Here is a 57,671-nt window from a genome sequence, read left to right as displayed (position 1 = left end):
AATAGGATTCATTTTTCCATCTCCTTCATCATTTATAGTTTTGTTCGTATACTCCAAAGCTCAGGGAAAAAGCGGTGTTCAATCACTTGCTTCAGATAAGAGACTCCTGCTGATCCACCTGTACCAGGCTTATGCCCTATAATTCGTTCTACAGTAATCATGTGGTTATAACGCCAAAGCTGTTGTTTATTTTCGATATCAACTAACTTTTCTGCAAGTTCATATAAATCCCAGTATTTATTTACATCCCGGTATACGGTTAACCACGCCTCTTCAACACTCGTATTCACTGTATAATCTTCCGTCCAGTCTCGATCTAAACATTCTGCATCAATGCCTAATCCTCGTTTAGACATAGCAAGAATGGCTGCATCATAAATACTTTTGTCTTCTAAAGCCGACTGTAAAATCTCATATAATTCTGGCTGATGTTTGTATACAGATAATACTCCCTCTTTTTTATGCCCTAAAGTAAATTCGATTAAACGATTTTGAAAGGATTGAAAACCAGATGAACGCCCTAGCTTTTCTCTAAACTCCATATATTCAGCGGGCGTTAGTGTTGATAATACATCCCATGACTGGATTAGCTGCTGTTGTATTCTTGATACCCTTGATAGCATTTTAAAAGCTGGTTCAAGTTCATTTCGTAATATGCTCTCTTTCGCTGCATTCATCTCATGTAAAATAAGCTTCATCCACAATTCACTTGCTTGATGGATGATAATAAATAACATTTCATCATGGTGACCTGATAATCCCTGCTGACTCGATAATATTTTATCTAATTGAAGATAATCACCGTAAGTCATATCATTTGTAAAATCTTTATGTATTCCTTCTTTTGTTTCTGGTTGGCTGCTTTTGTTTTCCGTCACTGTGTAACTCCCCCTTTACTATGAGTATGACAACGCTTACAATTTTTATCAAGAGGTAATTATACAAGAGCTAACTATCCTTAGGAAGCTGGTATTCCTTAGGACAACTTTAATTTTCTGTTCACAAGAAGATTAGTCTCAAGTTCGATTACTTTCTTAATACCCGAATAGGTCAGCATAAATAAACAGCGATTCCAGACCTTCTGTGTTTGGGAGCCATACTTTAAGGTACCAACTGTATTTTCAAGAAGAATCGACCTGGCTTATTAATTCTCTAATCTCTTCTTGGATAGTTAAGTTAGTCTATCCTTTATTTATTCACTCCATGTCTCTATTTCATCTATATATCCAAACTGTTCTTCATAAAGCTTTTCAAATATTGCTACTCCTTGAAAAAAACTAGTCTCATAGTTATCTTTATCATCAACACTCCACGAGGTTGATAATACCGTATGGCAATAACCCCAAAGTAAAAGTCTTTGTTCACTTAAATTTAATTCCTCAGTAAAAATCTCCACTCTTTTTTTAATTACATCATAAGCATTGTTTTCAGGGAGCTTATTTAACATATATTGAATCAAATCATACTCAATTTCTCCAATTAAGCCCTTAGGGTCAATTGCTGTCCAATGGTTGTTCTCTGAAGAAAGTACATTATAATGATGAAAATCACCATGAAGAAGATATTGCTGAGTTGTAGTGTTGTTTAGATATGTAAAAATATTCAGTGCCTTTTCAAGAGTTTTTTTTGAAAAAGGACCGATACCATTAGGATGTTTCTCAACAATTTCTCTTAGATTATCCTCTCTCGCCTTAACGGATGGTATTTTGCAATTTTTTGGAGCTACTACTGATAACTTCCTAACAACATTTGCCGCAATCCGACAGGCCTCCTCATCATCATGTACCTCGGCAAGGGTACCTCCTGGTGTTAACTTTTCTAGAATGAAAATACCATTATCTTGGTCATATTCGATAAGCTTAACCATGCCTTTTCCATTATATAACCGCAATACTGCTAGTTCGTCTTGAAACCCTTTACCAGGAATACAGATCTTCACTACTACCTCGCTTCCATTTTCCATAACAGCTGGCGCAACATAATTAATTGAAAGAGCATATGGTTCTTCCATCTGTAAATTCCACTTATTTTCACAGTATTGGATGATTTCAGGAAGTCTACTCAACCACTTTTCTCCTTGAAGATTGAAATACATTCGGACTGATTGTACAAATTTCTCTTGTAATTCCATCCTAACATCCCCCTTAAGACATACATGTTTATTTCAACATTAAAAAGCCATACTCCTCTAGAGCACGGCTTATAATTTATAGAAATAATCTTTTTATCTTACCCTTTGTCTTCTCATCCATTGTGTTGCAGCCCACTTATCTCCTACAATTACCGGTGCACCACCATGTAACGTCAGATCGTTTAAAGCTGCATCATTATAAAAATACTCAAAATAGACTGCCATCCCTTTTTGAGGAGATACGGAGAAGTTCAGTTTTGGAAAATAGGTTTCTCCTCCTTGCTCTACATCATTCAAGTACATAACGAGTGTACTAATTCTTGGATTACTTGCGGCCTTACTTGTAGATGCGAAAAAGTCAAAATGCGCCTTGTACTCTTGCCCAACTTCATAATTAAGGATGTGCAAACTCTCGGCATGATCAACAGGGATATTCATGATTTGAGAAATTCTCTTCTCTATTCTAGCAACGATATCATTTTCTCCTTCTTCCAAAAAAGTACCGCTACTCGTCCTCATTTCATTTACTTCTCGTGCATTTCCTATTTTAGAACGCTGAATTCTACTTTTTGAGAACTCTATTAATTGATCGCACTCTTCATCACTTAGTACATTACCTAAAATGACAACAAGTGGTTCTTCTAGTCTCGCTATGATGTTAATCTCTCTATCATCAGTTTTGATTTTATTTCCAATATGATTAAAAATCGTTGGCTCTTTAATTGTTATATCGTGAGCATCCATTGTCAACTTGCATCAACCTTTTCAAATTAATATAGTGGTGGAAATCTTAGATCATTTATAACAAATCAGGCTAATTTAGTTCTTATTTTGGACTAGTTTCCTCCTATAATTCAAAATGGATGTTATTTTTTGATTAAATTTTACACGGAGAAACGATGTTTTTCTACTTTTTTTTATAAGTTTAAAAATCCTGTCAAATTTTATAAGCAAGAAAGATACTCTTATGTAACCTTAGCACAATTTTTTAGTATTTAAATGTCAAAACTGTTAAAATTAATGGATAGTCTTAAAATACTGATTACAGTCTAATTGAAGGATATAGATTGTTGTGAAAAGAGGTGTCAGATGATGTCAAAAACCGTTGTTATAACAGGAGCTAACAGTGGGTTAGGTCTTGAAACTTGTAAATACTTTGTTACCGAGGGATACAGAGTAGTAATGGCCATTCGCAATATGGAAAAAGGAAAGAAAGCAAAAGAAGAATTGCTAACATTCTATCCAAAAGCAGAAATTGATCTTTTTTATCTTAATCTAGCAGATTTATCGACGGTCCACGACTTTGTTAGAAGTTTTTCAGAAAAATATAAAACATTGGATTTATTAATTAACAATGCTGGTGTAATGATCCCTCCTTACTCAAAAACAGAAGAAGGTTTTGAACTACAATTTGGTTGTAACCATCTCGGTCATTTTACTTTAACTACTCTACTTCTACCCCTTTTAGAAAAAGGAGCAAATCCACGTGTTATTACGCTAAGCTCCATAGCTTACCGAAATGGAAAAATTGACTTTGATAATTTGGATGGTAAGAAAGGCTATAAGGCAATGAAGTTTTATTGTCAGAGTAAACTCGCAAACCTCCTATTTGCAAAAGAACTTGACTATCGTTTAAAAGAAGCTAATTACAAAACAAAAAGTTTAGCTGCTCATCCTGGTATTTCTTCTACTAATTTATTTAATCTAGGAAATGAAAAAACTCCATGGTTTATTAAGCTAATTATGAAACTTATTGCACAACCAGCCTCTAAAGGAGCACTTCCAATTATTATGGCAGCAACGGACGAAACATTAAAAGGTGGAGAATTTATAGGTCCTGACGGCTTAGGAAATCGCAAAGGAAATCCAACGATTCAAACTCCTCAGAAGGATGTTTATAACAAAAATACAATGAAGCAATTGTGGGATGTCTCCGAACAACTAACTGGTGTTACATTTAATTTGAATAGCTCTAAATAATCAAGTAAATAAAGGACAAAAGAATATATGTTTAACTCCAATAGTTACTCTGACACTCTTTAACTAAAAAGTTGTCTCCTTATAATTCTAAGGAAACAACTTTTTTAGAGGAGTTTTACTATCATAAAAATTGACTAGTAGTAATCTTAGTTGCACTTTTTCCTTTAACGAGCTTTAATGTGGCTACGATTAGAAAGCTAACAATCACTAATAAAAGCCATGAACTCACCTTTCCCAAATGAACAAGACTCCATGCTTCAGTTTGGTTTGGGTATTCCCAGGCACCAAAGAACGTCGCAATATTTTCAGCTATCCATATGAAAAATCCGATTAACGTGAAAGAGAGTACAATTGGCATACGATATCGCGTTCCAGCAATCTCATATGAGACCCATGATTGCCAAAAGACGATAATGACAAGTCCAGTCAACCACCAACGAATATCGATCCAATAATGATGAGTGAAAAAGTTCAAATAAATTGCTGCTGCAAGTGGGACAACTACGAAAAACGGAGGCCATTTAACCAATTCAACATCAAGTCTCCTCCACGCCTGGCACAGATAACTCGCTACACTTGCGTACATAAATCCACTATATAAAGGCACTCCAGCAATTTTGAAAAAGCCTTCCTGCGGATAAGACCAAGAGCCCATATGAACCTTAAAAAGTTCAAGCGCTAGCCCAATAAGGTGGAACAGAGTAATCACCTTTAATTCATCACGTGTTTCAAGTCCTGAACGCAGCATCCACCACTGCATTAGAAGGCAGATGATGAGCAGCCAGTCATATCGCGGCAGGAAGGGAAGCGATACAATTTGGGTAATAGCCAAGGAGACGAAAATCACGACGGGAAACAAGCACGATAACGCCTGCTCCCAGCCAAAATGAACGAGTTGTTTTAGTGCTCTCATATAATGCACCTCCGATTTGCACATAACAAAAATTTAATCACTTTGATTTTACTTTATATATTATCGTAATTCAATAAATAAATATTATTTTTCGTTATACATGTAAAAAAACAGGAGTATTCCTAAGCTAGGAATACTCCACAACACTTTATGTAAAAAACTTTAGAAGATTAACTTTGTTTTTATATTTCTTAACTAACCTATAACCTTACTATCTTCCCATCCATATACTGCTTCTTTTATCTTCTTACCTGCAATTTCAACTTCCATTGTGTCTAGCTTTTTTCCCCCAAGTGCTTCATAGAAAGAACATGCTGGATTATCTTCTAATACAAGAACAAGCATAGCATTCAATCCAATCTCTTTTAAATCTTTTATAAGTGGTTTCACTAGTGCCTTCCCAATTCCTTTACCTTGATAGTCTTCAAGTATATAAATTGCATATAACTCACCGTCAAAACCGTCATATTTCCCACTTCTTTCCTTTCCTCCCGATATAAATCCAACGATTTCACCACTATTATCTTCTGCTACATAAACAATTCCATCAGGGATACCCTGAAGCCACAGTTGTTCACGACTTTCATAAGATAAATCATCCAAAAAATCTGCAGGGAAGATGTTTGCATATGTTGTTCTCCAACTATCAACATGGACTTTAGCAATCGCCTTTGCATCCTTTAAAATTGCTTTTCTTATTTTCATAGTCATCCCCCTTTATTTATATTTTAACATTTCTAGATTCCTTAAATATTTTCAAGAAATACTTTAAAGCACACTAGTTAAATTAACTAGTGTGCTTCTGAATCTCCATAAATTTTTGATTCTACTTCTATTACACAAACTTCCCGTCCATATAATCCTTATAAGCCTGACGGACTTCTTCTTCTGTGTTCATGACAAATGGTCCTCTTGCTACTACTTGCTCTTTAATTGGCTGTCCAGCATAAAGGAGAACCTTTAACTGCTGATCTGCTCGGACAGTAATGAATGATCCTTCATCCGATTCAACATTTTCTAAGAACAAGACTTGTCCAGCTCGGCCTTCGGTATGATCTGAACCGAATGTTCCTTGTCCCTCTAATACATACAAAAACCCGTTATAGTTTCCCGGTAACTCTTGTCTTACGTCTACTCCAGCCTCAAGGTTCATTTCAACAAAGGTAACTGGCGTATGGTTTAGGGTTGGAGATGTAACTCCATTCGATGAACCCGAAAATATACGTAGTAATGCTCCCTCTTTTTCAAATACTGGCATATCACTGGCCTTCATATTTTGATAACGGGGTTCTGTCATCTTCTTATTAGCTGGAAGGTTCACCCAAAGCTGAAGGGAATGAACGGTTTCCCCTTCAGCTGGGTCTTCACTATGGATAACTCCACTTCCTGCTGTCATCCATTGAACATCACCAGGTAATAGCTCACCCTTACCAGCCTTATTATCAAAGTGCTCTAGACGACCCTCAATCACATAAGTGACAGTCTCTATCCCCCGATGAGGATGTAAATCGAAGGTTCCCTTTTGAAACCAATCTTCTGCTAAGATTAAAAATGGATCATATTCTACCCAATTTCCAGGCTCTATTATTAAACCAACTTTATGCGTTGGACTTTGCTGTTTATGGTGTACTGTCTTAACTGACTTTATATTGCGCTCCACGATTCACAACTTCCTTTCACTACTAAATCTTATACTCGTACTTCTACTAAATCATACGAAGTAGTGCTCGTATTTGCAATAAATCGGCTCATCTTCCCTAGTGAGTATAAGTGCAATTCATGCATCGCCCGCGTACATGCTACATAAAAGAGATTTCGCTCATATTCTTTGTGATAGTTAGTGTCAGACGCATCCCAAATTAAGACCGCATCAAATTCAATTCCTTTTGCTAGGTAAGCTGGGAGTATCAGAACTCCTTTATCAAAGGTTGAGGTATTTTTTTTCATGAGTTTTATAGTGATCTCAGAATTTAACTCTTTATAAACCTCTTCACTTTCAGTGGCTGTTTTACAAATAATCGCAACTGTTTCATGTCCTGCATCTTTTAATGCTTTAATCTTATCTAAAATCACTTCTCTCATGGAAGCTGAGGACTCTAGTTCCAGCACAGTTGGCTTACTACCTGCTCTATTAAAAGGTTTGATTTCTTCTCCACCACTCACGATTCCTTTCGTGAATTCAATAATTTCCTTAGTTGAGCGATAGCTTTGAGTAAGTGTAATCTTTTCTACCTTCTCATCTTTATATAATTCAGTAGATAATAAGGTCGGAGAAGAGATGGAATGTGCAAATATGGCTTGATTCACATCACCTAATATTGTCATTCTGCTCTTAGGAAATAACTGTTTAAAGAAAGCCAACTGAAACGGTGAATAGTCCTGTGCTTCATCTATAAACAAATGTCGTATCATTGTATTTGACTTCTGTCCCTCTAGTTGATCCTGTAGGTAAATGAAAGGGGTTGTGTCCTCAAATGCTAAGGTACCATCTTTTAATCTATTTATCGTTTGATTGCAAATTCCCTTCCAATCCTGTGGATACGTGGCAGAATCATTGTCTTTATTTTGAACAAACAAATCTAAATACATTGATTCTAAATCAATGAACCGAAGTGACTTCACTGACTCATTTAATGGTTTGAAATACCTTTTAACAATGACCTTTGCTATCAACCTCTGTTCACGTTCAAAATCATCAAAAGTATCTTCCGTAAACCTTGTTTGTTTCTGCAATTTTTTATAAATCTTCAAATGGTCTTCTGGACTCATAAGTTCAGCTTCTTCTATAACCCAATCTTTATTTTGTTCTTTCTTTTCCTCTGTTCGGAGTTCTTTCAAAAGCCAATCAACAACATCCATCATTCTACTTTGAATTGAACTATTTTTATTTAAGCTATAGAAATAATTACTTATTTCTACTGAAGATACGAGTACTCTTCCTTTAAAACGAAGATCACGAAAACGAAGACCCTCTTCACTTAATAATTCAATATATTTATCAATTAAATCTTTAAATTCTAAGCTTGCTTTATAACGAATACCGGCAAGTCTAGTTTCAAATTCTCGGCTTTGTTCTTGGCTAGTTAAAAGAAATTCCATCTGTGAAAAAGCATCTTCAACAGTAAACTTATCACCAATTCGGTTTACTAAGTATTCTTGAAATGTAGTCTGTTCCATGTTTTCTTCCCCTAGTTCAGGTAGAACAGTCGACACATAGCTATTAAATAAAGGATTTGGTGAAAATAACATGATATTATCAGAGCTTAATGTTCCTCTATAGCGATACAATAGATAAGCTACCCTTTGCAGAGCTGCAGACGTCTTTCCACTACCGGCCGAACCTTGAACAATTAAATAATACTTCCCTTCACTTCGAATAATTTGATTTTGTTCTTTTTGAATCGTTGCAACAATGCTTTTCATTTGGTTGTCTGACTGGTTGCTTAATACTTCTTTTAGTAGGTCATCTCCAATTGTAACGCCCGTATCAAACATCGCTTTTAAATTTCCCTGGCGTACGATAAATTGGCGTTTAAGCTCCATTTCACCTTCCACCGTTCCATCCATTGTTTCATAATGAGCTTTACCTGGAGAAAAATCATAATAAAGGCTAGAGATTGGTGCACGCCAATCATAAATAAGAAATTGTTCGTCGTTTTCATCCATTAAGGAAGAAATACCTAAGTAAATCTGTTCTGAAACCTTTTCACCTTCTTCTAAAAAATCAATTCTTCCAAAATACGGTGAATCCTTTAATCTCGAAAGTGTTTTTAACTGCTTATGAAATAACCTGTGACTGCGTTCACGCTCAGATAATAGTTCAGCTTGCTGTTTTATGCTTAAATAGGTTTCAGAAATCTCATCAGAACCATCTAAATTGACTTTCACATCATCCCAAAAGGTGTTTCTCAGGTCGATAATGTCACCCTTTAAATCTCCAGTATTCCCCTTGAGACTTTCCATCTTTGATAAAATAACATTTTTAATCTGATTAATTCTTTCCTCTTCCACGATCCAATTCTTATTTTTTTCAGTCACACAACCACTCCTTAAAAAAGGTTTGACAACCACCAAGATATGTTGTAAAATTAAAATAGGATAAATATTGACAAATTTACCATTTGTAGGGTAAATACAATTTATAATACCATTTTTTGCGTTCTATTACAATATAAATACTAACTAATTAGAGACGTTTTAACATTTTATGTTAAAACGTCTTTTTTCATGCGCTATGTGAGTATCTCCCATACTGGTAGTTATATACCCTCTAAAATGATACCGAATTAAATAAAAGAGGTCATTATTTTCAAAAAATAGTACCTGTTACTAACAGTTGGTATTGGTATTTTCAGAGATATCAAGTATACTATAATTAGTTGATTTTTGAAGGGGATGAAAGCCTGTATGGAAAAGAAGAAAATTGCTTTTGTAACTGATAGTACAGCTTATTTGACGGAAGAACTACTGAATCACCCTGATGTATACGTAGCTCCTATTGTCGTTATTTCGGAGGGTCATGAGTATGAAGATGGGGTTAACTTGTCCTCTGAGGAGCTATACAACATTATTCGTAACAATAAAGAAGTACCTAAAACTTCTCAGCCTTCTATTGGTAAATTTGCAGACTTATATGAAAACCTAAAAAAGGACTATGATCATGCGATAGCCATTCATGTATCGAATAAATTAAGTGGTACAATATCAAGCTCTACTGCTGGAAAAGACCAAGCTGGGTTTGATGTTGAAGTGGTAGATTCCCTTTCTCTTTCCTATGGAATCACAGAACTTATTAATAAAGGACTGCAGTTAGCTGAAGAAAATAAGGATGTTAAGGAAATAGCAGCTGAACTCAGAAATCATGTAACTAAGGGAAAGAATTTAATCTTACTAGGTAAACTTGAACAATTGTACAAAGGTGGAAGAATGTCCGGTGCTCAATTTTTACTAGGAAACCTACTTCAAATTAAACCAATTCTCTCGATTAACAATGTAGGCGAATTAGGATTATTTGATCGTGTCCGTTCTGAAAAGAAAGCGACAAATAAGTTAATTGAGCTATTGAAACAATCAAATGAAGAACATACTGTTAAACAGGTAGGAATCATGCACGGGAATGTTCTAGAAAAGGCAATAGATTTAAAGAAAAGTATTGAAGAAGCTATACCAGGCATTGATGTAGTCATTGGAGAAATCAGTTCTTCACTAGCTGTTCATGCAGGAGAAGGCACTGTAGCTATGTTTTGGTTTGAGGAGTAAGTATTAGGATGAACTAATAGGTTTTTAGATGAAAAAGAGACGAATTTATTGTGAATTCGTCTTTTTTTATTTACCTGAAATTTTGAAATGGTATCAAATTTACCTTTGTTTTGAAATTAATACGACAATAAATAGCATAACAAAGAAAACAGCTCCCACTATAATCCAGAGGCTAACATTGAAAATACTAAGTTGCTTTTCTAGTGGTACATCATGTATATAAACAGCTTTAGTATAGGAATTTGGTCCTGTTTCAACGGCTATTGCATTTTTAATTGGTACACCTGTTATTTCAAAATAACGAGTACCAATTTTATAATAGTTAGACGCATCCCCATAATAATCACCTGTATAATCATCTGCTTGAGTTTCCACTTCTCCGATTAATTCACCTAATTCACTAGCTGATATGCTTTCTTGTTCCTTTACTTCATAGACCTTTCCATCATGAACAACAAACCAGTAAGCCCAATCTAAAGCTTGAACATTAGATTTATAGATTAATAGAAAAAAGAAAAATATAAAAAGAGTTTTTTTCAATAGTCTACCTCCAATGTCTTCTGATTTTGAAATGCTAAATAAAGATAATCATAGCCTATTTAATAAAAAGGGATAAAATAGGAAGCACTATTAAGACAATGACAACACTTTGAACAAAAGTTAGTAAAATGTCTTTTTTCCAGGGATTAGTTTTGGGATAACGATTGTTAACCCTTTGGAACACAAGGAATACCAACCATATAATGAATACAGTATAAATTGTAGATATAACACTATCGTACAAATCAGTTCCTCCCTTTATCCATTTTAGCCTTTTATGAATGTTTCAATTGTTTCACTTATATTCATATTACCATATTCTTCCTCACTGAGAAAATCATCATGAATGAAAGCAAAAAAAAGACCAAATTTTATAAAATTTGATCACCAATTACAGCTATTTTTTTGATTCACTCTGCGGCATATTCGTAATTTCCGTACCTGGAAAGTAAAATTGGAGAATTTCTTTATAGCTTTTTCCTTGTTCTCCCATCACACTAGCTCCCCATTGACTCATTCCAACACCATGTCCGTAGCCTTTGCCCTTCATAGTATAGACCCCATCCTCAAGAGCCAGTGAGTCAATTAAAAAGCTTTTAAAAATGCTTCCACCTATTAGCCGGCGAATGTTCTTTATTTCTTGATCCTGCAAATCAGCTCGTTCAATCATAATCGTACCATCAAATAATCTGTGTAAAAACTCAATCTGCAAGGATCCCTTTTCAGCTCTTGTTGACTGGTTCTTTTGTTCAGATAATGAAAAGGTTGGAATCGAAAGGATTTTCAAATCACCTGGGTAACCATTCTTTTTCAGCCACCCTTTCATTGTGTTCGTAATTTCTTCATCCTTTTCCTTACTTTTGTCCCACCAATCTTTATTCTCAAAATCAATAGCCGCTAAATCAATTTGAGTTTGATTTAGTGTAAACTCCCACGGGTTCACTGGATCATAAGGATCTTTCTTTATTGGGTAGTAATTAATGTAGTCCCCTCCCCAAACATGAGAGTTATTCTCTGTCATCCCACCATTACTTGCTGAGTAAAACGCTTCGATTAACCGGTTATTATGCGTTAGAACTTCACCTTTTGTTTCCACAACCGCAACCGTCGTTCGATCATCCCAGCTATATCCAGCATAGACTTGATACGAAATTGTATCATCAATAACTTTTCCTAGATGAGAGGCTGCATAGGTTCTTGCCGCTAGTGCTTGTGACTTTAAAGTTTCAATTTCCCATGAAGGATAAACTTCATGCGGGACAACTCCTTTTAAATAATCTTCAAGTGGGAGTTGATTTACAGGTCGGATTATATTTCCTTCTTCAACCAGGAACTCCATCGCACCAAGATATGGCCTGTCGTTTATATGGATAAAATGATGAACATTGTATGTGTCCGGTAATAAAGCAAATGAACTTCCAAGTTCCTGTGTTTGTCCATCACCCTTCACAGTTATTTTTCCATCCTTTACAGATAACTTGTACTTAACTCCTTCCTTTAACATTATCGTTGGATCTAGTGAAAAATACTCTCCTGAAATTTTAAAGGTTATTTCTGAAGTGTCCTTAATGTAATTACGAAGTTTTACACTTACCATTTCGTCGGCATTACTGTCATGCGGCAACAAAAATAGTAGCATAACTGTCATTATAGGTATCAATAAGTATCTCATACGCCTATATTTCCATTGCGAATTGAATCTTATGCAATTACAAAATAAAAAGTAACGCCACGACAGCGTTACTTCAACCCATTTATTCTTTTGTATCTAAAGGCTTTATACGAGCTTCAATTTCTGCTCGGCGATCTTCAAAGTAAGGTGGAAGTGCAAGTTTCTCACCAAGACTTTCAAACGGTTCATCACCTTCAAATCCAGGTCCATCGGTTGCTAGTTCAAACAAAATTCCATTTGGCTCTCGGAAATAGAGTGATTTAAAATAATACCGTTCAACAAAGCCCGAACTCGGAATCCGTAGTTGTTTTAGTAATTGAACCCACTTCATTAGTTCCTCTTGATTCTCGACTCGAAAAGCCACGTGGTGTACACTTCCTCGGCCTGGCTTCTCTTTTGGCAAATCTGCTCTTTCTACTAAATGAATTTCTGCCCCTGTTCCACCTTCTGCTGTTTCAAAAATACTTACTTCAAACCGCTCTTCCGATGTATACGTCCCTTTTTTTCGGTATCCTAATACATCTGTTAATACTTTAGCGGTTTTCTCAATTTCCTCTACAGTTAAATAAACTGGACCTAACCCTAGAATCGCATGTTCAACCGGTACAGGACTCTTGTCCCAAGGCTTTCCACCTTCTACCCCTTGATTATGTTCATCAGAAACGAGCTCTAGTCTTTGGCCTTCAAAATCCTTGAAAGCTAACGTTGCACGCCCAGTCGCACGAGAAACCTCCTCATACTCAACACCAAATTCCTCAAACCTACTCTTCCAATAATCTAAAGCTGCATCATTTGGCACTCGTAACGAAGTTGTAGAAATACTGTTTGTTCCATAATAAGTATGTCCTGCTCTAGGTATTTCAAAGAAGGTTAAGTCTGTACCCGGATTCCCTCTTTCATCTGCATAAAACAAGTGATACATCGAGGTATCATCCTGATTAACTGTTTTCTTTACAAGCCTTAAGCCCAATATCTTCGTATAAAAATGATAGTTTTGACTAGCATTTGCGGTAATGGCAGAAACATGATGCTGCCCTTTCAAAGGTTTTAAACCCTCCATATAGCTTACACATCCTTTTATTTACTTGACTGATACTTTTTAGGAGATACCCCAAATTTTTTCTTGAATTGCTGAACAAACGCGGACATACTTTGATATCCTACCTGAACAGCTACTTCAGTAATTGTTGTCGATGAATCCCTAAGTAATAATGCAGCCTGCTCCATTCGGATCGCAGTCAACCTTTCCATCGGCGATAAGTTAAAATGCTTTTTGTATAAACGATTTAAGTTAGATTCACTTACCATTGCTACTTCGAGTAGTTGCTTCATACGAATAGGTTGATGATAATTTTCAAGCATGTAGGCTTCTACCCTTTGAATTTCCTCTGGGTAAAAAGGAGTTTCTACCAAATAAACAATTTTCGAAAGCATGTGTTCATCCGGAAAAATATAATACATGATTTTACATAAAGACAGACTTATAAAAAAATCATGATCTTGCTTTAACTCAAAGTAAGAGTGGATTTGCTCCTCCAGCAAATGGTCAATGAGTTTGGTTTGTGGTTGTTGGAAGATACAAATTCTGTACGGTTGACTCTCAATTGAAGTTGGGTAGTTTCCATATTGCTTAAGTAACCAGATAAACTGCTCGATGATTTCTTTCTTTAAATAAAATTGTGTACAAAAACACTCTTCTTTAACCTCTATCGTAAGTGTGACTCCTTTTGGATAAAAAAGATGCTCTCCTTGGTTAAGTATTTTATACTCGTCATCACCGATTTGATATTCCAAGGATCCTGTATGATTAAATAACATACCCGCTTGTTCTGTGAAAAATGAAAAGCTAGATTCTTTTTCAAAAATATGTAAGGAAATAAATCGTGATCTTTCTTTACTTCCATTCATTTGTTCTCGATATTTATTTAAGACCGTAACCCACTGTAAGCTCATTTCAAAACCACTTTCCAACAAATTTATTACAAATAATAGTACCATTTCTAAAAAAATAAGCCTACTCAAAACACTTAAGTAGGCTTATATTACGTATATTAAATTGGTAACAGCTCGACAGATCCTCTTGCTTCTAATTCTTCCACCATTTCAATCCATTGTCCTGGTTTATTGGATAAAACACTATAATAGGTTTTTAAAAATTGCGCAATGAACTTTCCTTCCAAGGACTTGATGTTTTCTTGGAATGGTAAGAAGCATAAGTCAAGACCTGATACTGCCTCACCATCGTTTAACCAAGATGGGTGTACATAGGTAAAGTTTAACTTTTGATAGCCTAGGTGTGATAATACTTCACGTCTTACAAACGGATTCATAACCGATACTTCACCAAATGGTAATGATTCTACTTTGTAAGGATTGTAGATTTCTGCAAACATCCCTAGAATTTCTTTACCATTTGCAAGTTGCTTTAAGTCCTCTGAACGTTTAGTAGCTAAAAATCGACCAATTCCTAATCCTTCTTTTCCGATAATTGTGAAATCTGTCATTGCAATATTTGTATCAGGATAATAGCGATACTCAGTTGCTCCAACAACTTCATCTTCATTAACTGCTACGAAAATACGGATTGAATTATCTTGTAATGGACCTTCCCACAAATCAAAGTCTAGCACTTCTTCTTTCGGGAAAATCTTTTGCATTAGTTGGTGCATTTGTGCAAATAATGGATCTTTAATATCGGTTAATTGTACATATTCCAATGAATTTTTCCTCCTACCTACCATTTACTTAAATGGATTTCTCCATTCCATTAATACTCCATAATTGAGAGACTCTTCGTCCTCAAGATAATTTTCAATAAGTGTTACCGGCATTCTACCACATCGTAATAGAAATGAAATTACAGGGTCTCTTAACGTACCACTAATTATCTTGTTTAAATAATCCTGAGGACTCAACTCTTCTGAAACCCGGTGATAGCCCGGCATTCTTCCGCCCCCCAACAGGCGATCAAGGTCTTTATGAATGACAACATCATACATAGACTGCATTAATAACTTACCTAAATCTAACTTTCGATATGCTGGTTTTACACTTATATCGACTACATATAATGTATTTCCGGTTGAGTTATGGGTACGAATATAACCACTGTCTGTTATTTCCTCCCATGTATGTTGTGAGTGATTAGGATCAAAATCTACTAAAAGACCTGTCATAGATCCTACAACTTCACCGTCAATTTCTATACACAAGGCCCCTTCTGGAAAAAGAGTAATGTGATTTGTTAATTGCTCTTCGTTCCATAATAAATCTGACGGAAAAGGCGGTGGAAAACACTCTCTTTGAATTTCAATTAATTGATCAAAATCTTCTTTCATATAGTTTCGAACTATCGCTTTTATCGGTGTGTCTTGTTGATAGAGATATAACTCTTTTCGATACACAAAACCACCCCTATCCAATTAATTCATTTTTAGGTTTTACAAGTTCTTCAAAATCAGGATATAGATCCACGCGTCGGTCACGCCATGTTGTAACAGACCCTTTTTCACGAACCTCATAAAGAAGGTCTAAATCTAAGTCAGCAGTGACAATCATATCATTATTGATGTCTCCTTCAATCATGATTCCACGTTGAGGGAATGGTACATCATTTGGTGTGATTACTGCTGCCTGACCATAGTTTGCTCTCATAAAATCAACTGTTGGTAAAGCACCTACTGTTCCAGTTGTTACAACATATACTTGATTTTCAATCGTCCTAGCATGACATGAATAGCGCACACGATGGAAACCGTGGGAATCATCTGTACAAGATGGACAGAAGATTACATCGGCCCCCATTGCTTTGGCCATTCTCACGATTTCTGGGAACTCAATATCATAACAAGTGAGTACAGCTACAGTACCTTTACTTGTAGGGAAAATCTGTAAACCCTCCCCTGGTGTGATGTTCCATTCGTCTACTTCAGTTGGTGTTATGTGAAGCTTCGGTTGTTTTCCAATTCTTCCATCCGGATAAAACATATGAGCGACATTATATAATTTCCCATTTTCCTCAATGACATGTGTACCACCAATAATGTGTGTGTTTGTTTCTTTAGCCAAAGAAGAAAATAAGTTATAGTATTGCTCTGTATAGTGTGGTAATTGATTAATTGATGAAAAAACATTTTCCGAATCAATTGACATTAATTGAGTCGTAATAAATTCAGGAAAAAGGATAAAATCTGAATTAAATTCAGCGGCTGTTTTCACATAATGCGTAACTTGATTTTCAAATTCTTTAAAACTATTTATTGTATGCAGGTGATATTGCACTGCGGAAACTCTTAATTTCATTTTTAATAGACCCCCCAAGCGGAAAATTTAGTTGAAGAGTAGTATAATCACTTCATAATTTGTATCGTAACATAAATTTCCTTCGCTACATTATGTAAAACCTTCAAAAAATGATGTGTTTCAATCAAAATGTTGAGTGAGAATGCAGCTTCTTCGTTAAACTGATTAACCATTACTGCTTTTTGGGTACTCTAAATACCGGTTTTTCCCTTTCAGGGGTATCATTGCAACTCTTTGGGTACTCTCAATACCAGTTTTTCCCTTTCAGGGGTATCATTGCAACTCTTTGGGTACTCTCAATTCCAGTTTTTCCCTTTTCTGTTTCAATTACTCCTCTTTCCAAATAAATAAACCAACCACCCTATCTATAAACATATTAACTAAAGCTTGTACATAAGATTTACTAGTAAAAGCGCATAGGAGGAATCAGTGTGAAATCAATGATGTTTTACATTCTTTATACAATTGCATTAAGTTTTGTTCTATATACAATTTTCACTAATAACCAGGTTTCAAAATCTATCAATTCTTCAGAGTCAATAAGTAATCGTACAGAACAACCCTCACCTGTTAAAAGTGAGCAAAACGATCTCTCTGAATTCACGCGCGACGTACAAATGGCTGGTCAAATTATGAGAGAACTAGATTATTTACTAGAAGAAATGGCAAAAGGTGACGATTTAGAAAGCGCAATTGATGCAATGAGTATTGCACATGAGGAAGCGTTAATCGTTGTTGAAAAGATTAGTAATTCTACCTTTAGCGAACCTAAATTACTAGCTATACAAAAAAAGATTACGATTGTATTAACAGAGTACACAGAAGGATTAGGTCTACTACTTGAAGGCTTTGAACATGGTGACGGGGAACAAATGCAGGAAGGTTATCAAGAAACAATTAAATCAAAGGAAAAATTCTTTGAACTAGAAACTTCCCTAAAAGACCTTTAGAATAGAGGTAGAGGTTTTTTACGAAAGGAGTGAAGCATTTTTGATCTTTTTTAAACGAATTTGGATTAAGGCCATTAAAATGAGCAATTGGACCTTGTTTTTTGCCATGTTTTCTTTAATTTTATTCAGTAGCTTTTTTATGTACTATCTTGAACCCTCTGTATTCACCAGCCCTTTTGAGGGATTATGGTGGACCATGACAACAGTCGTTACTGTAGGATATGGTGATGTTTCTCCAACAACTGTTGGTGGAAAAGTATTTGCCATGTTTCTTTACGTAATTGGAATCGGCTTAATGACAGTTGTAATTGGTAAAATTATTGAGGCTTTAAGCTACCGAAAAAGATTAAAGGAGGAAGGGAAGTTGCAAATTACAGAGAAGAACCACATTATTCTAGTCAACTGGTCAAAACGAGCAGAAATTGCTCTTCAAGAACTGCTACATACATTTACAAATATACATATCGTCATTATTGATGAATATTTAGCTAAAAATCCATACTTACATGAGCGAGTTGATTTTGTTAGTGGGGATCCTACTTTGGAAGACACAATGTTACGCGCAAATCTTTTAGAATCAAAATCGATTATGGTGTTTGCTCAAGATGGTACAAAACGACCCTCTGAAGCAGATGGCATAACACTGTTAGTAGCTTCTGTTCTAGAAGAGGTAGGTAGAAAATACAAAAAGAACATCTATACCATTTGTGAGGTTTTGGATTCAAAACATATTATTGCCTTTAAACATGCACATGTCGAGGAATTTATCACTCCGAATGACACAGCTGCCCGATTAGCCGCTCGTTCTATGCTATTTAACGGATCAAGTGAAGTCATTCGTCAACTCACATCTCACGAAGGCTATGATTTATATCATGTACCTAAAAACATGAACTGGGTAACATTTCGAGACGCATCACAGGACCTATCCTCTAAAGGTGCGATACTTGTATCCAATCATAATGATTTTTCAATATTATCTAACCTTGACACAGCCATTCCGCCAAATGCGAAGTTATTTATTATCTGTGATGAAAAAACATATGACCTTGTCAAATAATCAAAAAGCCATAATAGATCGTATCTATTATGGCTTTATCCACTAAATGTCTAATTCGTTGTTAACCAGCGGTAAAACGATTTCTATTTTAGTACCAACGTTCACTTCACTAAAAACATTTATTTCCCCACCATGATCTTCAATAATACTTTTACACACCATAAACCCTAACCCAGTCCCTTTTTCTTTTGTCGTATAAAAAGGTTCTCCAAGTCTCAACAAAACATTTTCAGGTATACCATATCCCTGGTCAATAAAACGGACAAGTAATTTCTTATTATCAAGAATTGCTCTCATCTGGATACTTAAATGGCCTCCATTAGGCATAGCCTCTATCGCATTCTTTATAACATTAATAAACACCTGTTTTAACTTATTCTCTTCACAAACTATCGTATACTCAGCCTTCTCATACTCTTTATTAATAACAATACTATTCATATTCGCTTGAGCACTCAATAAGGCTATAGATTGTTCAAGGGCTTCACAAATATTCTTTCGTTCTAGTTTAGGAATTTGAGGTTTTGCCAATAAAAGTAGTTCTTTTAATATCAGTTCGATTCTATTCATTTCAGAATCTATTACTCTATAATATGCCTTATCGAAAATCCCCTCCTCCATAATTTGAAGGAACCCTTTAATAGCTGTAATGGGATTTCGAATTTCGTGTGCAATACTGGCAGCTAATTCACCAGCTACCGAAAGTTTTTCCGAATCAACTAATAACTTTTCTGCTTTTTTCTTCTCCGTAATATCTTTTAAAATGACAACAAACCATGTGTTTTTATTAAATTCATTCTTGATAGAAAAAGTAGTTAACAAAACATCAACTAATGTTCCGTCTTTTCGTAATCTATAGGATTCAATCCCTTTTATTCCGTTATTAGCCCTAATAACTTCAGTATAATTTATCACTTCTGTCATTTTCTCACTAGGAATTATTGGCATTTCATTTATGTAGAGTCCCAATAAGTCCCTTTCCTTCCAACCAAATACACGTTCAAATGCACCATTCGTTCGTATTAGCTTTTCTTCTTCATTAAAAATCAGAATAGGGTCCAAATTATGGCTAATAAACGATTCTAGTTGAACTCTTATGGCATGTTGCTCTGTAATATCTCTAACTAACCCCGCCAATGCATAAATCTCATTAGTGTTTTTATCACGTAGTGGGGACATCGTTATGCCAACAGTTATAAACTCTCCATCTTTTCTCTGCTTGATGGTTTCAAAGCCTTTAATACTATTTCCTTTTAATGTTTCATTTAATAAAAATTCTGCATCTTTCATTGTAAAATCAGGTGTAACAGGAAGCCGTTTCCCTTTCACTTCCGCCTCTGTATATCCAAATATATTTTCAAATGCTTTGTTCGCTTGCATGACTTTGCCATCGAGGTCAAAAATTGCGATTCCTTCTGAACTGTGATTATAAAAGGATTCTAATCTATGTAATGATTCTTCTGCTTTTTTTCTAAAGGTCATGTCTCTACAAACTGATAGGATAAATTTTTCACCTTGGACATTAAAGATATGCGTCGTTATTTCAACAGGTATATGACTTCCGTGTTTGTGGAGATGAACCGTTTCAAATGAAGTCGTGTCATTATTATATACTTCTGTAAGGAGTTCGACCATTTCTTCACTGGAATGGATGTCTATATCATGTGGTGACATATTCAACATTTCTTCTCGAGTATATCCTAATCTAGTATATGCAGTTTCATTCACCTCGATAAATTCTCCTGCAATACCAGCTTCATATTCTTTAAAATAGTAAACTGCATCAGAAATACTATTAAATAACAGTTTAAACTTACTATCTTTAGTAAAGTTATTACTCAATTCCTTATAAGTTTTTAATTCTAATCGTAACCGTTCATTCTCTTTTTTTAGCAATTCAATTTCACATGTTTCTGTGATCACTTGTTCATTTTCTCCCATACATTCTTCTCCCAATCAATTCCGTATGCTCTAACAACGTTCACTCTCTTTTAAACTTATTATTTATATTTACATAAACATAATTAAACACTCTCAACTTCTTTGAAATTTAGCTTCCGCTTATATTAAGAGTTTCTTTTAGAATCTTAGAGACACAAGAAAAGAGCCCCAAATAGATAACCCATTGGAACTCTTTAGATATTAATAAGTTAACGAAGCGGCTATAATTAATCCTATTGAAAGAGATAAAAATAGTAGAAACAATCCAACAGCCTGATTGTCATCATCGATTGCCTTCGTAATATTAAAGGTTGGTGTTAATAATTCAGCTAGATAAAAAAGACCAATTTGGATGACAATCGCCAAACTTCCCCAAATAAACATATCGTATAAATTTACCGAATTAGAAATGGCTGCATATAGAACAATTGCTAAGCCTAGAATCCTTCCACCGAACGCATAAACAGCTGCCTTATTTCCATTCTTAATTAACTGAATCTCTTTATTCTTAGTGGTCACTTCGAATAAAATAATACCTACTATCAAAAGTACTACTGCTGTCCCTATGTATGTTAGGGTTGATAAAAACAACTCTAGAAATGTCATGTAATGGTTCCACCCTTCATTCTTATTTCATACCTACGGGTAAAAAATAGGCATTATTATCTGTAATCTGTTTACCAGCTCTAATCCCTATACCACTCGCTTTTCCATTCACCAAAAAACTACCAATCAGGAGTTTTCCTTCTTTTAAGCCCTCAGCTGTTTTAATAGAATAGCTCGGTAGGTCAACATATTGTTGAAACACCGGCAATGAGGACTGATAGGTTTTATATGTATCCTCTTCGATTTTCTGGCCGACACTGTTAAAAATCTCTACTGTGTCACCCTCTCGTCCAAAACTCGGTTTTTTAACATACTGTATTCCCTGCTTAATAAATGGGTCACTTTCCAAATAGGTCGGGAGAAAATAAGTACGAATCCACTCTCTTTCCTGCTCTGTGAAATAAGGATGCTCTAGCTCCATCATTCCCCAAATTATTGCTTGAACAGCTTTTGATTGAAGTAGAAAAGCTGAGATCGGATTCACAATTGAGAGTTTTTTCAATGCAACAAGCTCTAATAGCTGTAGACCTACTTTTTCATTAGAAACAGGATCCAAATCCTCCACTAAATGCTCCATTGGATACGTCTGTCTATAAAGAACATCTATCCTTCTTCCATTTTCATCAAATAATCCTTCATTTTGTACGATTTGAAGACTATGTAAAGGTTGATAAGAAACCGGGAGTCTAGATAAACTCATTAGGTATAGAGTAGTTAGTCGATCCTCAGGATGATCGTCATGTGACGTGAAAACAACGTATGGATCATGGATTTGATTTGTTCGTATATGAGACTCAATAATTGCTTTATCTATGGCATTACCCAATTGAGATTCATATCCATCATTTGGATCCTCTAGTCCAAAGTGTTGTGCAACCTTCCGATTCACCGAAAATACTTCTTTTTCAAATGTAGGTGTATCAGCATTTAATTCAAGTACCTTAAGCCCCTTATTTGTTTTAACAAGGTCTACCCTTGAGATCACAGTTTCAACGGGAAGGCTTATTTCCCTAATAAAGGGGATAGCCGCTTCTGGAATATCAATTCCTCTTAAGGTGTCATCATCAGAATGTCTTAATAACTTTGCTGTTTTAAAAAATAGATTACCAATCCGATTCGTTGCAAGACGAATATCTTTGATATCATCCTTTGAAAAACAGACAATGTCATAAAGTGCATATTCCGTATCATGTAGGTCCGGCCAAAATGATGCGATATTAGCGTAAAAATTCTTACGGGCATGAATGTGCTCTTCTCGGTTAAAATCAGATGACATTAACCTCCAAATCCTCCCTTAGACCCTGAACCAAAGCCTGACTTCGCTCCTCCTTTAAACGAGCTACTTGACTTATAGTTTTTAAAACCAGAATCAGCTCTTAATGCGCTTCTAGAAGCAAAGAACATTCCCGCAAAAAAGAAGTGACCAAATCTCGGCGAATTTCTGTCATCACATTCCCAAACACCGTCTTCATCATCCCATTCCCAATCGTCACACTCAGGATCATTTGGAACAGGTGGTAAAGATTGTTGCTGCTGTCCACATCCAACCATTGTCGTTATCATAGCAGCAGAAACAATACCCGATAACAATTTTTTTGTCTTACTCATTTTTCGGCTCCTCCTTTCATAGTTACTCCACTATATAGTATAGTAGTTAGTAATAACGTATATAAAACATATTATACCATTTTGCCCCAGTTCAGGTATGCCTTTTTTATTTAATCCTTATGGAGGTTAGTATGAAGAAAATTACAAAGTTAGAATATCGACTAAACGACCCTCACAGCAATTATCCTGCAATATACCATTACAACCATCTTGAACAAACTGAAATTTTCAGCAGGAGATTATGTGATTATTTTATAAAAGACAGAAAGGTTTATTCTAAAACTTCGACTGCCCTTGAAAGAGACATGTACGTGATATACGTAGAAGAAGATAAGGAAGAAACGCCATTCCAAACCGGAACTACATATTCCCATGTCACATTAGAACTTCGACTTTTTAAGGAAAACGCCGAGTCAAATCTTCTATTTAAGTATGATTTACATTCACATGAAGACGCACTCACCTTTATCGGTAATGATTATCTACTTTTAGGTGAGATTGAATACGAAAAAGTTTCTTCAGAAATTGACGAAGATCGTTCTACTTATGTTGTCTATTTGACAATTGTATAATGTGAATTCCTATGAAAAAAAGTAAGTCGATTTCTATTTTAGAATCGACTTACTTTTTTTATTAAAAGAATATAGTAGCAGTAACACCTAAAACTCCAATTAGTGCTAGTACGTATGCTGGTTTCACTGGCATTTCGCCATCATTTTCCATTGCTTTACCAAACATAAAAAATACCATTGGATGCACTAAAAAAGGCATCGAGAAAATAAATGGTATTAACAACGCTGCATCTGAACCAAACATTCCACCTTGAATGGCTGCAAACAATCCAAAGTGAGAAATAGCACTAGATTGAGCCATAGCTGAATAATCAAAAGACATATCACTAAAACTTAGTAACACTAACCCTCCGAAAACAGCACAAATTTGCCATCCAAAAGAAAACTGTATAAGAGCGTTTACTTCTTTTTTATCATTTCCATTTGCTTTTCGCATGTTAGAAATCGCCCATATCGTCAACCCAACACCTATAGCACCTAACAGTGCCGATGGAAGCATCCATAAACTTCCCTGGTCAGCACTTATAGCCAATATTGAAAATACAAAAATATGACCAAAAAACGGAATATTGATCATAATTGGTGCTCGATTAGCAGCCGTTTTTCCAAAGTCACCTGCTGTGCATGCCCCTGTTAGTCCAGAGTGAGATAATGAACCTGCCATACCAGGTGCTAGATTTCTTACATTTGCAGTTTTTGCAAAAAACATAAGTAGCGCGATTCCACCAAACATCCAAAATAATTGCCCAAAAAATCCATAGACAAGGACTGAATTCATCCCTTCTATAGAGAAAGCCTCACCAATGCGAGACCCTCCAACCAAAAAATTACCTGCTAAAACAATTGGAATTCCAGCAAATAGTAACGAACGTAACGTTGGACCAAATTTCCATTTATAAAAAATCGCACCTAATGCTGCTCCTATCATCATCGCAAAAAAGATTTGAGGTAGTGAAATGAGTTCACCAATCCATCTAGAAACTAGATATGAAAGGAATAGTACTGCAACAATGAAAACAATCTCGATGAAACCTTTCTGTAAATAAACGCGTTTATTTTTAATTGCCGCTTTATTATCGATGAGTATTAAAGAGCCAATTAATCCAATATACGCAATTAAAGGGTAATAGTTTGCTGGCATAGTTGGAGAATCAGTTCCCAAGATAATTCGATTTACTCCTTCAATTCCTAATAAAATGAAGAATGAACGTATGATGAAAATGAATTGTGTTCTAGATGTGCCTAGTATCGTCTCTTCACTAGAAGGAATAACGAAATCATCCTCAAGGATCTCTTCGTTTCCTAGAATTTTTCTTAATTCTTGACCTCCCACAAAGAAGGTTGCTGTAAGTGCAATGATTGTAGTATTAGCCATCATATTGACAAACGGGAATTCCGGAAGACCAGGTGTTGCAACATTGCTTATTACAAGTAGGTATCCCATAGCTAACCCAAAAATAACGATGATTAGAATAGGAGAGTATCTTGTTCCTGCTACGACTGTCCGTGATACTAGCACCATTGGGATCAGGAAAAATAAAACAATCCAAAACTGATTTATCAATTGTAAGTGATTAATTTGATTTATAATATCCATATTCAAACTCCTTTGGATTAATTTGTCCTTAAGGAATTTATAATATGCTTTAATTTAGCTTAATTTAGTGTCAACAAATGGATTTATGAGTCCTCGAATCTACGAAAACCTTGCACAGAGGTTACATAAATTGATTTATGAGCCTCCAAATCTAAGAAACCCTCGAACAGAGGTCACATAAATGGATTTATGAACCCTCCAAACCACGAAAAGCACGAACAGAGGTCACATAAATTGATTTATGAGCCCTCAAAACCACGAATACCAAGAACAGAGGTCATATAAATTAATTTATATGCCCTCAAATCCACGAATACCACGAATCGAGGTCACATAAACGGATTTATGAGCCCTCGAAACCATGAAAACCATGAACAGAGGTCACATAAATTGATTTATGAGCCCTCAAATCCACGAATACCACGAATCGAGGTCACGTAAACGGATTTATGAGCCCTTGAAACCACAAAAACCACGAACAGAGGTCACATAAATTGAATAACGAGAACTCAACAAAAGTTCCACTAAAAAAGTAGCTCAATTAAGGAATACAAGTTTACTTGTTGTATCCAATAACTGAACTACTACATATTATTTTTATTAAATTGGATTTAATCTAGTTCGTCAAAGTTCAATTCACTTAGATAGTCCATGTTACTTGCAACCATTGAAATGATTGTGCTTGCTTCTTCTTTACTAAATATGAAATTTGTTTCGTCTTCGATAAGGTCATCGTCTGCTGTCCGAACGCGATTAACACGACGAAGTACGCCATCACCGGTTTCTTCCACAATTCCGAATTGATACGTTACTTCTACTTCATCTGAGTGGGAGTACGCCGTCACCTCAGGAGTGGTCCACTCAACATCGATTTCTTCCATGATATCGTCATCTTCAACATCTTCTTCTAATGCATAGTAGTCAACCTGATCGTCATCTTCTTCGCTAACATAATACTCTTCTACTTCATCAACGTCATCAAAATCAGCTACATCATCATTCATGTATTCATGAAAGCTTTCATGTACAGCGTCTACAATGTTATCTATGTCTGAAAGAATAGTTCTTGAGATCTGCTCTAGTTCAAAATCGAACGATTCTATATAGAACTCCTCATTATGTGGGTCAAAGAATAATGTGCAAAAATAATCTCTATCATCATCCTCTGTTTCAACAAAAAACTCAATACGCGGGTGTTTCGCTCCTCGGTCAACAGACATATGTCCTACTTGGTCAAACTTATCACAAATGGACTCTAAACTATCCTGAAGCTCACCAGTTACTCGATCAAACCACTCTAATGACATAAAGCATCCCATCCTTTCAAGGTTGTCTGCCTTATTGTATCCAACTTATTTATTTACTTTCGTTCCTTATTCATCCAGAAAAAAGAAAGTGTGGAAAAATCGGGCGGAAATTAGACAGAATCGGGCGGAAATCCACGATAATCGGGCTGAAATACAACTAATTCGGGCCAAAACCAATGGCAATCTGGCCAAACACAGAATTCCCATTAAAAAAAGCAGTACCTCATTAGGATACTGCTTCAAACTATACAATCTCTTGCTTCAACTGGCTATGGAATAACCCATGGTAGAAGCCTCTCTTCTCTAATAGCTCATCATGTGTGCCATTTTCAATGACCTGACCATCCTCTAACACTAAGATCTGATCAGCTTGTTGAATTGTATTTAAACGATGGGCAATCACAAAACAAGTACGATCTTTCATCAAGCGTTTAAGTGCCTCTTGAATTTTCATTTCAGTAATTGTATCAATACTACTCGTAGCCTCATCAAGAATTAAGATTGATGGATTTGGCAGAAACGCACGGGCAATGGACAATAGTTGTTTTTGACCTTGGCTAATTCCACTTCCATCTTGGTTAATCATCGTATCATACTTGTTTGGCATCTTCATGATGAAGGAGTGAGCATTAGCTAACTTAGCAGCATTTTCAATCTCCTCATCGCTCGCCTCTAAGTTTCCATAACGAATATTATCTCGGATTGTCCCTTGAAATAGGTACGTATCCTGAAGGACAAATCCCATGTGGTGACGAAGGCTGGCGCGCTTGATTTGCTTTAGCTCTTTATGGTCAATTAAAATTGAACCTTCATCTGTATCATAGAATCGAGACACTAAATTTATAATCGTAGTTTTTCCAGCCCCAGTAGGTCCAACTAAAGCCACCGTCTCACCTGGACTCACATGAAAACTAACATTACGAATTGTATTCCCTTCTTCCTCATAAGAGAATGATACATTCTTAAACTCGACCTCACCCTTTACCTTTTGTAAGATAAGGGCATTTTTCTCATCTTTAGATTCAATTTCTTCATCAAGGATATCAAATACTCTCTCAGCTCCTGCAACGGCTGAAAGCAAGGTATTAAATTGATTTGCGAGATCATTTAGGGGTCTTGTAAATTGTCTTGAATATTCGGCAAAAATAACGATTACCCCAATTGAAATGGCCTCATTTAATGCGAATATCCCACCAATTGCAGCGATAATAGTAAAACTTAAATTATTTAATACGTTAAAGAGCTTAGGGATGAATCCAGAATATGTTTGAGCCCAGTAGCCTGAGGTTTTTAAGTTTTGATTCTTCTCTAAAAACTGCTCTATGACTCTTTCTTCCTGCGAGAATGTTTTAACTATTCTTTGACCCGATATCGTTTCTTCAATAAATCCGTTTAGCGCACCAATATTGCGCTGTTGTTCCTTAAATAATTTCCCAGTACGGCTTGTAATCCATTTCAAACCTAGGTACATGACAGGGATGATTGTCATTGTAATCAAAGTCAATAACGGACTCAAGTACAACATCACCGAAACTGTACCTATTAACGTTAGTACACTTGAAAAAACCTGTATAAATGAGCTATTCAAGGTAGAGCTTACGTTTTCAATATCGTTAGTAACACGGCTCATTAACTCCCCTTGTTGACGCTTATCAAAAAACTGGATTGGTAGTTTATGAAGATGTGTAAACAGTTTCGTTCTCATTGAAAACACTGTATTTTGAGCAATCCCGATCATCCAATAATTTTGAAAGAAAATAGCAACAGAGTGAAGAAGATATATTGCAATTAGGATTAGCAACATGGTAAGTAGCCCACTACTATCCTGTGTTACGATAAATTTATCAATCGACATACCTACCAAGAATGGTCCAAGCAAACCTAAGGCAGAACTAACAACGACCATTAATAGCACAAGCAATAGTAGCCCTTTGCGGTCTGCCAGGAAAATCCAAATTCGCTTAAGTGTTCCTAGCCAATTTCTTTTCTTCTCGCTGTCTATTGGGATTTGCTTAGTTTGATCCTTTGACACGTCTAAGCTCCTCCTCTCCGAATTGTGATACAAATATCTTTTGATAAAGACTAGATTTTTTCAAAAGTTCATTATGATTCCCCTGTTCCAATAAAGAACCATCCTCAATAAGTAAGATATTGTCAGCTTCCATAGCTGTTGTTATTTTTTGTGTAATGATAAGTGTTGTACATTTATATCGAGTTAAAGCTTGAAGTAATTTTGCCTCCGTCTTTAAATCTAATGCACTTGTACTATCATCTAATAATAATATCCTTGGTTTTCTAATCAACGCTCTAGCGATAGACAAACGTTGCTTTTGGCCACCAGATAAATTTACCCCTCTTTGACCAATTAACGTATCATATTTATTAGGTAGCTTTTCTACAGTATCGTGGATTTGAGCACTCTTAGTGGCTTCAACAATTTCCTCCATTGAAGCATCTTCTTTTCCCCATTTAATATTGTCACTTACACTACCAGTAAATAATAATGCCTCTTGTGGAACATATCCGATTTGTTTTCGCAATTGATCTTGTTTCATATCTTTTACGTTATGTCCATCTATTAAAACCGCACCTTTATTTGCATCATATAAACGCGGAATTAATTGAAACAAGGAAGATTTCCCTGAACCTGTTGCACCTAGAATCGCTAAGGTTTCACCAGATTTGGCTTTAAATGAAATGTTATGTAATACTTCGTCTGTAGTACCTGGATATGTAAAGGCTACATTCTTAAATTCGATTTCTCCTTTTACAAATGCACCCGGTTCAATGGCATCAGTTGAATCAACCATATCAGCCTCTGAAACAAGAACATCTGAAATACGTCCCGCAGATGCTTTTGCCCTTGAAAAAGCAAGAATAATGAAAGTAAAGATTGAGAAGGCCCCCATAATTCTTGTAGCATAATTGACTAAGGCAACAATTTCCCCTACCCCAGCCTGTTTTGTATTTACCTCAACACTTCCGAACCAGAGAATAGCGATAATACTTAAGTTCATGACCAAGAGCAAGATTGGCATTGTAAATTCAATCACTCGTAAAGAATTAATCGTCTTATCTCTTAACTTCTCATTTGCGTTCGTAAATCGATCTACTTCATACTTCCATCTTAAAAATGCTTTAATAAGACGCATACCGGATAAGTTTTCACGCATTACACGGTTAACATGGTCTAAACGTTCTTGAACAGCTTTAAATAAGACGCTTCCTTTGTTCATAAAATAAATCAAGAACAGAAATAATGCAGGGACAGCAATTACTAATACAAGAGCAAGCTTTACATTGACAAATAAAGCCATTATCATCCCACCAATAATAAGCAGCGGAGCTCTTAGCATGATACGTAAACTCATAAATACTGTATTTTGAAGCTGTGTTACATCGTTTGTAAATCTAGTAATCAATGAAGATGTTTGGAATTCATTAAAATTGGCAAATGAAAAGGATTGTACCTTTAGAAATAGGTGTTTTCTAAGGTCAAATCCATAACTTTGACTCACATGAGCAGCAAAAAAGGAGTTGATAATTCCCGAAGCAAAAGCCAATAATGACAAACCTACCATAACTGCTCCCCATTTATAGATAACTGAGAGGTCGTTTTGTAAAATACCATCATCAATAATCTTAGCGATCAGTAGAGGTTGAACAAGCTCTACCACTAACTCTGTTAGCATAAGTGATAAAGCAATAACGATGGCAATTCGATATGGCTTTAAATACGATAAAACGTTTAACATTTATAGTCCCCCAAAAGATGTTTCTAACTTCTAATTATCTAATAATTCTAAATCAATAGATTGGTATATTCAACAACTATTTCGATAATCGAAGTAAAAACTGATAAAAAAACTAAAAAACCCATTTTTTAACGGGTCTTTTAGCTAAAAATTTTTATTCAGTTTTTTTCGGTTCACCGTAATCCACACCAAATGTGTCAACGGTCATTGTTTTGATTTTTTGGTCTTCGAGTGGTTTATCCATGCTGTCTCTTGCTACAGAAACGATTGAATCTACAACTTCGAGTCCTTCAATGACTTTACCAAATGCGGCATATTGACCATCTAGGCTCGGGTAATCCTCAGCCATGATGAAAAATTGTGAACCCGCAGAGTTTGGGTCTTGTGTTCGAGCCATTGAAAGGACACCTTTTGTGTGGGGTAGGTCGTTCGTGAAACCATTTCCAGTGAACTCACCTGGAATGCTATAACCTGGTCCACCAGTTCCATTTCCATCCGGGTCACCACCCTGGATCATAAAGCCAGGAATGACACGATGAAAGATTATTCCATCATAATAATTTTGTTCAATTAGAGATACGAAATTGGCTACCGTATTTGGAGCAATATCTGGATATAGCTCTAGTTTGATTACATCTCCACTTTCCATCGTTACAGTGACAATCGGATTTTCACCTGTTGTTGCAGCATTTTCATTTCCTAATTCTGTTTCTGGTTGTGCAGTAGTCCCACATGCTGATAAAACAAGTGCAAATAAAAAGAGTATTGCTAAAAGTATAAATGGTTTTACTAGTTTCATGAATCACTGTCTCCTTGCATTTTCTTTATATTATAAAGCTTGATGGAATAACCTGTCCATTTTGTTTTCAGTTTGATTTTCCAATAAAATTAAAGTATAATATATAACTTGTTGAAACGATTTACTCACTGTTTATGAAATATCCGCATACAAATGAATATAAGGGCCAGTTTTTTGAAAGGAGTTTGAAACCTTGTACACGAAATTATTTGGAATGGATGATGTAGAAACAAAGGATAAAGTAGAAATACAAGAAGAGCTTGAAAACTTAGAGTTCCAGGTTTATAGAATGCAAGAGAACATGAAGGAAATCGCAAAAAAGTGGAAAATCCTTGGAATTGAACAAACACATGATAACAGTTGGGTCATTATCTATATAATGGATGATGGAAACACATGTAAAATTATGTTAGATGACTGTGATACACCGTATCGAGGCATGTGGGATTTTTCCATTCAAGCCTACTACTCAGAAGACAACAATATTCATATTGGGGACATCAAAGGTGATGCGAATAAAGGCTTTGGTTCAATATGTATGGACTATTTGAAAAATCTAGCTAAAAATCAAAATATCCAATATATCACAGGAGATATTGCAGAACGTGATTGGGATCACCTAGACCGTCTAATACATTTTTATGAAAAACATAACTTCAAGGTAGAAGTTGATTATAATGATAGATCCGGGGAAATCAAATGGAATTCTTTATATCAGTAGATGAAAGGTAAGAACTGAGCCACAAATCATGTATTGATTCTAATTAATTTCATTATCATGCCAGCTTGACATATGTTGAGCTGGCTTTTTTGTGTCTACACTGGTAATTTAATTTTTTCTTACAATATTTAGCTCATTATTCTATGAATCTATCCGTGTTAGAATAGACCGAAGGATGTGAGACAACATGAAAAGACAACTATTGCTGATTCTCTCTATTATTCTAGCTTTACCTCTTCTTGTTAGCTTAGATCCACTCACTACAAGCTCTAATTATTATGCTCACTATAGATCACCTGAAGGAATTCAGTTTCTTAGCTATTCATCTGAATGGGATAAAGACAAATTGCAGGAATTATATGAAGAACTACTCAAAAATAAACATGGTGAAGAAATAAAACTTCTACAGGAAGTAAAAGTTGTTGGTGACGGTTTAGGTGAATATCCTCATGATGATTACTACACTAAAGGAATCTATCATGCACTAACAAGTTCAATTACTCTTTTCCATGGGAACAAGTACACCGAACCACATCTGTACAGGGAAACTCTTGCGCATGAATATGGACATCATTTTACGTATCACTACTTTCCAGAACACCACTTCCCATTTTCAAAGTGGTCAAAACTCAGAGGACTTGACCAAAACAATGTTCGTTGGGACGCTTTTTGGAATTATTCGTTAGATTCATATTCACTTTTTCCACAAGAAATCATTGCTGATGACTATCTATTACTCTATGGTGCAACATCAAAAGTGGATTTTAAAGATGTCCTAAGTCACGAAGCTTTTTACACAATGACCATGCATGACAATCAACAAATACCAAATGTGCTGGAAAACTCGGAGGTTCAGTCTTATTTTGAAGAAAAGACAGGTTTTCTGATTGATAAGCATAGACTTTTAAATACTCCTATTCTAGAAGAACTGAACCAAAATACACTTACATTCAAAGTTTTGGATCGCTCGGATGTTGCGTACCGGCTTAACGTGAAACTATATAAAGTGAACTCATTGATAGCAGATGAAAGACTAATTGCAATCACACCTGAAGACTTTGATGGAGAAATACAGTTTGCATTATCTGACCTTTACAGAGCGGATTTCATTGATGCAAACTTCAGTATACTGGATTTAAACACTTCAATTGGATTTGAGACTGACACTTTTACTCTTAAACTCGATTAAACACAGAAAAACGCTTGGATATTTTCCCATCCAAGCGTTTTTCTGTGTACTAACTGATCATGAAATAATCTTGCAAACGAACCTTCAATTTTTCAAATTCTTTAATTGTTAGCTGTTTCGTATTTATCTCAACTTCTTTTTCATTGTTTAATATCAAGATGAGTTTGCTACCTATCATCCTACCTTGTTCAATCTTTGATAGTTTAATATGTTTCCTAGGTAAGGCTAAACTTTTGAATATAGAAAGAGATGTGTCATCCATTCTGACGTAATCAACTTTCGTAATTCTAAAATGAAAGATTGATATTGCACCACTTACAAGAATGGTAAATAAATATATCGGACTCATCATTAATCCGAATCCCCGAGTAAGTCCTGTTATCATATATATCATTAATCCTAAATTTGCAAGTGCTATTAACAGCCAGATGCTACCTGCAATTTTTGAAAATGAATTTTCTTTAAATTTATATCCCATTTTCCCCTCCAAATTCAACATTCTCTCAATCTTATCATTTTTTTCCAAATCAACCTAGGCTTTGCCTGGAGTTTTCACACTAATTCTATTGATTAGATAGATATACATTGGATGGGTTATCAATGAGCCTATAGCAAGCAAACCGGTTACAGGATTAGGAGTGTCTCCTCCATATGTAATTGGAAAAAAGGATACAAAAACATAGACAAACAGAGCAAAATATGGAAACCATAAGATCACTGTAAAGTAGTTTGCCTTTCGTCCTTTCATCCAGTGCTTTGATAAGTAAATAAGCCCGAGAGACCCAGCCATAAAGCAAACAATTGTCGTAATAATATTAAAAGCATTTACAGTGTCAATATCAAATCCTGTTACTCTAGAAATTCTGTATACATTAAACATTAACTCAAGAGGAATGAAAACCACAATTGCATACATAGCACTAACAACATTTAATTTTAAGAAATAATTCATATTTTGAATATTACTCCTCTCATCTAGTGTTCAACAAGAATTCCTAAGCAACTTTTCTGCTCACACGGTTAGTTCATTTTCAGACTTTATTTCTAGTGCACTATTCAGCAATTCTTGAAGCAAAGCTGCAAAGAAAGCAATTACGAGAGATGCAAATGCAACGGATAATCCGATAAGCCCGAGACTTGGGTGAAGGGCATTTTGAGAAATAAGTAGTGCAATTCCAATAACATAAAGACCTACAATAACAATTGCACAGTGTTTTATCGTCCTTAGGGATTCAGCAGACAGGTCCGAGAAGGCGTTCTTTTTCTCTATATATACTAGAAGCTTATTCGCTTGATATAAGGCAAAGAAAAACGGAATTGTCGTAAGATATATGCCAATTTGAACTGGGTATCTCAAATAAGCATATTCAGGATTTAGAGTAGAAAGTTGTCCTGCTGCCCACGGTATCCAAAAGATACTAAGAAGTAGCACAATTAAACCGACCAAGTAAATTGATACCTTTAGCAAGGATATGGTGACCCATTTCATAATAATTATTTACCCCTTCCTTATTTTTGTATTTGATACTATAATACAAAAGTAATTATTGTAATTCAATAAATTTTTATTAAATAATGGTATGATATTATTGAATAACCCGATTCACAGAAGATAAAACAACGCCTAAACACAAATAAACACAAGAGGATTTCCCCATGCGTTTATCAAAAAAATCGTATTTGTAAATAGCACTCTCTTTTATTCCCACACTAAAAAATCTTAATTATATTAATCACAACCATTATGAAACTAACTATACCAATTACAAGAAGAGATGTACCAAAAAATTGAAGTTTCCAGTTAAACAGCTGATTTAAGGTAACGATAGTAAATGTAAGAAACACAGTTAAAATGATAAGAAAAAGGACTACAATGAGTGGACTTTCTGGGAAATTGTAGTAGAGGATACCCGTTACAATTAAAATATAAAGAGAATACAGAATAGCTTTTCCTTTTGATTCATTCATTTGTATTTCATTCATCATTTTATTTACATTGTTTTTCTCATGATCCATTTGGGGAATTTTTTTCATCCAAATCCTTCTCCTTTGTACTTAACTAATCAGAAGTATGTATTTGAAATTTTAAAATCACGCTATTCTTTCTCAATTCTTCTGTTTCAATAGTTGTTGAAGCGATAGTTCTGTTCTGATAGTTTAATAGCGAATTTGGGCTTCATTCGAAAAGTTCTCACTAGCCCATTCACCCTCACTCTTAAAAAGCTTATACACAGATTCAAGATCCGCCGGGGGTTCATCTATCCAATTAAGTAAAGTACAAATAATTGATTCTTTTTCTGGAAAATGATGAATAAAGACTTCAGCCTGCTCATGAAGTCGTGACGTCCAAATCTGAGAACGAACCATCACCATCGAATAGTATGTTCGAATGAGCTTTCGAGCAAAGCCTTGTGTAACTGCTTTAACTTCTTCCTTAGAAGCTGTTTCTAATCTTTTTAACGTCCGATTAAAAAATTCATAAATATCACCATTAAAACGAATTGCAATCTCTGAGGTAAGTTTATACGGACCAAATTGTTCTCCTACATCCTCTCCATACACACAAACACAGAGTTCCTTAAGAAATGCATTTTCATAATAATTTGAGGGGTCAACAGCATAGTCGTAATATGCTACGGCTATACCAACATCACGAACTAGAGAACGATACTTTTGAGACAATTCCCCAGAAAGTTTCTTTAATTCAGCCAACTTATCCGAACTCAGTTTGGTATTGAACATAGCTATAAGATCTATATCTGATTTTTTTACGATCGCTTCTCCTCTAGCTACACTACCGTACACATAAACACTGTACAAATGTTGATCAAATAAATCTTTAAGGTTCTCCACAGATTCTTGAATGCAAGGCACGTAAATATCATTTATCTTATCTTTGCTAACATCACTTACAATAAATCCATTAGAGTCTAGACCATAACCTGCTTTTAAATTCACTATTTCAATCACCACCCTTTTCTCTCAATCCAATATTCTCCTTCGGAATTATAATTCCCTTTAACTGAATAGAGAGGTAAGCATTAACGTTTTAATTCGTCCTCTAATTCTTTCTCAATTTCTTCATTACTAACCTTTTGTTCCTTATCATCTTTAATATTTAGATGTTTAGTTAACAATTTAAGTTGATATTTAATGGTCGAAAGGCTGTATATGACATAAAGAATAATTAATATGATTACTATATTCCAAAGCATCTAATCCCCCCTTGGCTTTTTGTTCCACCCTTGCGCCCTCTCGAAATACAAATCTATTCCTCCGTGACGTAAGCTTTATACGAGACTTTCTACTTCGAAAATTTCTTCTCTTATAAATTTACCTAACTTCCTACTCAAATCATCTATTTGGTTTATTTCCGTAAGAATATAGAAATTAGAACGCATAGAATAAGGTGGTTCTGCCCTGTTATCAACCTTAAATTCAATTCCTACAATCCCTCTTTTATCATGCAGAAAAAACCTCAAATATAAGAAGTGTGTTGTGTTCTCAGTTTCGTGACCTGTTACCCAACTGAAATCATTCTTTCCAAGGTTAGCTGCAAAGTTCTCAATACCATTTTTGAGATCTTCTAGATGCCCATTGTCTAAATAAATATCCAAATCTACATTGCAACCATTACCAAACACGCATAAGTTTACTTCAAAGAAATCAACATCAGTCCAAATTCTCTTCATTTTAAATCTTGGTTCAGGCACAATACCACTCCCTCATACTGTTAGTGCAATATATAGCTAATTTTATTTTTGTATTTATCCAGCTTCACCCAACCATTAAAGATGATTACAGTAATTATAGGGAGAAAAGAAGGTATCCATTTATATTTTAGTGGTAAAAGGAAAAAAAGTATTACTGTTAGAATTATTAGAGGAAGTACCTATATAAACCACAATCTAACATACTTATTATTAAAGCTGAAATCAAATCACTCCATTATAGATTTTCCCCCTCATTATCTTAACGAAGTCTTCAAATATCATCCTCTTCTGCTAACCTGCTCTTTAATAAAAAAGAGTCTCTCCCTGTTGAAGAATCGCCACCCGTTAGTATAAAAGTGTCTACTTCTTGTCTAGTAATCTTTCGAATTTTTTTTCTAATCAACAATTTCTTTACTAATATAATCATCAAATTTCCATTCGTCAGTTACTTTAATTAGTTTGAAGGTCTCTATAAATGTAATTTTAGGCTCCGAGCCATGCGGAGGGTGTGAAACTGTAGCAGCCACGATTGTACCATTCTTAGTTCCCCCATCTTGTTCTTCAATTTTGATTACTTCAATCACTCTCCATGCCTTTTCAAAACCCTTTAGTATGTCTTGTCTTTTATTATTGGCTTCTAGCTCCTCTTGCTCTTTTTCACTTAACATATCATAAAAGGCTTCAAAGTCTTTGTTATTATATACCTCATAATACCTCTCAAGTTGTTCAGTAGCCGTAATATCCTCTGCGCTCTCCTTCCATAGATAACCAACCACTAACAACCCAATGACAAGGATAGCACCAAAGCCCCATAGTATTTTTTTCGTCATAAAACCCCTCCTGTAAATGATTTTTTTACAGTTTCCCTCTTTAAACACTTCTATTAAATTAGCTAATATCCTTTCCTTTTTAATTACATACGAAGAAAGGAACAAAAGGATTCAACTTTTCCATCACTTCTTAAACTGCTTGTAATAATAATAGCGTGTCTTTTTATTGCAGATACGCACCTGATCGTTATACATGAAGCAGAGCCTCAGCACAAAAAAATGAAACTTCTTTCATGGTCGTTAAACAAGACATTCTAAATATATTGGGATTATTCACTGTTAAGGATTCACCATTCCAATTACTATAATCGTAGATAATAAACCAATAACGATCCATACACTAAGATGATTATCAATCCGTTTATTTAGAAACTTAAAATGCAATTCTAACTTTCTCACTAAAAAATTTAGTGAAATAAGAAGCAGCATAAAAATCAAAAATCGTTGCCACACATAATTTATTAGCGGTTCAATAGTAAAAAAATAAAATCCGAAAGTTAATGAAAAAACAACCAAATATAATAAGGTAGACATCCTCATATATGCCACTCCTTCTTATCATTGTTAAACAAAAAAATATAGATAATGCAATATCCAAAATCCTACCGCAATGTTTCCCTATCTTTATATCTTTTATAGAAGTAAAGACAGCTTCTTTCGCTATCGCTCTCGTTACTTGAATACGGCATTATGTCGCTTTAATGATTTTTTATATAAGTTTAGTATTGGAAGAGTGAAACTATCCCACTTTTCCTTATCATTTATTGGTATCCAAGCAACATCAATAATATCTTTATTATCTTCTATATTTCTATTTAAGATCATCTCTCCACCTATAATTTCAACTATGTAAGCCCAATTCTTCTAATGCTTCTCTTTTGGCTCCATCTTCTGGTGTTTCTCCATTTTCTATTCCACCACCAGGAAAAACAAAATAATCAGTACCCTCTCTGATTCTTTTAATTAGTCCAACCTTAAAATAATCTATAATTACTACTGAAGCTCTATCTCGAAATACAATCCCCCTTATCAATAATGTCTTATTATTTGATTCCTACCGATTAAGAAAGAAGGATCCGCCGTAGCGGATCCCATTTTGTTATTTAACATTCAATCCCGTTGATAAAAAAGAAATTTGTTATTGTCCACTGATTTTATGCCATCTTATATCTTCGTTTAGGTTAGTATATGTTGCATTTTCAGGTTCCCCAAAATAATAAAGCTCCTCACCATCCTTATTGGTTGCAACTGGATTAAGATGGTCAATTTGTTTACTGAATGAAAATATGAACGTTATGGGTTCTCCTATTCTTATTTCTTTTCTTTCTCTGTTAGGCTCTACACCAGCTTCTATATAAGCAACTTCTTCTTCGTATGATATGATACTAAACATCGATACTGCGTCATTTTTTGTAGTATAACTAATACCTCCAAAAGTTTGAAGGATATCAGAGCTATACGGAGTAAAGGTTGATATACGGCTCCTGTAGAAAATTCCTTTCTTTTCAGCTAATACGGTACGGTACTTTTTTTCTTTATCACTTTTAAAAATAAAGATAACAGAAGAACCTATATCATGTTGTTCCAACAACTCTGCATCTGCTGGAAGGAAGGCATTACTTTTAGCAGCACTTAATGCAGAGAACCTATATCCACTTAAAATAACTAACAATATCATTACAACTAGCAATGGGAATATAAATAACCATTTTTTCATGCATATGCTCCCCCTAAAAATACAACAACTTATGTTCCACTAACTCGTTTGCACAATAGGCAATTGTTCTGATTGAACACTCGCCCTTTCGTTGAGTAGTAAATGTTTGAATTTGAAGTTATATTAATTAAAATATGAGATTTTTAAGAAATAAAAAGCCGTATATCAAAGCACCACAAATTACTATAAATAATCCCACCATTACAAATCCATAGATAAAACCTCTAACCATAGAGAATAAATCTAGGAACATATTCTTAAAAATACCAAATACCTTATTCATAATCTTCCCCCGTTAACAAATCATCGTTACCATTATTTTACCATCAAACACAATAACCTATTGAACAAACTTGCTCATTAGTACAATAACTTCCACAAAAAGAGCACTTCTTCTTGAAGAAATGCCCCCCTTTGAGTTAATTTCCTTGTGATTAGAGTAGATTCTACTAAATTACCCTTGTTAGAATCAAAAAGCTGTATTAAAAGAATTGACACACATAAATATGTAATATAACATATACCTATGATTACTATGCATATGAATAATATGTATTGGAGGGAGACTGTTATGAAGATTAGTAAAGAGTTGCTAAAAGGTAGTACCACTACTCTTATTTTAAGCCTACTTAATTCAAAACCAATGTATGGCTATGAAATTATTAAAGAGTTGGAAATGAAGTCTGAGGGGATTTTTAGTTTTAAAGAAGGAACGATTTATCCCATCCTGCACACCCTTGAAGATAAAGGACTGATTATTTCTTATTGGGAAGAAGGCCACGGGAAGAGAAAGAGAAAATATTATAAAATCAATGGAAAAGGTAAGGAATTTATAAAGGAAAAAAAAGAAGAATGGTCAATCTTTAAGACTGCAGTGGACGAAGTGTTGAAAGGAGAGAAAATCGTATGGGATTAGAAAACGAGTTTGAAGTATATATTAAAGAATTGTGTAAACAAATAAGAAATAAAGATGTACACGCTAGTATAAAACTTGAAATAAGTGATCATCTTCAGACACTTAAGGAGGAAGCCTTGCTTGCTGGACTCTCAGAAGAAAAGGCAATCGATCAAGCATTGGCTCGTATGGGAGATGTAAAGTTGCTTGGAAAACAGCTTAACGAGACCCATAAAGCCCCAATGGATATCAAAACCATACTTCCAGTAATGATAGCTTCACTGTTTGGATTACTAGCAATGTATTATTTACAATTTCATTCTACTTTTACAGAGATTCAGGATATGAAAGTATTTAATAAAAGTCTTATCTTCTACTTGTTAGGAATTCTGCTGATGCTAAGCTTGTCTATGTTTGATTATAGAAAGTTATTAAAGTTCTCCAAACATCTATATGCGGGAACGGTCCTAATTCTATTAATAACTGTTCTTTTTGGCGTTAGAGTCGATGGTGTTCCTTTTTTAATCTTAGGTTTTGCCAATATTAATTTTACCGAGATTACTCCTTTTCTCCTGGTTATGTCCTTTGCTGGAATCTTTCATTCTTGGAATTGGAATGATTCTCGAAAATCTTGGCTTGGAGTAGGTATTCTGGCATTCCCTATCTTATTGTTATTAACAACAAGTGCCATAGCAACTTCTATCATTTGTATTATTGGCTGCACAGCCATTATGTTTGGATCTAGAGCCAGTCTTAAACAAGCAATAGGATTCGCAGCAGCTGCCTCTATATGGCAAATCTTCAACCTGTTGGTTCTATCTCAAAATTATACATCGATCGATACCAAGGTTATAAAAAATTTAGGCGCATCTGATTTTATTGGAAATAGTCTTAATCTAACCCCCAATTTAATTTCTGAAGTACATACAGATTTTATATTCACGTACATAGTCTATTCCTTTGGCTGGTTATCCGCGATTATTGCTTTCGTATTGATTGTGTTTTTTATTTGGAGAATATTGAGTGCTGCGAAAAGCGTAAATTTCAATTATGGTAAAATGCTGGTTATAGGGTTGGCAGTAACCTTTGCAAGCCAAATTATACTAAGCATCCTGACAAACCTGGGCTTATCCCCTTTACCTGGTGTAGCCATGCCATTCATGAGCTTTGGAGGCTCACATATATTGTTGGAGATGATTGCAGTAGGTCTGATTTTAAGCATATTCAGAAGACGAAAAGCAGCTGATATACTCTGGTTGGACGTAAAGAATAATACCTAAACTATTATAGTGATATTCCCTTAATTCCCCTCTTCGTAATCATATAAAAGGGGAATTATTTTTTTTATTTTAGGATGCGTTAATTAGTTTAAGTGTAATAACTTCAAAATATCAAAAAATAACAGATGACTATGCCAATCATTGTTCACCCAGTATAAGTCTACTATGCATTAAAGAATGACGACTTTCTTATTACACATTCCTGCCCAATAGTGAAATATACGTTTCTGCTTGTTCCAGAAACACTCCCATTTATTTAAATACATCTTTACACAATGATTCAACTATTTCCAATAATAAAACTCTTAATATTGTTTCCACCTAAATTGGAAAATCTTATTCCGACCCAAAACCAAAATACCACAAAGATAATTTGGCTCAAAAGTGGAGGTATTATCATCACAAAGGTGTTAGAGAAAAGTCCATAAATTTTCAACAACCAAAACGCCTGTGTGACCGCCATAAATGTCGAAGTTTGTATTACGAGCAGGTGAAACAAATCAGTTAACTCTCCCGACAAATAATTAGAAGGTTCAATTAACTTATAATGGTAAACGAGGTGAAAAAAGGTGGATTTCTTCTTAGTTGGTGTCTTGTTGTGGCTTCTTATTGTCGCCTATTGCTTACTGTTTACATGGGGTCTTATTAAAAGTAATTGGAAAATTTTGTTGCTTAGCGGTATCATCATTTTGGTACCAGCCATGATCTTTAGCACCGCAGACGGATTGGTAAAACTATTATTCGTACTTCCTTTGATTGCATTTTCGTTATCTTATTATTTTTATAAAAGAACGAAGAGAGAATAAATAGATAAAAGGCGTATAGAGAGAAATCCTTATGCGCTTTTTATTAATAAAGTGTTTGAAAGTGTTTCGGCATACCTTATAAAATAATCGCACCCCTTTAATTGAATAAGGATTGGATTTTTAAAGCAACTTCTTTCGGTTTAACATCAATAGACGATAACTTTTCTATATCTACCCACACTGGCACATAAGTTCCTCGATCTCCCTTTTCGTCTATATACTCTTCACCTTGTCCAGTTCCGAATGTTCCATTTACAATTTCCGATAAGAAAAAGTATTGAGTTCCATTAAATTCAACTTTTGCTATACACTCATTAATCTTTACTACTACTCCTAATTCTTCAAAGGCTTCTCTTTTTGCACATTCTTCTGGTGTTTCACCACTCTCTATTCCTCCACCAGGAAAAACAAAATAAATAGATCCATCTCTAATTCTTTGAATTAGTCCAACCTTTTCATTATCTACTATTACTACCGAACCTCTATCTCGCATTACCTTAGCCCTCATTATTCATATAAATCTTATTAAAGAACCTGCTTTATACTTCAATAGAAACAGATTCTTCTCCTTCTTAAAATAACAAAAATAAGACCCGCAGCTGCTAATCTCTCATTTCGCTTATTAAAGAAGCGCACCGGTTTGTTGAATAAGTATCTACTTTTTATTCGTTAACATTAAGATCAACAGTTTCGTTAAAAACTTCTCCACCTATTTCCCATTGAATGAAAACAGACATTTCATCAATTCTTTCTTTTAGGTTTTCATAATTATCTCTTTCGTTTAGGCTACCGCCACCACCGCCAATCCTATGTTCTATAATATTTTCCTCATAAACTTCTATTGTCCCTGCTGAACCAATGGGAAAGCTATTCGGATGAATTGTTTCCCATTCTATCTTTTTGGGTGGATTATTTTTTAGATAGATTATATTCCCTTTATCGTTAAGCAAATTCCCTTCCATTGTAAAAGTAATTCGAATCTCCCAATTTTCACTTTTTCCTTTGGCTATAATTTCTTTATTTTTCAAGTTACAACCAGAGACAAAAATTACTAATAATAAAAACATCAATGATAAAAACAAAAACCTTTTATTCATTGTCGCCTCCAAATTTACAATTATTTATTGCTACCACTTTTTCAAGCTTTATTTAGCCATTCTTCTTCCATTATTCTGCACGTTAACTTTGTATTACTTATTCCATATAAAGAGAGCTTATCCTTCTTAAAGATAAGCACCCTTTAATTGAATAAGATTTGAATACATAGAGAATTATTACTTCTTTAACTTATGTAACACTTGGAACAGTAGAGTTGAAACAAATGAAAGTTGGATGAATAGGAACACACCTACCAATACAATTGTGTCCACCGTTCCTCAATTAGCCCTGATATTAAGTTCAATCCCACAAAAACTAAAAATCCGCCAATTAGATTCAGTATAAAAACAAATATCCAATTATCCATATTGCATTCTCCTTTAGAGAAACAGATTATAATCAACATTAGCTCTCCGTTAATGGAGTAAAAAAATTATTTATCCTCTACTTCGTATAGATAGTCCATAAATTTATCATGAAGCCGTATATTTCCTTTTATAGATCGACCTGTATCTTTTTCAATTAAGTCCATTGGGAAGTTTAAATTATCGTGATAACCATTAATCAATTCCATTACTGAATAAAGAACAGACTCAATAATCTCATTCTGTTGTTCCTTTAAGTCAACAGCTTCAAACTCTTATTCTAACCTGCTTAATGAAATAGCGAAGTGCATCTTTAATAAATTTCAATGCGTGAAACAGTTGCTTTTGTTTTTCATTTAGCATTTATTTACCTCATTCTTTTTTATAAATCCCTATTCAAATATGGTCTCCATTAGTTAATATTACGCTCAGTTTTCTTCTGTTTTTCATCTCCAAAATAGTTCCAAATCCATAATGTTATCCAAAAAATTAATGCAACGCTTATTGAAAGTCCTTTATGTGGGTTCGGTAAAGTAAGGAAGAATGTTAGCATTATAATTAGAAATGGTGGAATTAAAATCCAATAACGTTTTCTCTTGTTCAATAAAATCCACTCTCTTTCTATATACTCTTTTTGTTACATTAAACTATCCGTTCGTGAAAAAGCGAATGTTCTTCTTGAACACTCGTCACCCGACACCCGAAGTTAAGTATAAATAATTCCCATACTAATCTATCTTTAAATTACCTTTTAGGAATAATAATCTTAGTTAATTTTTGTGCTGAAACAAGTGCTAACGGAAGAACAACTAAAAAGATTATTACAAAGCTAATGAGACTACTTATACCTGATACACCTACCGGTAACACATTCCAAACAAAGCCTAAAACCTTAAAATACAGATAGAAAAATACGACAGATAAAATGTAAAATAGGATGTTACCTTTCCCCAAACTATTCCACTCCTTGACTAATAAATTTTTCTAAATATTACCATAAATCCTATTATTTTTGTTCAATTATCCTACGCTATACTTCAATACTAATAGCCATACTTCCTTCTTGAAGTATGGCTCCCTTAGTTAAGCAATTTCATGAATTCCCCTCATTAGACGCTTTTTGTAATTGTTGTTCCTTGAAAATCAAAATTTGTTTTACTACAACTAAAACCAGACTTGATATAATTAAAGCCTTGTAAATTAATCTTTGTTCAATATAGAAGTAAGTTATTACTGCTAATAAAGTTAAACATAGAGCAATAATGCCTATCTTGCTTGTTTTAACCAACAAACTCCCTAACAAACCAAGAGTCACACCACTTATCAATAGAATAGGAATATAATTCGTATACGATTCATCCGAATAATAAAACGGAAATAAAGCAATAAAAATAACACCTAACCATTGAAGCACTCTTCCAAATCTCTTCAACTTGAACCTCCCTTTTATTTAACACTTCTTCTTCAATATAAGCTCCCGTTAGTTTAAGTTTATCTTTTCACATTGTAAGATTTATCTATATGTCTTAACTTAGAGGGTTAATTAGGGGTTATACTTATTACTTCCTGGAAGTCTTTTGATTCTATTCCAGACTTGAATCGCTTCTTTCCGACTTTTCTCTTGATTTTTGGGATCAGCAAAAAAATCACTAATAAATTGATTGTATTCAAATTGAGGAGCGATGTTCTTCTTATATGTAGGGTCTTTTTTTCGTTCATCTTCCTCATTCCAAGCAACTACAACATCACTATATGTTTTTCCGATGTTATTTTTAAAGTAATTTTGGATATAAGTAGAAAAATGAAATTTAGGGATGACTGTCTTAAAAAACGCTCTTACCTCTTGACTACAATGGTGGTTTTCAGTAATAACTGTTTCAAGACTTAATTCTGATTTATTTTCTATCTTTTTGTTTATTCTTGTTTTTCTAATTGGCTTTTTAATTTTTCCTGTAAGAAGATAAGTTTTAATCCTATCAAAAATTTCTATTTTTGAACCAGATGCACTTATTCCATTTTCCCTACAAAACGTTTGTAATTCTTCCTTTAACCAATAGTAATCATCGAAATCTTTAATACTAATTTCTTTTGTTAGGTTCGGTCTCACATCCTCCACCTCCTTTTACTCTTGGTCAATTATAGAACGTACTTTCTTATTTCGTCTATTATATTTACCATATAAAACCAACAAATTCATTTCACAATCCTGCTCCTATAATTCAATAAGACCAGCTCCATATCCTTCTTCCAATAAAAAATGAGACCTGCAACTCCCGATCTCTCATTTTGCCTATTAAAGTAGTGCACCCTTTAGTTAAAAATCAACTGAGTTAATAAATATTAAAAAAATTCCGAACAATATTAGTTCAGTAACCTATTAATAAAATTTATCATTTTTTCAAATGGAATAGTAAAGCTAAGAAAATTCCATATAGCATGAATGATGATTACTACAAGCAAATTGCCTGTGAGGACATAGACTACTGAAAAAAATATACCGAATAGTCCAGTGCTGATGACACTCTTCCACCCTCCATCAAGGATATGGATGAAACCGAACAAAAGGGAGGACACAACTACTGCAAAAAGGGTGGAGTCTGTTACATACTCAAGTCTCCCTAAAACATAGTAGCGGAAAATTAGCTCTTCAAATATCCCTGCACAAGCTGAAATGATAAAGGCACCTATATATTTTTGACTTCCTTTGAACATCTCATCCTCTGGCTTGGAAAACTCCATTGCAGGAAGTGGCGTATTTCTTTTCTTTCGAACATATATCTCTATACTCATAACAGCAAATAAGATTGCAGCAATGGAAAGGATAATAAGAATTGCTTGTAAAACACCAAGCCAATTAAAGCTAATATTAATCGGTAGAATTATGCCCATGAACTTACTCTCGAACCATAATACACCCACAAGCAATAGTCCTAGTAAGAAGAGATATACTAACCATTGAATGACTGATTCTCTCTTTTTAAATCTGTAAAACAACTTCCTTAATACAATATCTATTCCAATTATAAACATACATAATAGAACTATGTTTAGTATAATCACGCTGTTTCTCCTTCGTTATTTAATAATTAAATTTTGTAGTTACTCCTCACTTGATAAAAGAATAAAACGAACCATTACATACGCTATTCTTAGAATCTCATCTGATAACTGACGTACTCAACCAACTTTCTTATCTACTACCCTTTAGTCCTAAATTTTACCTTTAAGGGGGATGGAACCACACACTTATCTTTTCAACTAACCTGCTTCTATAACGAAAGAAGCGACTGCTGCTTGTTCAGCAATCGCACCCCGTTTGTTCAACAAGACATAACAGTTTTGAACAATTGATAACTATAGATAGTTTAATCCCATTCATCCTATTTCTTGCTTATAAGTCTGTAAATAAAAAACAAAAATCCTATCGTAATGAGTATGCCTGCTGCTAATATGAAAGTAAGACTATTATTAAAAGTCCCCACAATTGGTTTCCCCCTTCAATAAATGTTATTTTTGTTCGTTCGATAGTGAAATATTACCGCTCAATTTCCCTTTGTTTTTTATCCCCAAAATAGTTCCATATCCATAATGTTACCCAGAAAGTTAGAACAACTATTACCGAAAGCCCTTTATATGGGTTAGGTAAAGTAAAGAACATTATTAGCATTGTAATAAAAAATGGTGGCATTAATATCCAATAACGTTTCCTCTTGTTCAAAAATATTCAACTCCTTTTTTTAGACTCTCTTTGTTACATTTTCCTGCTTCGTTAATTTAAGTGAAACCCTTCACAAAGTCCTTAAACATCCTTACGACTTGTAATTCCTTTTAAAACAGTTTCGAATTGTCTCAGATAAAACTGGGATGCGAAAAAGCATGATGATTTAATTACTAATCACTATGCTTTTTACTAAGTTATATTTACAGTTATTAATGATTTTTCATTTCAAAAGAAAATCCTACCATAAAAGCAACTCATACCTTTAATTATGCTTATAGGCTCCTCCAAAAAATTTAGATTCTTCTTCTCCATTTTCGTGCTAATCCAAAGATGGAAACAGTCATAATTATGAGCAACGTGAGGACAATGAAAGTTTTAAATGTATTGTTTTGGAATTCATCTTCTAACTGAACCATATTCGTTGGATCTTCACCTTTTCCAAGTTGAAGTAAGTCATTAGCAGCAAATTGTATTTCAACGCTTCTTCCACAGTCAATGACTCTCAGTTCTCCATTCAGTTTATTCGGATAAAGCAAGTACTCCTTTCCGACTTCAAAATCAAACTGACAACTCGTCCAATCTGTAAAAACAGTCACTTGCGTGTCATCAATTCCTTTCCAAGTCTCAGAGACTGATATTAAGGCTACATTGTAAGTTTCTCCCTCAATCTTCTCCTTTTTTAGCTGTAACACTTTTCCTTTAAACACTGCATCTGCTTTCTCTTGAGCTTCATGTGCGGTTTCAGGGACATAACAATCACATGCCATTACATGTGATGAAGGGTAAAAGGATACTGTTAAAAATAATACTAGTAAACAAAAAAGTAGAATCTGAGGTTGTTTAAACAATCCATTCACTCCAATTCTCGTCTGCCCTTAGTTCTAATAACACCCTCATTTTTACTTCTAATTACTCCATAATCTAGTAACTTCCACTAATTGAAATTCATTAAATTCCATACGATATATATCTGGTTTTGAAATTCTCCGTAAGAAACTTAAATCATATTTCTTATCAAAGTATCCCATCATTAAAGTCATTACAGCACCATGAGTTCCTATCGTCACCTTTTTTCCTCGGTATTTCTCGATTATTTTTAAAAGATCTGAGACCGCTCGTTTTTGACAGTCCTCATTAGACTCAGTCCCACTAAAAGATAAGGTTGGATTTGAAAATGACTTCTCTAATAAAGGGATAAGTTCAGTGTCTGGTATTCTAGTACCTTCACTCGAGAAAACCCACTCTTTAAGGTCTTCACATACTACAACTTCCTGACCAAGTGCGTCAGCTAATGGCTGAACAGTTTGGATCGAACGGAGGTATGGACTAGAAACAACAATGTCAATACCCTCATCTATTAGAATGTTAGTTACTCGTTTAGCTGATTCAGTACCTTCAGAAGTTAACCCTCTAATTCTTTCATCTCCAAATTTAGGCGAGTCACCATGCCTCACCATATAGATATATGTTTTCATAGAACCTCCAGAATATCATCCCACTTGTCTACTAAATTTAATTTCATAAGTTTAAAATAACACTACAATCAAACATAAAATGAAAGCTATGCTAGATAAAGGAGTCATGATATACTTCTCCTTTTTACTTCTTGATACAAAATTCCCAATAGTATTAAGCGCTAGGAAGACGGTAAATATCCATACAAATATCGTAGTCGTGAAGTAATTGAAAGTAAAAACTTCTGCATGCTCAAGAAAAACATAAGCCATAAATATAAGAATGAGACCATTTAACACACTTACTACTCTAAGTTTCTTAGGTAGCACCCTATGGTATCCTCCCATTGCTGCCTCACCGAATGGAAACCCTAATGCCAGCAATACCTGAAATACAGCGATTCCCACAAGAATAATTGAAGCAGCAATTGCAGCCACCGTACTTAAATCAAATCCCATAAATGTCTATCCCCTTACTTTTGTTTGATAGGTTAAGATTTTCTGTATACAACGTTTTCTTAAAAACTCTTAAAAACACAATAAGTGTGATAATAGTTAGGAGTAATACTCCAAAGCCAACATAACAGAACTCTATGTAGTGATATCTTGTTTTTTCCATTCATCAGCCAACATTCCATAAATATAATGATCCACATAATGGTCATAAAGCCATTCTGCTTGTCTAATGCACCCTTCATTAATAAAACCTAGTCTTTCCGGAATACTTCTACTCTTTATATTCTCAGTTGCGACTCTAATTTCTACTTTATTCAGCTTTAATTCATTAAAAGCATATTCTACTAAGGCCTTTGTTACCTTGGTCATAATACCATTACCTTGATATTCTTTGCCTAACCAATAGCCAATTTGAGCTGTTTTATTTGACCAGTTAATACTGTTGAAACCAGCAACTCCTACGATCACACCTTTAAAAAGAATCACCGTTGTTACACTTTTACGATCCGCAAATCCACTAATGCTCATTTTAATAAATTCATTCGTATCCTCTGGTTTTGTTGTGTAATCCAACCAAGGCAGCCATTCACGTAAATATGCCCTTGATTGGTCTGTTAATTCATATATTCTAGCTCCATCATTTAAGTCTATTAATTTTAAAGAAAGCTCTTCATTTATTTTGTAGATAAACATGGTTTCCTCCTGTGTTAAACATCTTCACTATTTCCTATTTTTTATAAAACCCAAGAGCGCAGTACTTATGTAAAGACTACCTCCAATAATAGACAAAAAGCCTGATACCTTTAAAGTGTCATTTAAAAATACTAATACCATACCTATATACACCATTGAAAGACCAACACAAAGATAGGTAATCTAAGACTTCATTTTTAGGACCTTTTGCATGAACTAAAACCCCATCACCTAACTCTTCTTCTCAGAAAAATGTCTTCCAATAACAAGTAAAATCGCACCCATTATCGGAATAATTCCCATTCCAAGTAAACCTACCTTTAACTCACCTGAAGCTAGATACTCATACATGATATTGCCTAAAACAATAAGTCCACCTAAAGCCATTAATGAACTACCTATGTATACTATTATTCTCATTGTACATTACTTCCTTTCTTGGCTTTAGCTACTTTTCTATGATAATTAGCAACCATAAGAAAGTGTAAACCAAAGCAAAAGCTAACTACATTTAGTGAAAATGCCTTTATATTTACTTCTAGAAGTGTAGACAAGTAAAGAGGGACAAGTAGGGATATAATTGAAATACTGAAAAAAAGGATTGCCAGTCTCATAAAGAAACGTTCATTGTATTTAATCATTTAACTTAGGCCACCAAACACATTCTAACAATCTAACATTTTAGTATTGTTTATCCAACTGAAGATATTCTTTTAATAATATCACTGCGCCAATAATAGCTGGTATCCCAGACAATCCCAAAATGAGTTCAAAAAAACTACCTGGTTTCAACAGTAAAGTTAAATTACCAATCCCCAATAACAAAAAAGCAATTCCAATGAACAAATAAAATGCAGGGGGTTTTTCTTCTTTTCTCGTATTCATTACTGTCACCTCTTTACAAATCAACTAGTCAAATGTGTAGAAATACACTAGACTCCTAAACTTCCCAAGATTTATCCTATATAATTCTTCAAGTGTGTAAAGATTTCTTATTAAGTAAGTTCCATCATTGTCTCGTGAAATGATTATGGCTTGTTCCACAGAAACGGACACAATTCCCTGGTCTTTTAGAATCTTTTTTTCAACTCCTGTATCCAGCGACACCTTGACTAGATCAGTCAAACCTCCACTTCCCTCTACAACGATGTATGCTAAACTCTTTTCCTCATCAATATCTAAAAGTCCACTTACATTCATTTCTTCCTTGTTAATCTTTATCGGAGGGCAACCAGGACATTCTATTAAGTACAAATCCTTTGCAGCTTCTTTATAAGTTCCTTCTTTATTTCGTAGTACATAAATTCCATTTTTCACTTTAATAGGATCAAAAAACGAATACAAGTTGTCATTAGTCCATAAAACTTCTTTACCAGTATCTAAATGATACGAAGAAATCTGAAATAGTCCATGGACTTCACCATGAGTAACTTTTTCAAAAAACAATTGCTTTTGATCATCCGTTAAATAGAAATCTAATAACCCTCCATCAGATCCAATTTCGGTTACTTTATTTAAATCGACAAGAACTACTTTTGAGTCATTTTTAAAGTTATAACTGATTAGTTTATTCTCATCAATAGTTGTAAAAGATTCTTTTGATACATTCATATAATCCAAGTAATACCCATTGAGTTCGTTAATCAGTCTGTATTCATCCCTTGATCCCCCTACTGTATATAGCTCTGTTTTCAAGGTATTACTATTATTCACAATCATAAATTGATTAGATTGATTCGTGGATAAGCTACATCCCACTAATAGAAATAAAGTGACTATACAAGTAATTTCCTTTATCAAGCAAAAACCTCCACTAGTCTATTTTTCTCTCAAACTCTCTGCTAATACATATCCAAAAATGATACCAGACATTGTTGTAATAGTAAGGCTAGAGCTAAAAAGTATAGTCCATGTAAAAGTGACTATGGGTATACCTAGGACAAAGTAGAGTGGACTTAATGTGATAAATAACAGAGGAAGACCCAGGAATAGTAGTTTAGCCCAGTTTATAGAAAAGTTATCATTAGACTTTTTCTCTTTTAAGTATTGTGGTAATCGCAGAAACATTCCTACTAGTACTGGAAAAAGTACGGAAAAAGTAATATACGGAATAGGTTTATAATAGGTAGATTGATAATTTCGTAAAATAGTCTGTACCTCAGAGCCAAGCCACAACAATAAAAACAATGCTACTACCCAAAAGAAATATTGTTTGTTCTCCCTCATCACATGCCTCCTCGTTCTATTTTCTTTTTATACATAACAAGTCTTAATCCACTAACTTCAAACAACCATTCCTTGCTCGACATTAGCTCTTCCTTTTCAAAAGTGTAACCGATATGCTCTTGGTAGCCACCTTCATAATAACTTCCATTTCCGGAACCAAAATGACCAGGATTTCCATGCTCATCATAAGCATTTAGTTCAACTAATGAGGTTGTAAATGATCTATCTTCATTTAACTTGGTTAAGGATAGCATTGTGCCTTCAGAAGACTTATACTGGCTTTTTATGCCAATTATCAAAATTATCTCGTCCTCATGTGAGAATGTATTCTCTCTTTCAATAATTTGAACTAAATCTATATTTGTATTTTCTAATTCTGTAATCCCTAATGGCAAATCAAGACCACTTATAATTTCTTCTGTCGTTAGCTTAAACTGAATCTTTTCTTCGTAGGTGGTTGTTTGTACGTCAAACCTGTCAAGATTGTTAAAAATATAGTGTACTCCTTGGTTCTTGTTAAATTGATAAAATACAAATCCAATTATAAATATAGCTAACCCAAAAACCAGCAATCTTTTATTTTGCAAGGAGATCTCCCCTTTCACTATTCACTCTTCCACATAGAATACCTATCAAACTTTTAAAATCTCATATAAATAATACCATATTTATCCAGTATATTTGATTTTTCATCTAAATTTTAATACATCTAAAATGCCAATGACGTAACCAAGTTTCCTGATATTATTGTTACAAGCAATGCGTAGTAATTCTTTATTCATAATAACCATTCGACGCAGGAAGTCCTTTGTATTCTGGTTTCTCAATGACAATATTATGGATATAATCTTTAAGTTCAATTAATTTTAGGATGTCATTAGGATACTCACAATAGGTTTGATAGTGAATGGTTTTTGTCTAACCATTCATTTGTATAGTCCATTCAGTAAATGATGACGGTTCAGACATACACTCATCCTCCTTTTTCAAATCCAATTTACCCATAATATTTATAGAACGCATTTCCTCATAAATCTTATTCATATCTTCTTTAGAAAGCTTAATATTTGCTTCTATAACTCCATCGATGACTAAGTCCTTTATCACCAAATCATTAAAGGTATCTATTTTTTGCTTTCCATATGTCCCATAGGTTAAGCTGAATTCAAAATCCTCGGGCTTGACTGGATTCATCTCGACATTTGAATTCTTTGAGCAGCCTATTAACACTAAAATCAAAGCTAGGAACACAATCAAATTATCTCTATATCTCATGGCTTTACCTCTTTTTATACTAAAATAGTCTACAAAAAAAGAGTTGAAATTCATCAACTCACCACTACTTTAAGTTCTGATAATATTCTTCAGGATTAGATATCTCATTTTCAACGAAAAAGCGCGCCTGCTGCTTGAACATATCAATATATGATTCTAAATCCATCGCCTTTCTACCAAGGGAATCAACATTACCATGTATCTCTACTTCACCTGTTTTCATATCAACAACTACAGTCATATACGTTTTACTCTTATAGGTAACAATACAAGTTACTCTTTGCTTCTCTAAATCAACATGAGGAAATTCATGTCGTACACCTGTCGATTTAAAAATGGTATGCCCAACTTTGGTATTTCTTTTAAGAATGTAGAATCCTATAATTAGAACAACAATTATGAATAAAACTAAACTGTATAACATTTCCTCTTCAATCATCCTAAAGTCGCTTCTCTAAAAATATAAATCTGTCACCTCGTTTAACTTCGAAAAGCAAATCATCATTAATTTCAAGTAATGAAGCCACATCATTATAAGGCCCACCCGTGTAACTTAGTCCATATCCAGTATTAGCCGGGTACCCGTATACATAACAAACAACCGTTCCTTTCTTTAAAAAGACAATCTGGTTCATGCCTTCACTAACCGTTTCAGAAATAGAGTCCCACTCATATCCAACTGTTTTGTACACAGTTTCTTTTGGTGTGTAAGGATAGAAGAAATATACCTTATCCCACTCAAACGGTGTTAATTCTGATAAATTTATTGTCTCGACTGACTCGTTCATTTCAGATACCTTTTCCTCTAGCAGCTTTGCATTTACATCCCATACCTCTCTATCAAACTGAGTCAGTCCCAAAAGGCATGTCATACCTACAACTATAAACAGTAATGTAATTTTGTCTTTCATAAAGTTAACCATCCTAAATTTAGTTTGTATTTAATTTAACTGAACGATTTCGCAAATAGTTAAAAACGATAAAACCCATTATAACGTCTACTACACAAATGATAATCCCTAACGTTTTTGAATAAGAAAAAACATTTATCAGTACGAGAACAACAGAACAAAACAAGACCAATAAATTAAGATAGCCCTTTATCCTGCTTTGTTGAAATATAGAAATAAAGATTGCAGAAGCCCCTGTTATACCAATTAAATTGACGATAATTAATATTGCTCCCCAAAACACGTGGTTTTCAATAGAGATCCATTCGGGATACAAGCTTTATCACCTTCTAATTTATCAAAATATTATAACTAATTATAATGGTACCATATATTCCCTTACTTATGTTTACTATATTGTAAACATAACGAAAAAAAGAGTTGATTATCCAACTCTTCCTAAGGATGCCACTGATATTTTGTTAGATCAATTTTTCCGTGCAAGCCAATTAGAACGCCTTCCATTTCTAAATTCATTCGTTGTTCATTAAAAGACTCATCGTCCTGCAAAGCAATTTCCCCTTTCGCATTTATCACACGATGCCAGGGAAGACGGTGCTTCTTACTCATCGAATGAAGGATACGCACAACCTGGCGAGCTGCTCTGGGACTACCTGCAACACCCGCAATTTGGCCATAGGTCATCACTTTACCAGCAGGAATACTTTTGATTATTTCAATTACTTTTTCTGTAAATGGTGTCAATGTTCCTTTCCTTCCTATGTACTCCGATTGATTATTTTGTTTCTAGCTAATAATGCAATAAATGCTAACAATACGATAGCAATTAGAGTATATAAATACAAAGAGTAATTACTATTTAATAACTTGCCCTCAGCTGAATAATATGGCGTTTCCTCAAGATATTCCTTCAAATAGGCTAACTCCTCAATAACTTTCGGTTCAATCTCTTCCTGGTTTACAATCTCTCGATCAATGTTACCCTCCCAATAGACAACGTTTAGGGGTACAATCGCACTTGGAATAATTGGATGAAAATGACCATCTTTTTCTTCTAAAAAGAAAATGATATCACTAACCTTTGTTACTAATCCTACTTCCATTTGTTCTATTAGTTCATCTAGACTGTATTCACTAGAACGAACGATATAGTCTGTTCGATTGTCATTTGTGTTTTTGCTTGGTCCTGGAGTTGAGACTAATATCGTTTCTCCTTGAGAATTACCTTTTAAATAGGATGTAACAGCTATTTCCCATTCGGTATATCCAACTTCAAAATCTCCAACCTCGGGGTCAGTCACCTTCTCATACCGTACATTAACCTCTCCAACACTTTTACCGATAATGATCAAGTCTGCCCTCTCTATCATTTCTTCATAAGTGAGATCCTCATACAATGTTGCTTCCACAGATTGAATCATAATAATAATAGAAAAAATTAGAAAGAGAAATACCTTTTTATTTATAGAATTCATTCTGACCCCTCCTTTGGAGATAGTATATTTAATTTTAACAAAATATTCTGTTTACTTATTAATTAAAAAAGATCGCAAATTGCAGACGATCTTTTCCTTACCTAAATATATTTAAAGTAGAACTAGGAGTTAACTACTTAATGGCAACTTAATCTCTATTAGGGTTCCTTCCCCGACTTTACTTTTATAGGTAATTGTACCATGATGTTGTTTAATAATTTTATGACAAATCATCAAGCCCAGTCCGGTTCCTTTTTCTTTTAAACTATAAAATGGTTCTCCTAACCTTGGGAGAATTTCTTCAGGAATCCCGCAGCCTTGGTCTTGGAAAGAAATAATACAATCTTTATTATTCCCTTTTTGAAGGGTAACAATAATCTCTCCACCATGTTTCATAGATTCCATTCCATTTTTTATAATATTTAAAAACACCTGTTTTAATTGATTCTTCTCACATGTAAAATAGAAATTCGGTTCTTCAGCCACTACAGTCAGCTGAATATTATTCATATGAGCTTGCGGTGATAATAACTCAATTGTATAATCAATTAAGTCTTTAGCATTGGTACTGACCAACTGCATCGCCTGAGGTTTACCTAGGGTTAGTAGCTCACTTGTGATCGTTTCAATGCGATCGAGTTCACTCAAAAGCAAATCATTGTATACATTTGATCCGTTTTCTTTATGATTCAATTGAATAAATCCTTTAATGGTTGTAAGTGGATTTCTGATCTCATGAGCAACACCAGCTGCTAACTCTCCAACAATGGATAGCTTTTCAGATTGCAAGAGAATCATCTCTGCCTTTTTTCGTTCTGAAATATCCCTGCTTATTAGAACGATATGTTCAATTGTGTGATTGTCTCCCTTAACAGGCATACACCTTGACTCAAAATCAATCCAGCCGCCATTCTTGTGTTTGAAACGGAATTCCATTGTATATGACTCATGATTTTCAAACATTTGCGTAATATTCGTTTTAAACATCTGGATGTCATCAGGATGGATATATTTACACAATTCCAGTGACTCCAGTTCAGAAATGAAGAAACCTAAAACTGGTTCATGAGATGGAGAAAAGTAACTAATCGAATGTTCTTTATCCATCACCATAATAAGGTCTGTTGTATTTTCTGCAATTAACCTATATTTCGCTTCACTTGCTGCTAATGTTGTCTCCATTCTCTTATTCTCTTTTATGATCCGATATAGTTTTTGATAAGATTCTATCAATAGACCCCCAACAATTACACCTAGCATGACAAAAAGAAGGTATTGAAAGTGAAAGGCTGAACTATCTCTGAATATATTGAAAATAATAGGTACCATTATTACATAGATAGCTATGTAGGTACTAAATAGTATGATACATCTTTTTACAGGTGACAGCCGAGAAACATAAAAACACATAATTGAAAAAACTACCATTATGGTTGTCCACCCTATAATAGCAGGTTCCCAATTCCCACTCGTAAACAATCTCATTACTAAAGAAAATATTCCAGTAACTACCCCTGCGAATGGACCAAGATAAGCAAATACGAGAATGATTGGTGCATACCGTATGTCATAGGTATAGCCATCTTGTTGAATTGATAACATCACTAAAAACACTGAGACGATCCCAGCATATATACTAACCCAAAGACGTAGTCTTTTAACTGGTTTCAAATCCAGTAACGAAAATAGTACCAATGGAATACTAACCATTAATGCGAAAATGGATAGATTAATTAGATAGTCGAATAATATCAAAGGACACCCACCTATTTAGACAATTTCAATATATTTTTATATTCCAATAATATAATAAAATTAAATCCCTTACCATATGCTTTAATGCCTTTTATCGGA

At 34.4% G+C, this 57,671-nt stretch carries 68 protein-coding genes and 1 pseudogene (1 of these 69 running past the window's edge); 10 read left to right on the top strand and 59 right to left on the bottom strand.

Annotation, left to right across the window (positions count from 1 at the left end; translation table 11 throughout):
• From J2Z26_RS11965 to J2Z26_RS11950, 4 genes are all read right to left on the bottom strand, one after another.
• Positions 1 to 12, bottom strand: the 5' end (the start) of a protein-coding gene (locus tag J2Z26_RS11965) for a mismatch-specific DNA-glycosylase (RefSeq protein ID WP_193538735.1). Its footprint begins 489 nt before the window's first position; only the first 12 of its 501 coding nucleotides appear in the window; it begins with the start codon at positions 10 to 12; its stop codon lies off the left edge, out of view.
• Between the two features lie 20 nt (positions 13 to 32).
• Positions 33 to 878 (bottom strand): tryptophan 2,3-dioxygenase, encoded by an 846-nt coding sequence (kynA, locus tag J2Z26_RS11960; protein ID WP_193538737.1) that lies wholly within the window; start codon positions 876 to 878, stop codon positions 33 to 35.
• A 314-nt stretch (positions 879 to 1,192) separates the two neighbouring features.
• Positions 1,193 to 2,131 (bottom strand): aminoglycoside phosphotransferase family protein, encoded by a 939-nt coding sequence (locus J2Z26_RS11955; RefSeq protein ID WP_193538739.1) that lies wholly within the window; start codon positions 2,129 to 2,131, stop codon positions 1,193 to 1,195.
• 93 nt (positions 2,132 to 2,224) lie between these two features.
• A complete protein-coding gene (locus J2Z26_RS11950) occupies positions 2,225 to 2,875 on the bottom strand; it encodes a 2OG-Fe(II) oxygenase (RefSeq protein ID WP_193539713.1) in 651 nt (216 codons plus the stop codon).
• Between the two features lie 348 nt (positions 2,876 to 3,223).
• On the opposite strand from J2Z26_RS11950, the gene J2Z26_RS11945 reads away from it, so the two are divergent.
• On the top strand, positions 3,224 to 4,111 hold the full coding sequence (locus tag J2Z26_RS11945) for an oxidoreductase (protein WP_227413818.1): 888 nt from the start codon (positions 3,224 to 3,226) through the stop codon (positions 4,109 to 4,111).
• A 121-nt stretch (positions 4,112 to 4,232) separates the two neighbouring features.
• On the opposite strand, the gene J2Z26_RS11940 is transcribed toward J2Z26_RS11945, so the two are convergent.
• The 4 genes from J2Z26_RS11940 to helD all read right to left on the bottom strand — a co-directional run bounded on the left by J2Z26_RS11940 (position 4,233) and on the right by helD (position 9,062).
• Positions 4,233 to 5,024 (bottom strand): DUF817 domain-containing protein, encoded by a 792-nt coding sequence (locus J2Z26_RS11940; protein WP_193538742.1) that lies wholly within the window; start codon positions 5,022 to 5,024, stop codon positions 4,233 to 4,235.
• Between the two features lie 195 nt (positions 5,025 to 5,219).
• Entirely contained in the window at positions 5,220 to 5,729 is a 510-nt protein-coding gene (locus J2Z26_RS11935; protein ID WP_193538744.1) for a GNAT family N-acetyltransferase, read from the bottom strand.
• 130 nt (positions 5,730 to 5,859) lie between these two features.
• Positions 5,860 to 6,687: a pirin family protein gene (locus J2Z26_RS11930; protein ID WP_193539714.1), complete on the bottom strand. Its 828-nt coding sequence runs from the start codon at positions 6,685 to 6,687 to the stop codon at positions 5,860 to 5,862.
• Between the two features lie 26 nt (positions 6,688 to 6,713).
• Entirely contained in the window at positions 6,714 to 9,062 is a 2,349-nt protein-coding gene (gene helD, locus J2Z26_RS11925) for an RNA polymerase recycling motor HelD (protein ID WP_193538746.1), read from the bottom strand.
• Positions 9,063 to 9,431: 369 nt separating this feature from the next.
• On the opposite strand from helD, the gene J2Z26_RS11920 reads away from it, so the two are divergent.
• Positions 9,432 to 10,283 carry a DegV family protein gene (locus tag J2Z26_RS11920; RefSeq protein WP_193538748.1) on the top strand — a complete coding sequence of 284 codons (852 nt, stop codon included), beginning with the start codon at positions 9,432 to 9,434 and terminating at the stop codon, positions 10,281 to 10,283.
• A gap of 99 nt (positions 10,284 to 10,382) precedes the next feature.
• On the opposite strand, the gene J2Z26_RS11915 is transcribed toward J2Z26_RS11920, so the two are convergent.
• From J2Z26_RS11915 to J2Z26_RS11885, 7 genes are all read right to left on the bottom strand, one after another.
• Positions 10,383 to 10,823 carry a hypothetical protein gene (locus J2Z26_RS11915; RefSeq protein WP_193538750.1) on the bottom strand — a complete coding sequence of 147 codons (441 nt, stop codon included), beginning with the start codon at positions 10,821 to 10,823 and terminating at the stop codon, positions 10,383 to 10,385.
• Positions 10,824 to 11,220: 397 nt separating this feature from the next.
• Positions 11,221 to 12,495: a SpoIID/LytB domain-containing protein gene (locus J2Z26_RS11910; RefSeq protein ID WP_193538752.1), complete on the bottom strand. Its 1,275-nt coding sequence runs from the start codon at positions 12,493 to 12,495 to the stop codon at positions 11,221 to 11,223.
• Between the two features lie 82 nt (positions 12,496 to 12,577).
• The gene (locus J2Z26_RS11905) at positions 12,578 to 13,555 is read right to left on the bottom strand and encodes a ring-cleaving dioxygenase (RefSeq protein ID WP_193538754.1); all 978 of its coding nucleotides are present in this window, start codon (positions 13,553 to 13,555) and stop codon (positions 12,578 to 12,580) included.
• A 17-nt stretch (positions 13,556 to 13,572) separates the two neighbouring features.
• Positions 13,573 to 14,448 (bottom strand): helix-turn-helix domain-containing protein, encoded by an 876-nt coding sequence (locus J2Z26_RS11900; protein ID WP_193538756.1) that lies wholly within the window; start codon positions 14,446 to 14,448, stop codon positions 13,573 to 13,575.
• A gap of 98 nt (positions 14,449 to 14,546) precedes the next feature.
• Entirely contained in the window at positions 14,547 to 15,212 is a 666-nt protein-coding gene (locus J2Z26_RS11895; RefSeq protein ID WP_193538758.1) for a GNAT family N-acetyltransferase, read from the bottom strand.
• 24 nt (positions 15,213 to 15,236) lie between these two features.
• Positions 15,237 to 15,899, bottom strand: a complete 663-nt coding sequence (locus tag J2Z26_RS11890) for a GNAT family N-acetyltransferase (RefSeq protein ID WP_193538760.1) — start codon at positions 15,897 to 15,899, stop codon at positions 15,237 to 15,239.
• Between the two features lie 10 nt (positions 15,900 to 15,909).
• Entirely contained in the window at positions 15,910 to 16,797 is an 888-nt protein-coding gene (locus tag J2Z26_RS11885; protein WP_193538762.1) for a carbon-nitrogen hydrolase family protein, read from the bottom strand.
• A 431-nt stretch (positions 16,798 to 17,228) separates the two neighbouring features.
• Between J2Z26_RS11885 and J2Z26_RS11880 the strand changes: the two genes are divergently transcribed.
• Together J2Z26_RS11880 and J2Z26_RS11875 are read left to right on the top strand one after the other, a co-directional pair.
• Positions 17,229 to 17,747 (top strand): hypothetical protein, encoded by a 519-nt coding sequence (locus J2Z26_RS11880; protein ID WP_193538764.1) that lies wholly within the window; start codon positions 17,229 to 17,231, stop codon positions 17,745 to 17,747.
• 40 nt (positions 17,748 to 17,787) lie between these two features.
• A complete protein-coding gene (locus J2Z26_RS11875) occupies positions 17,788 to 18,807 on the top strand; it encodes a potassium channel family protein (protein ID WP_193538766.1) in 1,020 nt (339 codons plus the stop codon).
• Positions 18,808 to 18,849: 42 nt separating this feature from the next.
• Here the strand turns inward: J2Z26_RS11875 and J2Z26_RS11870 are convergent, their stop codons facing one another.
• The 4 genes from J2Z26_RS11870 to J2Z26_RS11855 form a co-directional block, all read right to left on the bottom strand.
• Positions 18,850 to 20,748, bottom strand: a complete 1,899-nt coding sequence (locus tag J2Z26_RS11870) for a PAS domain-containing sensor histidine kinase (protein WP_193538768.1) — start codon at positions 20,746 to 20,748, stop codon at positions 18,850 to 18,852.
• A 201-nt stretch (positions 20,749 to 20,949) separates the two neighbouring features.
• Positions 20,950 to 21,354 (bottom strand): DUF350 domain-containing protein, encoded by a 405-nt coding sequence (locus tag J2Z26_RS11865; protein WP_193538770.1) that lies wholly within the window; start codon positions 21,352 to 21,354, stop codon positions 20,950 to 20,952.
• Positions 21,355 to 21,376: 22 nt separating this feature from the next.
• A complete protein-coding gene (locus tag J2Z26_RS11860; protein ID WP_193538772.1) occupies positions 21,377 to 22,630 on the bottom strand; it encodes a glutathionylspermidine synthase family protein in 1,254 nt (417 codons plus the stop codon).
• The gene (locus J2Z26_RS11855; protein WP_193538774.1) at positions 22,630 to 22,962 is read right to left on the bottom strand and encodes a hypothetical protein; all 333 of its coding nucleotides are present in this window, start codon (positions 22,960 to 22,962) and stop codon (positions 22,630 to 22,632) included. The genes J2Z26_RS11860 and J2Z26_RS11855 overlap by 1 nt, the downstream gene beginning before the upstream one ends.
• A 131-nt stretch (positions 22,963 to 23,093) precedes the next feature.
• Between J2Z26_RS11855 and J2Z26_RS11850 the strand changes: the two genes are divergently transcribed.
• Positions 23,094 to 23,534: a hypothetical protein gene (locus J2Z26_RS11850; protein WP_193538776.1), complete on the top strand. Its 441-nt coding sequence runs from the start codon at positions 23,094 to 23,096 to the stop codon at positions 23,532 to 23,534.
• Between the two features lie 61 nt (positions 23,535 to 23,595).
• On the opposite strand, the gene J2Z26_RS11845 is transcribed toward J2Z26_RS11850, so the two are convergent.
• The 5 genes from J2Z26_RS11845 to J2Z26_RS11825 all read right to left on the bottom strand — a co-directional run bounded on the left by J2Z26_RS11845 (position 23,596) and on the right by J2Z26_RS11825 (position 30,992).
• Positions 23,596 to 25,131, bottom strand: coding sequence for a hypothetical protein (locus J2Z26_RS11845; RefSeq protein WP_193538777.1), 1,536 nt, complete (start codon positions 25,129 to 25,131; stop codon positions 23,596 to 23,598).
• A 611-nt stretch (positions 25,132 to 25,742) separates the two neighbouring features.
• Positions 25,743 to 26,438, bottom strand: a complete 696-nt coding sequence (locus J2Z26_RS11840) for a hypothetical protein (protein ID WP_193538779.1) — start codon at positions 26,436 to 26,438, stop codon at positions 25,743 to 25,745.
• Between the two features lie 244 nt (positions 26,439 to 26,682).
• The gene (locus tag J2Z26_RS11835; protein WP_319638085.1) at positions 26,683 to 28,470 is read right to left on the bottom strand and encodes an ABC transporter ATP-binding protein; all 1,788 of its coding nucleotides are present in this window, start codon (positions 28,468 to 28,470) and stop codon (positions 26,683 to 26,685) included.
• Positions 28,451 to 30,193, bottom strand: a complete 1,743-nt coding sequence (locus J2Z26_RS11830) for an ABC transporter ATP-binding protein (protein WP_193538781.1) — start codon at positions 30,191 to 30,193, stop codon at positions 28,451 to 28,453. Before J2Z26_RS11830 ends, J2Z26_RS11835 begins: the two co-directional genes overlap by 20 nt.
• A gap of 154 nt (positions 30,194 to 30,347) precedes the next feature.
• Positions 30,348 to 30,992: a peptidylprolyl isomerase gene (locus tag J2Z26_RS11825; protein ID WP_193538783.1), complete on the bottom strand. Its 645-nt coding sequence runs from the start codon at positions 30,990 to 30,992 to the stop codon at positions 30,348 to 30,350.
• A 214-nt stretch (positions 30,993 to 31,206) separates the two neighbouring features.
• On the opposite strand from J2Z26_RS11825, the gene J2Z26_RS11820 reads away from it, so the two are divergent.
• Together J2Z26_RS11820 and J2Z26_RS11815 are read left to right on the top strand one after the other, a co-directional pair.
• The gene (locus J2Z26_RS11820; protein WP_193539716.1) at positions 31,207 to 31,713 is read left to right on the top strand and encodes a hypothetical protein; all 507 of its coding nucleotides are present in this window, start codon (positions 31,207 to 31,209) and stop codon (positions 31,711 to 31,713) included.
• 187 nt (positions 31,714 to 31,900) lie between these two features.
• Positions 31,901 to 32,902: a hypothetical protein gene (locus tag J2Z26_RS11815; protein WP_193538785.1), complete on the top strand. Its 1,002-nt coding sequence runs from the start codon at positions 31,901 to 31,903 to the stop codon at positions 32,900 to 32,902.
• 49 nt (positions 32,903 to 32,951) lie between these two features.
• Here the strand turns inward: J2Z26_RS11815 and J2Z26_RS11810 are convergent, their stop codons facing one another.
• The 10 genes and pseudogenes from J2Z26_RS11810 to J2Z26_RS11765 form a co-directional block, all read right to left on the bottom strand.
• Positions 32,952 to 33,380: a hypothetical protein gene (locus J2Z26_RS11810; RefSeq protein ID WP_193538787.1), complete on the bottom strand. Its 429-nt coding sequence runs from the start codon at positions 33,378 to 33,380 to the stop codon at positions 32,952 to 32,954.
• Between the two features lie 54 nt (positions 33,381 to 33,434).
• Positions 33,435 to 33,854, bottom strand: a complete 420-nt coding sequence (locus tag J2Z26_RS11805) for a hypothetical protein (protein WP_193538789.1) — start codon at positions 33,852 to 33,854, stop codon at positions 33,435 to 33,437.
• A gap of 60 nt (positions 33,855 to 33,914) precedes the next feature.
• Complete coding sequence (locus tag J2Z26_RS11800; RefSeq protein ID WP_193538791.1) at positions 33,915 to 34,391, bottom strand: DUF2975 domain-containing protein; 477 nt, start codon at positions 34,389 to 34,391, stop codon at positions 33,915 to 33,917.
• A gap of 221 nt (positions 34,392 to 34,612) precedes the next feature.
• Complete coding sequence (locus J2Z26_RS11795; protein WP_193538793.1) at positions 34,613 to 34,936, bottom strand: hypothetical protein; 324 nt, start codon at positions 34,934 to 34,936, stop codon at positions 34,613 to 34,615.
• Between the two features lie 123 nt (positions 34,937 to 35,059).
• On the bottom strand, positions 35,060 to 35,860 hold the full coding sequence (locus J2Z26_RS11790; protein ID WP_319638086.1) for a nucleotidyltransferase domain-containing protein: 801 nt from the start codon (positions 35,858 to 35,860) through the stop codon (positions 35,060 to 35,062).
• 83 nt (positions 35,861 to 35,943) lie between these two features.
• Positions 35,944 to 36,117, bottom strand: coding sequence for a hypothetical protein (locus J2Z26_RS11785; protein WP_193538795.1), 174 nt, complete (start codon positions 36,115 to 36,117; stop codon positions 35,944 to 35,946).
• Between the two features lie 75 nt (positions 36,118 to 36,192).
• A complete protein-coding gene (locus J2Z26_RS22130) occupies positions 36,193 to 36,615 on the bottom strand; it encodes a hypothetical protein (RefSeq protein WP_325168883.1) in 423 nt (140 codons plus the stop codon).
• A gap of 395 nt (positions 36,616 to 37,010) precedes the next feature.
• Positions 37,011 to 37,445: a hypothetical protein gene (locus tag J2Z26_RS11775; RefSeq protein ID WP_193538797.1), complete on the bottom strand. Its 435-nt coding sequence runs from the start codon at positions 37,443 to 37,445 to the stop codon at positions 37,011 to 37,013.
• A gap of 847 nt (positions 37,446 to 38,292) precedes the next feature.
• Positions 38,293 to 38,466 (bottom strand): annotated as a pseudogene (locus tag J2Z26_RS11770) (NUDIX domain-containing protein); the annotation flags it as partial.
• A gap of 117 nt (positions 38,467 to 38,583) precedes the next feature.
• Positions 38,584 to 39,162, bottom strand: coding sequence for a hypothetical protein (locus J2Z26_RS11765; RefSeq protein WP_193538799.1), 579 nt, complete (start codon positions 39,160 to 39,162; stop codon positions 38,584 to 38,586).
• Between the two features lie 571 nt (positions 39,163 to 39,733).
• Here J2Z26_RS11765 and J2Z26_RS11760 point away from each other — a divergent pair.
• The 3 genes from J2Z26_RS11760 (at position 39,734) to J2Z26_RS11750 (ending at position 42,143) form a co-directional block, all read left to right on the top strand.
• Positions 39,734 to 40,078, top strand: coding sequence for a PadR family transcriptional regulator (locus tag J2Z26_RS11760; RefSeq protein WP_193538802.1), 345 nt, complete (start codon positions 39,734 to 39,736; stop codon positions 40,076 to 40,078).
• Positions 40,069 to 41,337 (top strand): FtsW/RodA/SpoVE family cell cycle protein, encoded by a 1,269-nt coding sequence (locus J2Z26_RS11755; protein ID WP_193538804.1) that lies wholly within the window; start codon positions 40,069 to 40,071, stop codon positions 41,335 to 41,337. The genes J2Z26_RS11760 and J2Z26_RS11755 overlap by 10 nt, the downstream gene beginning before the upstream one ends.
• 569 nt (positions 41,338 to 41,906) lie before the next feature.
• Positions 41,907 to 42,143, top strand: a complete 237-nt coding sequence (locus J2Z26_RS11750) for a hypothetical protein (RefSeq protein ID WP_193538806.1) — start codon at positions 41,907 to 41,909, stop codon at positions 42,141 to 42,143.
• Between the two features lie 97 nt (positions 42,144 to 42,240).
• Here the strand turns inward: J2Z26_RS11750 and J2Z26_RS11745 are convergent, their stop codons facing one another.
• The 25 genes from J2Z26_RS11745 to J2Z26_RS11625 all read right to left on the bottom strand — a co-directional run bounded on the left by J2Z26_RS11745 (position 42,241) and on the right by J2Z26_RS11625 (position 57,572).
• Positions 42,241 to 42,636: an NUDIX hydrolase gene (locus J2Z26_RS11745; protein WP_193538808.1), complete on the bottom strand. Its 396-nt coding sequence runs from the start codon at positions 42,634 to 42,636 to the stop codon at positions 42,241 to 42,243.
• A 169-nt stretch (positions 42,637 to 42,805) separates the two neighbouring features.
• A complete protein-coding gene (locus J2Z26_RS11740) occupies positions 42,806 to 43,240 on the bottom strand; it encodes a hypothetical protein (protein ID WP_193538810.1) in 435 nt (144 codons plus the stop codon).
• A 778-nt stretch (positions 43,241 to 44,018) separates the two neighbouring features.
• Positions 44,019 to 44,210, bottom strand: coding sequence for a hypothetical protein (locus tag J2Z26_RS11735; protein ID WP_193539763.1), 192 nt, complete (start codon positions 44,208 to 44,210; stop codon positions 44,019 to 44,021).
• A gap of 140 nt (positions 44,211 to 44,350) precedes the next feature.
• A complete protein-coding gene (locus J2Z26_RS11730) occupies positions 44,351 to 44,560 on the bottom strand; it encodes a hypothetical protein (protein WP_193538813.1) in 210 nt (69 codons plus the stop codon).
• Positions 44,561 to 44,699: 139 nt separating this feature from the next.
• A complete protein-coding gene (locus J2Z26_RS11725; protein ID WP_193538815.1) occupies positions 44,700 to 45,038 on the bottom strand; it encodes a hypothetical protein in 339 nt (112 codons plus the stop codon).
• 111 nt (positions 45,039 to 45,149) lie between these two features.
• The gene (locus J2Z26_RS11720) at positions 45,150 to 45,713 is read right to left on the bottom strand and encodes a DUF6434 domain-containing protein (protein WP_193538817.1); all 564 of its coding nucleotides are present in this window, start codon (positions 45,711 to 45,713) and stop codon (positions 45,150 to 45,152) included.
• Between the two features lie 254 nt (positions 45,714 to 45,967).
• A complete protein-coding gene (locus J2Z26_RS22420; RefSeq protein WP_209794349.1) occupies positions 45,968 to 46,666 on the bottom strand; it encodes a CPBP family intramembrane glutamic endopeptidase in 699 nt (232 codons plus the stop codon).
• A gap of 475 nt (positions 46,667 to 47,141) precedes the next feature.
• On the bottom strand, positions 47,142 to 47,324 hold the full coding sequence (locus tag J2Z26_RS11710; protein ID WP_193539764.1) for a hypothetical protein: 183 nt from the start codon (positions 47,322 to 47,324) through the stop codon (positions 47,142 to 47,144).
• A 296-nt stretch (positions 47,325 to 47,620) separates the two neighbouring features.
• Positions 47,621 to 48,175: a hypothetical protein gene (locus J2Z26_RS11705; protein ID WP_193538821.1), complete on the bottom strand. Its 555-nt coding sequence runs from the start codon at positions 48,173 to 48,175 to the stop codon at positions 47,621 to 47,623.
• 57 nt (positions 48,176 to 48,232) lie between these two features.
• Positions 48,233 to 48,802: a histidine phosphatase family protein gene (locus tag J2Z26_RS11700; protein ID WP_193538823.1), complete on the bottom strand. Its 570-nt coding sequence runs from the start codon at positions 48,800 to 48,802 to the stop codon at positions 48,233 to 48,235.
• A 51-nt stretch (positions 48,803 to 48,853) separates the two neighbouring features.
• Positions 48,854 to 49,240, bottom strand: coding sequence for a hypothetical protein (locus J2Z26_RS11695; RefSeq protein WP_193538825.1), 387 nt, complete (start codon positions 49,238 to 49,240; stop codon positions 48,854 to 48,856).
• A 132-nt stretch (positions 49,241 to 49,372) separates the two neighbouring features.
• A complete protein-coding gene (locus tag J2Z26_RS11690; RefSeq protein WP_193538827.1) occupies positions 49,373 to 49,930 on the bottom strand; it encodes a GNAT family N-acetyltransferase in 558 nt (185 codons plus the stop codon).
• Between the two features lie 231 nt (positions 49,931 to 50,161).
• The gene (locus tag J2Z26_RS11685; protein ID WP_193538830.1) at positions 50,162 to 50,350 is read right to left on the bottom strand and encodes a hypothetical protein; all 189 of its coding nucleotides are present in this window, start codon (positions 50,348 to 50,350) and stop codon (positions 50,162 to 50,164) included.
• The gene (locus J2Z26_RS11680; protein WP_193538832.1) at positions 50,347 to 50,571 is read right to left on the bottom strand and encodes a hypothetical protein; all 225 of its coding nucleotides are present in this window, start codon (positions 50,569 to 50,571) and stop codon (positions 50,347 to 50,349) included. The genes J2Z26_RS11685 and J2Z26_RS11680 overlap by 4 nt, the downstream gene beginning before the upstream one ends.
• A gap of 40 nt (positions 50,572 to 50,611) precedes the next feature.
• Complete coding sequence (locus tag J2Z26_RS11675) at positions 50,612 to 50,815, bottom strand: hypothetical protein (protein ID WP_193538834.1); 204 nt, start codon at positions 50,813 to 50,815, stop codon at positions 50,612 to 50,614.
• A gap of 24 nt (positions 50,816 to 50,839) precedes the next feature.
• Entirely contained in the window at positions 50,840 to 51,730 is an 891-nt protein-coding gene (locus tag J2Z26_RS11670) for a hypothetical protein (protein ID WP_193538836.1), read from the bottom strand.
• Between the two features lie 18 nt (positions 51,731 to 51,748).
• Positions 51,749 to 52,156, bottom strand: a complete 408-nt coding sequence (locus tag J2Z26_RS11665; RefSeq protein ID WP_193538838.1) for a hypothetical protein — start codon at positions 52,154 to 52,156, stop codon at positions 51,749 to 51,751.
• On the bottom strand, positions 52,156 to 52,743 hold the full coding sequence (locus tag J2Z26_RS11660) for a hypothetical protein (protein WP_193538840.1): 588 nt from the start codon (positions 52,741 to 52,743) through the stop codon (positions 52,156 to 52,158). The genes J2Z26_RS11665 and J2Z26_RS11660 overlap by 1 nt, the downstream gene beginning before the upstream one ends.
• A 331-nt stretch (positions 52,744 to 53,074) precedes the next feature.
• Entirely contained in the window at positions 53,075 to 53,431 is a 357-nt protein-coding gene (locus J2Z26_RS11655) for a hypothetical protein (protein WP_193538842.1), read from the bottom strand.
• Between the two features lie 64 nt (positions 53,432 to 53,495).
• Positions 53,496 to 53,855, bottom strand: a complete 360-nt coding sequence (locus J2Z26_RS11650; protein ID WP_233459439.1) for a hypothetical protein — start codon at positions 53,853 to 53,855, stop codon at positions 53,496 to 53,498.
• 16 nt (positions 53,856 to 53,871) lie between these two features.
• Entirely contained in the window at positions 53,872 to 54,342 is a 471-nt protein-coding gene (locus tag J2Z26_RS11645) for a hypothetical protein (protein ID WP_193538844.1), read from the bottom strand.
• Between the two features lie 19 nt (positions 54,343 to 54,361).
• A complete protein-coding gene (locus J2Z26_RS11640) occupies positions 54,362 to 54,658 on the bottom strand; it encodes a hypothetical protein (RefSeq protein WP_193538846.1) in 297 nt (98 codons plus the stop codon).
• A gap of 122 nt (positions 54,659 to 54,780) precedes the next feature.
• Entirely contained in the window at positions 54,781 to 55,086 is a 306-nt protein-coding gene (locus J2Z26_RS11635; RefSeq protein WP_193538848.1) for an MGMT family protein, read from the bottom strand.
• 14 nt (positions 55,087 to 55,100) lie between these two features.
• The gene (locus J2Z26_RS11630; RefSeq protein ID WP_193538850.1) at positions 55,101 to 55,817 is read right to left on the bottom strand and encodes a hypothetical protein; all 717 of its coding nucleotides are present in this window, start codon (positions 55,815 to 55,817) and stop codon (positions 55,101 to 55,103) included.
• A 129-nt stretch (positions 55,818 to 55,946) separates the two neighbouring features.
• Positions 55,947 to 57,572 carry an ATP-binding protein gene (locus J2Z26_RS11625; protein ID WP_193538852.1) on the bottom strand — a complete coding sequence of 542 codons (1,626 nt, stop codon included), beginning with the start codon at positions 57,570 to 57,572 and terminating at the stop codon, positions 55,947 to 55,949.
• Positions 57,573 to 57,671 lie beyond the last annotated feature (99 nt).

Source organism: Cytobacillus luteolus, assembly GCF_017873715.1.
Classification (GTDB): domain Bacteria; phylum Bacillota; class Bacilli; order Bacillales; family Bacillaceae_L; genus Bacillus_BV; species Bacillus_BV luteola.
Note: the sequence above shows the minus strand (reverse complement) of the source record. Positions and strands in the feature narration are given on the sequence as shown.

What these genes read in the sequence shown, in the direction of transcription:
- J2Z26_RS11785 (WP_193538795.1), bottom strand. Translation starts at nt 36,117, where the DNA reads ATGCTTTGGAATATAGTAATCATATTAATTATTCTTTATGTCATATAC.
- J2Z26_RS11855 (WP_193538774.1), bottom strand. Translation starts at nt 22,962, where the DNA reads ATGAGTAAGACAAAAAAATTGTTATCGGGTATTGTTTCTGCTGCTATG.
- J2Z26_RS11820 (WP_193539716.1), top strand. Translation starts at nt 31,207, where the DNA reads ATGGATGATGTAGAAACAAAGGATAAAGTAGAAATACAAGAAGAGCTT.
- J2Z26_RS11830 (WP_193538781.1), bottom strand. Translation starts at nt 30,193, where the DNA reads ATGTTAAACGTTTTATCGTATTTAAAGCCATATCGAATTGCCATCGTT.
- J2Z26_RS11850 (WP_193538776.1), top strand. Translation starts at nt 23,094, where the DNA reads ATGAAGAAAATTACAAAGTTAGAATATCGACTAAACGACCCTCACAGC.
- J2Z26_RS11840 (WP_193538779.1), bottom strand. Translation starts at nt 26,438, where the DNA reads ATGTCATTAGAGTGGTTTGATCGAGTAACTGGTGAGCTTCAGGATAGT.
- J2Z26_RS11645 (WP_193538844.1), bottom strand. Translation starts at nt 54,342, where the DNA reads ATGAAAGACAAAATTACATTACTGTTTATAGTTGTAGGTATGACATGC.
- J2Z26_RS11760 (WP_193538802.1), top strand. Translation starts at nt 39,734, where the DNA reads ATGAAGATTAGTAAAGAGTTGCTAAAAGGTAGTACCACTACTCTTATT.
- J2Z26_RS11765 (WP_193538799.1), bottom strand. Translation starts at nt 39,162, where the DNA reads ATGAAAAAATGGTTATTTATATTCCCATTGCTAGTTGTAATGATATTG.
- J2Z26_RS11675 (WP_193538834.1), bottom strand. Translation starts at nt 50,815, where the DNA reads ATGAATACGAGAAAAGAAGAAAAACCCCCTGCATTTTATTTGTTCATT.
- J2Z26_RS11870 (WP_193538768.1), bottom strand. Translation starts at nt 20,748, where the DNA reads ATGGGAGAAAATGAACAAGTGATCACAGAAACATGTGAAATTGAATTG.
- J2Z26_RS11845 (WP_193538777.1), bottom strand. Translation starts at nt 25,131, where the DNA reads ATGGATATTATAAATCAAATTAATCACTTACAATTGATAAATCAGTTT.
- J2Z26_RS11810 (WP_193538787.1), bottom strand. Translation starts at nt 33,380, where the DNA reads ATGGGATATAAATTTAAAGAAAATTCATTTTCAAAAATTGCAGGTAGC.
- J2Z26_RS11665 (WP_193538838.1), bottom strand. Translation starts at nt 52,156, where the DNA reads ATGAGGGAGAACAAACAATATTTCTTTTGGGTAGTAGCATTGTTTTTA.
- J2Z26_RS11905 (WP_193538754.1), bottom strand. Translation starts at nt 13,555, where the DNA reads ATGGAGGGTTTAAAACCTTTGAAAGGGCAGCATCATGTTTCTGCCATT.
- J2Z26_RS11945 (WP_227413818.1), top strand. Translation starts at nt 3,224, where the DNA reads ATGTCAAAAACCGTTGTTATAACAGGAGCTAACAGTGGGTTAGGTCTT.
- J2Z26_RS11685 (WP_193538830.1), bottom strand. Translation starts at nt 50,350, where the DNA reads ATGAGAATAATAGTATACATAGGTAGTTCATTAATGGCTTTAGGTGGA.
- J2Z26_RS11755 (WP_193538804.1), top strand. Translation starts at nt 40,069, where the DNA reads ATGGGATTAGAAAACGAGTTTGAAGTATATATTAAAGAATTGTGTAAA.
- J2Z26_RS11825 (WP_193538783.1), bottom strand. Translation starts at nt 30,992, where the DNA reads ATGAAACTAGTAAAACCATTTATACTTTTAGCAATACTCTTTTTATTT.
- J2Z26_RS11815 (WP_193538785.1), top strand. Translation starts at nt 31,901, where the DNA reads ATGAAAAGACAACTATTGCTGATTCTCTCTATTATTCTAGCTTTACCT.
- J2Z26_RS11795 (WP_193538793.1), bottom strand. Translation starts at nt 34,936, where the DNA reads ATGAAAAAAATTCCCCAAATGGATCATGAGAAAAACAATGTAAATAAA.
- J2Z26_RS11910 (WP_193538752.1), bottom strand. Translation starts at nt 12,495, where the DNA reads ATGAGATACTTATTGATACCTATAATGACAGTTATGCTACTATTTTTG.
- J2Z26_RS11655 (WP_193538842.1), bottom strand. Translation starts at nt 53,431, where the DNA reads ATGAGATATAGAGATAATTTGATTGTGTTCCTAGCTTTGATTTTAGTG.
- J2Z26_RS11680 (WP_193538832.1), bottom strand. Translation starts at nt 50,571, where the DNA reads ATGATTAAATACAATGAACGTTTCTTTATGAGACTGGCAATCCTTTTT.
- J2Z26_RS11700 (WP_193538823.1), bottom strand. Translation starts at nt 48,802, where the DNA reads ATGAAAACATATATCTATATGGTGAGGCATGGTGACTCGCCTAAATTT.
- J2Z26_RS11775 (WP_193538797.1), bottom strand. Translation starts at nt 37,445, where the DNA reads ATGACGAAAAAAATACTATGGGGCTTTGGTGCTATCCTTGTCATTGGG.
- J2Z26_RS11955 (WP_193538739.1), bottom strand. Translation starts at nt 2,131, where the DNA reads ATGGAATTACAAGAGAAATTTGTACAATCAGTCCGAATGTATTTCAAT.
- J2Z26_RS11935 (WP_193538744.1), bottom strand. Translation starts at nt 5,729, where the DNA reads ATGAAAATAAGAAAAGCAATTTTAAAGGATGCAAAGGCGATTGCTAAA.
- J2Z26_RS11745 (WP_193538808.1), bottom strand. Translation starts at nt 42,636, where the DNA reads ATGCGAGATAGAGGTTCGGTAGTAATAGTAGATAATGAAAAGGTTGGA.
- J2Z26_RS11860 (WP_193538772.1), bottom strand. Translation starts at nt 22,630, where the DNA reads ATGTCATCTGATTTTAACCGAGAAGAGCACATTCATGCCCGTAAGAAT.
- J2Z26_RS11690 (WP_193538827.1), bottom strand. Translation starts at nt 49,930, where the DNA reads ATGTTTATCTACAAAATAAATGAAGAGCTTTCTTTAAAATTAATAGAC.
- J2Z26_RS11885 (WP_193538762.1), bottom strand. Translation starts at nt 16,797, where the DNA reads ATGAAATTAAGAGTTTCCGCAGTGCAATATCACCTGCATACAATAAAT.
- J2Z26_RS11800 (WP_193538791.1), bottom strand. Translation starts at nt 34,391, where the DNA reads ATGAAATGGGTCACCATATCCTTGCTAAAGGTATCAATTTACTTGGTC.
- J2Z26_RS11950 (WP_193539713.1), bottom strand. Translation starts at nt 2,875, where the DNA reads ATGGATGCTCACGATATAACAATTAAAGAGCCAACGATTTTTAATCAT.
- J2Z26_RS11695 (WP_193538825.1), bottom strand. Translation starts at nt 49,240, where the DNA reads ATGGGATTTGATTTAAGTACGGTGGCTGCAATTGCTGCTTCAATTATT.
- J2Z26_RS11650 (WP_233459439.1), bottom strand. Translation starts at nt 53,855, where the DNA reads ATGTTATACAGTTTAGTTTTATTCATAATTGTTGTTCTAATTATAGGA.
- J2Z26_RS11740 (WP_193538810.1), bottom strand. Translation starts at nt 43,240, where the DNA reads ATGAATAAAAGGTTTTTGTTTTTATCATTGATGTTTTTATTATTAGTA.
- J2Z26_RS11920 (WP_193538748.1), top strand. Translation starts at nt 9,432, where the DNA reads ATGGAAAAGAAGAAAATTGCTTTTGTAACTGATAGTACAGCTTATTTG.
- J2Z26_RS11940 (WP_193538742.1), bottom strand. Translation starts at nt 5,024, where the DNA reads ATGAGAGCACTAAAACAACTCGTTCATTTTGGCTGGGAGCAGGCGTTA.
- J2Z26_RS11900 (WP_193538756.1), bottom strand. Translation starts at nt 14,448, where the DNA reads ATGAGCTTACAGTGGGTTACGGTCTTAAATAAATATCGAGAACAAATG.
- J2Z26_RS11630 (WP_193538850.1), bottom strand. Translation starts at nt 55,817, where the DNA reads ATGAATTCTATAAATAAAAAGGTATTTCTCTTTCTAATTTTTTCTATT.
- J2Z26_RS11865 (WP_193538770.1), bottom strand. Translation starts at nt 21,354, where the DNA reads ATGACATTTCTAGAGTTGTTTTTATCAACCCTAACATACATAGGGACA.
- J2Z26_RS11805 (WP_193538789.1), bottom strand. Translation starts at nt 33,854, where the DNA reads ATGAATTATTTCTTAAAATTAAATGTTGTTAGTGCTATGTATGCAATT.